Origin of the sequence: Curtobacterium sp. MCBA15_005 (assembly GCF_001864855.1) — a bacterium.
GTDB lineage: Bacteria > Actinomycetota > Actinomycetes > Actinomycetales > Microbacteriaceae > Curtobacterium > Curtobacterium flaccumfaciens.
Genome location: NZ_MJGL01000002.1, coordinates 1 through 57671, shown reverse-complemented (window position 1 = coordinate 57671; position 57671 = coordinate 1). Strand labels below are relative to the sequence as shown.

Genomic DNA, 57671 nt, shown 5'->3' with positions numbered 1-57671 from the left:
TCGACCGTGCCCGTCGGCACCGCCGCACGCCTGGCCGCCGAGGTCAGCGAAGCCGTCCCCGGTGCCACCCTCGTCTGGAACCCCGAGTTCCTGCGTGAGGGCTTCGCCGTGCAGGACACCATCGCGCCGGACCGCTTCGTCTACGGCGTGCCCGACGGCGAGGCCGGCGAACAGGCCGTCGCCGCCCTCGACGAGGTCTACGCCGAGGCGCTGTCCACCGGCACGCCCCGACTCGTCGTCAACCTGCCCACCGCCGAGCTCGTGAAGATCAGCGCCAACGCGTTCCTCGCCACGAAGATCTCGTTCATCAACTCGATGGCCGAGATCGCCGAGGTCGCCGGTGCCGACGTCACGGCGCTCGCCGACGCGATCGGCCACGACGCCCGCATCGGCCGGAAGTTCCTGAACGCCGGCCTCGGCTTCGGTGGCGGCTGCCTGCCGAAGGACATCCGTGCGTTCCAGGCGCGGGCGAACGAGCTGGGCGTCGGGGAGTCCCTGGCGTTCCTGGCCGACGTCGACGCCACGAACCTGCGCCGTCGCGCCCACGTCGTGGAGCTGGCCCAGGAGCTGCTCGGCGGGGTCGTCAGCGGCAAGCGCGTCGCGGTGCTCGGCCTGGCCTTCAAGCCGAACTCCGACGACGTCCGCGACTCGCCGGCCCTCGACATCGCGGCCCGCCTGCACGAACTCGGCGCCGTCGTCTCGGCGTACGACCCCGAGGCCGTCGTCACCGCGCGCCGCGTGCGCCCCGAGCTCGACTACGTCGAGAGCGCGGCCGAGGCACTGGGGGGAGCGGAGCTGGTGCTCGTGCTCACCGAGTGGACCGAGTTCCGCGAGCTCGACGCGACCGCCGCCGCCGCGCTCGTGGCGTCACCCGTCGTCATCGACGGCCGCAACTGCCTCGATCGCGACGCCTGGACCGCGGCGGGCTTCACGTACCGCGGCATGGGGCGCTGAGCATCATCCCGGGGGGCGGCAGCACGGGCATCGCGGACACAGACACGGGGACGACCGTGCCGCCACGTGCTGTCGCGCACGCGGCCGGGCCACGGACGCGGGAGCGTCACCGTCGTCGGTTCGGCGCGTTCCACGAGGGGCGGCACCCGTCGCGTTCCTCGATCCTGGCCAACGCTGCGCTGCTGCTCGTCGCCGCGGTCCTGGTCGGCGTCGTGGCCTACCGCACGCGGCTCGAGGTGACCAACATCGACGGCATCTCGTACATGTCGATCGCCGAGCAGTACGCCGGCGGGCACTGGGCCGAGGCGGTCAACGGCTACTGGTCCCCGATGGTCTCCTGGCTGATGGCGCCGTTCATGGTGATGGGGTTCGGACCGAGCACGGCGTTCGCGATCGTGAACCTGGCGGCGAGCACCGCCGTGATGGGCGTCGGCGCGTGGCTGCTGCTGCGGACGACCGGCAACGGCTGGACCGCCGCGTGGTCGATCGTGGCGACCGCCCCGCTGATGCTGGCGAACGTCGCCCTGCAGACGCCGGACACCCTCGTGCTGCTGTGGGGCCTGCTCTTCGTGTGGTCGTTGCTCGCGGCGGACCGCGCCTGGCACGGCTCGGTCCGGCGCATCGTCGTGGCCGCGGCGGTCGTCGGACTGGTGTGCGCCATCGGGTACTGCACGAAGGCGTTCCTGGTCCCCGTGTTCCTCGTGGTGGTGCCGTCGTGGGCGCTCGTCCGGTGGTTCCAGGACCGGCGGGACGCACGAGAACCGCGGTCGCTGCTGCTGCCGGTGGTCGCGCTCCTGACGGCGGTGCTGTTCTCCGCGCCCTGGGTGGGGGCGCTGTCGGCCAAGTTCGGTGGCATCGAGCTCGGATCGTCACTGACGGTCAACGTCTCGAAGAAGTTCTCCGACTCGTCCGGCAAGGACTACCAGGAGGTCCGGATCCCCGCGCCGCCGAACGGGCTGGCGGTGTCGCCGAACGAGGACCGCACCCCGTCGCTGTACGAGGCCGGCGTGTACACCGCCGAGCGCGAGCTGCCGGTCCGGCTGCCTGCCGGCACACCGGTCGCGGCCGAGCCCGACGAGAGCAGCACGACGACGCTCGTCGGCAAGGTCCGGTACTACGTCGAGCAGCGCCTCGAAGCGCTGCCCTTCTACTTCACCCGCATCGGCTCGTTCGCGCCCTTCGCCCTGGCCATCGGGGTGGTGTTCGTCGGTGCGGCCGTCGCCGGGGTGGTGCACTACCGGCGGTTCGTCTTCACGAGCATCGTCGGGCTGTTCTCCGGCGTGTACCTGCTCGGGTACGCGGGCATCGCGACGGTGGAGTCGTTGGGTGGCAACGCGCGGTACTACCTGCCGCTCTTCACGGGTTCGGTGCTCGTCGCCGGAGCCCTGCTGCCCACCTTCTGGCGTACGGTGCGGCGCGGTCGACGCATCCGCAAGGTCGTCGCCGTCCTCGGCTGTGTGCTGGTCGTGGTCGCTTCGTACAGTCAGAACGTGAACGGTGTCCGCGCCCCGTTCTCGACGTACGAGGTCCGCCCGTCGGGCATCCCGGCCGGACAGGTCCTCGGTGAGGTCATCCACCCCGACGAGCCGCTGGTCGACGCGCTCCTGGCGTCCGACGTCATCCCCGCCGGCAGCAGGATCCTCGGCACGAACACCCGCAACACGGTGCTCGTGGCGTTCCGGCTCGGTGCCCAGATGTACGGCGAGGACGGGCAGGCGTACGACTACCAGGACCCGGCCTTCGTCGGCCTGCTCCGCGAAGCGGACGTGCAGTACTTCCTGAACTACACGAACCCGCGCGACCCGCAGGTCCGCGACTACTCCGCCATCGGACCGGTGGTCGGCACGTTCCCGGTCTACCAGGTCTGCTCGGACGCCAAGGGCGCCCCGCAGCAGTCCTGCTCGGTGGACGTCATCCAGGTCGCCGAGCGCTGACCGATACGGGCCACGGCCGCCACACCCCGCCCACGCCGACCGTGATCCCGGCAGCGACGAGGACGGCGACCAGGAGCACCACGGCGAACGGCACCGGACCGGTGGCCCCGTACCGCGCGACGCTCGTCGCCGACAGGGGGCCGTCGGCGGCGTTCCAGAACCAGGCGCTGACGACGGAGAGCCCCCAGAGCCCCACCGCCGGCAGCGCGACGGCGAGCGACCGGGTCAGCACGATCCGGCCGGCGCCCGGCCCCGTGAGCCGCCGCCACGCGAGGGCGCTGAGCGCGACGAGGCACACGAGTGCGGGGAACAGGTAGCGGCCCTGGGTGCCGGCCACCTCGGTCGTGTCCAGGTACGCCCGGGCGCTGCTCGCGGTCTGCAGGAGCAGCAGGAGTCCGGGGAACACCGCGAGGCACACCGCCGGCACCAGGGTGGGTCCGCGCCGGAACGCCCAGCCGACGAGCACGACGAGCGCGACGGCGGTCAGGACGGCGGTCAGGGTGTCACCGATGCTCACCTGCGCCCGCTGCCCGGGGGACCCCCAGAACGTCCGCGCGAGCGTTCCCCAGCTGACGTCGAGGAAGTGCCCGGGTGACGGGTGCTCACCCGCCGGGAACGGACGGTCCGGCCGGATCGCGGCGTAGCCGTCGGGTTGCAGGGTGTGGAACACGAGGAGGTTGCGCACCCACCACCACGAACCGATCGCCCCCGCCACGACGAGTGCGGCGGCCGTCCGGAGGGATCGTGCACCACCGGTCAGCGTGCCTGCTCCGGCGACGAGCACCACGAGCGCCACGAAGGGGATCGCCGGCAGCCCCGTGCCCTTCGTCGCGACGAGGAGTCCGAGCGCCACGGCGAGGGCGAGCAGGGTCCGGCGGCGGAGGTCGCCCGTCAGCAGCCGGGTCGCGAGCCACACCACCGTGCCTCCGAGCAGGAGCACCGGGGCGTCGTTCGTCACCGACGCGCCGACGGACGCCAGCTGCGGCACGGCGAACAGGGCGAGGGCGCCGAACAGTGCCGCGCGCGGCGAGCGCGTCAGGCGGCGGACCGCTGCCCACGTCAGCAGCGCGAGTGGGGTCACGAGCGCGGCGTCGACGAGCCGGAGGGCGACGAGCGCGTGGTCCCAGCGCAGCGAGCCGTGGTGCAGGACCCGGAGCACGGCGGCGTCCGCCAGGTACGCCGTCGGGGGGTGCTGGGTCATCTGGTTCACCGTCCCGGAGTCCCCGGGGTGTTCCTGCAGCAGCGCGCTGACGGTCGACCAGGACGACGCATCCCCGGAGGCCTGCTCCTGCTGCGCGGCCCCGACGGCGTTCGACACGTGCAGGGTGCCCGGGTCGGGCCACCCGGAGCCGGTCGCGACGTGCAGGGCGGCGTCGAAGTGGGCCGGCTCGTCCGGTGCCTGGAACGCCGGGACGACGAGCGCCCAGAGGACGAGCCAGAGGCCGAACGCGGCGGTCAGCACCGCGGTCCGCAGGGCCTCCGCCCGGGTGACGAGGGGGTGCGGTGCGTGCTGCATCGCTCCGAGACTACTGGCCGGACGCCTCCGACCGGGTCGTCGCGGCGACGGTCGCGTCCTCGACGGTGTCGGCTCCGGCGCGCTCGTCCGGTCCGGTCCGTCCGACGCGTTCCGGGTGGTAGACCCACACCTTGTAGAGCCAGAAGCGGAACACGGTGCCGAGCAGCAGCCCGATGACGTTGCCGGAGACGTTGTCGGCCAGCGCCGACGTGAAGCCGAGGACGTAGTGGGAGACGGCGAGGCAGCCGAGCGAGATGACCATGCCGCCGAGGGACACGACGACGAACTCGACCCCCTCGCGGGTGGCCACCGCCCGTCGCTGCTCGCGGAACGTCCAGTACCGGTTGCCCATCCAGTTGACGAAGATGGCGACCGTCGTGGAGACCACCTTCGCCCAGAACGGTCCCGAGTGCACGTCCTCCGGGTTCAGCAGGGTCGACCGCAGCACGTTGAACACCGTGGTGTCCACGACGAAGCCGACGGCACCGACGACGCCGAAGCGTGCCAGCTGGGCGATGAGGCGCCGCACGAGCCCTCCAGGATCCGTAGAGTTGTGACCGGTCGTGCAGAGCGCGACCCGAACAGCGATTGTAGACAACGCGTTCACACCATGCGGTGGGAACGCCGGAAGGATCACACAGCATGGCGTTGCGCGTCGGGGTCATCGGTGGGGGACAGCTGGCACGGATGATGGTGCCGGCCGCGGTCGAACTGGGGATCGACATCCGGGTGCTCGCCGAGGGGCCAGGCATGTCCGCAGGCATCGCCGCCACCGCCGAGGGCGACTACCACGACGCCGCCACGGTGCTCGAGTTCGCCCGGCAGGTCGACGTCGTGACCTTCGACCACGAGCACGTGCCGCAGGACGTCCTGCGCAGCCTGGTCGACGCGGGCGTGGCGGTCCACCCCGGTCCGGACGCGCTGGCCGTCGCCCAGGACAAGATCACCATGCGCCGCCGGCTGAGCGAACTCGGCTTGCCGGTGCCCGACTGGGCCGCCGTGCACGGTCCCGACGAACTCCGTGCCTTCCTCGCCGAGCACGGTGGCCGAGCCGTCGTCAAGACGCCGCGGGGCGGCTACGACGGCAAGGGCGTCCGGGTGGTCTCGGACGCTTCCGACGTCGACGACTGGTTCATCGCCGTGGCCGAGGCCGGCGGCGACCAGGCCCTCCTGGTCGAGGAGCTCGTCCCCTTCACCCGCGAGCTCGCGCAGTCCGTGGCACGCCGACCCTCCGGGCAGGTCGTCGCCTGGCCGCTCGTCGAGACCGTGCAGCGCGACGGGGTCTGCGCCGAGGTCATCGCACCCGCTCCGGACAGCGCCGGCCGGATCGCCGACCTGACCGAGTCGATCGCCGTCCGCATCGCCGAAGAACTCGGGGTGACCGGCGTGCTGGCCGTCGAGCTGTTCCAGACCGACGACGAACGCATCCTGATCAACGAACTCGCGATGCGTCCGCACAACACCGGGCACTGGACCATCGACGGTGCCACCACGAGCCAGTTCGAGCAGCACCTGCGAGCGGTCCTCGACCTGCCGCTCGGAGCCACCGGCTCGTTCGCCCCGGCGTCCGTCATGGTGAACGTGCTCGGTGGACCCGCGGACGGCGACCTCGCCACCCGGTACCCCGCAGCGCTCGAGGCCTTCCCCGAGGCGAAGTACCACTTCTACGGCAAGGCGCCCCGGCCCGGCCGGAAGATCGGGCACGTCACGGTGCTCGGTGACGACGTCGACGACGTCGTGTACCGCGCCCGCGCGGCCGCAGCGCACTTCGACGACTGAGGTCGCGTCACCGACGTGACCGGATGACGTCACTGGAAACCCGTGGCGACGCCGCCACGGGCCTCCCGTAGTGTCCCGGGTGCGGGACGCACTTGTCGGCCGCTCTGCGGACACCCCCTCGGGTGGCACCCGGTCGGGAGGCTGGCGGGGGTCGGGACCGCGTGTTCCCCTGGAACGGTCCGTGCCCACCGTCCAAGGAGTCCCCATGCGCCGCCGTCCGCGCCGTGCCGCCGTCTGCGGCGCCGCCGTCGCCCTCGTCGCAGCCGTCGCCGGCCTGCTGCCGACCGCGTCCGCGTCCGCAGCGACCTCGGCCTCGACCATCCGCTCGGCCACGTCCGCGTCGCTCTACGGCGCCGGGCCGTACCGGTCGCCGACGAGCGAGGCCGCGAAGGCGCAGGCCGCCCTCGCCGCCACCGACCCGGCCGGAGCCGCTGCGGCGGGGACCATCGCCGGCCACCCCGTCGCCACCTGGCTCGGCGACTGGAGCCAGGGGACGCAGCTGACCAAGACGATCAGCACCGCCCTCACGGGGGCCGAGCAGTCCGGTACCACCCCCGTGTTCGTGCTCTACGCGATCCCGGACCGCGACTGCGGCGGGTACTCCGCCGGGGGCTTCGACGAGCGGTCCTACGACGCCTGGGTCGACCAGGTCACCGCGGCTCTCGCCGGGCACCGTGCAGCCGTCATCGTCGAACCGGACTCGCTCGCGATGCTCAGCAACGCCAAGTGCAGCACCGCGCTCGACGAGCAGCGCTACCGCATCCTGTCCCGCACCGTCGCCGGGCTGACCGCCGCCGGGGTCCCCGCCTACCTGGACGCCGGCAACTCGAACTGGGTGCAGCCGGCGCTGATGGCGTCGCGGCTGAACAGTGCGGGCGTGCAGCAGGCCCGCGGGTTCTTCACGAACGTCGCGAACTACTACCCGACCGCGCAGGAGCAGGCGTACGCGCAGAAGGTGTCCGCCGCGACCGGGGGCTCGCACTACGTGATCGACACCTCGCGCAACGGGCAGGGCTGGCGCGGCACCTGGTGCAACGGGCCGGGTGCCGGTCTGGGCACCTCGCCCCGGGTGGTGTCCGACGGCACGGCGCTCGACGCCCTGCTGTGGGTGAAGACCCCCGGCGCGAGCGACGGCACCTGCAACGGTGCCCCGGCTGCAGGCAAGTGGTTCTCTTCCTACGCGCAGGCGCTGGTCGCGAACGCCCGGCTCGGGGTGCCCACCGCGGACCTGGCACCGCGCGGTGCGCTCGAGGCCGTCGTCGGTGCCGGCGGCGGAGTCCGCGTGCGCGGCTGGGCCTTCGACGAGGACGACCCGACGCAGCCGGTCCGGGTCCGGGCGACGGTGGACGGTGTCGCCGCCGGCGTGCTGAGCGCGGACCGCACCCGCCCGGACGTCGACGCGGCGTACGGCGTCGGGGAGCCCCACGGGTTCGACACCGCGGTGCCGGCCGCCGAGGGCCTCCGCCGGGTCTGCGTCACCGCGGTGAACATCGGCGCGGGGTCCGACTCCGAGCTCGGGTGCGTGCAGGTGCGTGCCCTCCGGCACGACCCGTACGTCGGCCTCGATTCGGTGACCGTCGCGGTCGGTGGCGTCGCCGTGACGGGCTGGGCGTTCGACGGGGACGCTCCGGACACGGCCAGCACGGTCGCGTTCACAGTCGACGGACGGGTCGTCGCGTCCCGGTCCGCCGGTCGGGCCCGGGCCGACGTCGACCGGACCTGGGGCGCCGGTCCCGCGCACGGGTTCGCCGAGATCGTGGCCTCGGGGGCGGGGAAGCACACCGTGTGCGCGATCGCCCGGAACATCGACGGCGGCGCGGACCGGACGGCGAGCCCGTGCCGGAGCGTCACGGTGCCCGTCGCGGCCCCGGTCGGTCGGAGCGAATCAGCGTCGTCGGGATCGGCTGGCCGCGTCAGCGTCCGGGGGTGGGCGTTCGACCGGGACGCCGTGCAGCGTCCGGTCACGGTCCGGGTGAGCGTCGGCGGCCGGGTCGTCGGCAGTCTCGTCGCCGACCGGCAGCGCAGCGACGTCGACCGTGTCCACGGCGGCGGCGAGCACCACGGGTTCACCGGGTCGGTGCCGGTCGCGTCCGGGAAGCGATCGGTGTGCCTCACCGCGGTCGGGATCGGGAAGGGCGGCGACACGTCGCTGGGCTGCGCGACGGTGCAGGTGCGCTGACCGCGACCGCGACCGCGACCGCGACCGCGAGGGCGAGCGGAGCGGTCGCCTGGGCGGGTGCGGCTGCGACCGTCCGGCGGGTGCGGGAGAATGGCGCCATGCCGCGTGATCTCGTCCGCCGGGCCGTCCGTCGGCTCCGCCGCGCCGTCGTCGGTGCGCCGCGTCCAGACGCCGAGCACGAGCGTCAGCCCGAGCAGCAGCAGGCGACGGCCACTCCGGCCGTGCCGCTGCCGGTCCTCGGGTACGTCGTCGCGGGCGCGGGCGGTGCACACCCCGCGTCCGCCCACGTCCGCGTCGTGCGCCGGGTGGAGCACCTGTCGGACGCCGGTGCCGCCGAGGTCCGACAGGTCGATCCCGTGGCCTTCGTCGCTGGCGCCGACACCACCGCGTACACCGCGGTCCTCGTGCAGCGCGACGTCCTGCCGCGCACCGTCGTGCAGCCCTTCCTCGAGACCGCGGCGCGGCGGGGGATCCGGGTGGTGGCCGAGGTCGACGACGACTTCTTCACGGTGTCCGGCCGTGCACGACTGGCCCGTGCCGAGTACGACCCGGACCGCCTGGCCTCCATCGACGCCCTGGTGCGCGGCGCCGACACCGTGATCGTGAGCACGCCGGAGCTCGCCGAGGTGGTGCGTCCGGTCGCCCGGCACGTCGTGGTCGTGCCGAACGCCCTCGACCCGGGGTTGTGGACCTCCGGCGCGACCGAGGACGACGACGAGCGGCCGGCCGGCGAGCACCGCGTGCTGTACATGGGAACGCTCACCCACGCCGCCGACCTCGAACTGCTCCGGGACGTCTTCGCCGACCTGACCACCGCCGACGGCACCCCGATCCGGCTCGAGGTCATCGGCGTCACCGAGGACGGCGACGCCGACTGGTTCCGCCGGATCGAGGTGCCCGACGGGCACTACCCGGCGTTCTCCCGCTGGCTCGTCGCCCACCGTGCGCGCTGGCGTGCGGGGGTCGCGCCGCTCCGGGACGAGGAGTTCAACCGCGCGAAGAGCGACCTGAAGTTCCTGGAATACACGGCACTCGGGCTGCCGGCCGTGGTCTCCGACCGGCCGTCGTACGCCGTGGCCGAGCGGTACGGAGCGGTCGGGGTCCCCGACGACGTCGACGCCTGGCGGGCAGCCGTCCGCGCCGCGGTCGAGCGTGGGGCGCCTGACGAACGGGCCGAGCGGTGGGTCCGCGACGAGCGGACGATCGGCCGTGACGGTGACACCTGGCGGCGGGTGCTGCTCGGCTAGGCTCGGCGTGTGACCGACTCCGCAGCCCCAGCACAGCCGCTCGTCTCGATCATCATGGGGTCGGACTCCGACTGGCCGACCATGCGGGCCGCGGCCGACATCCTCGCCGAGCTCGGCATCCCGTTCGAGGCGGACGTGGTGTCCGCGCACCGCACGCCCGACAAGATGACCCGCTTCGCCAGGGGTGCCGCCCAGCGGGGCATCCGGGTCGTGATCGCCGGTGCCGGTGGGGCTGCCCACCTGCCCGGCATGGTGGCCTCGATGACGACGCTGCCCGTGATCGGCGTGCCCGTCCAGCTGGCACGGCTCGACGGACTCGACTCGCTCCTGTCGATCGTCCAGATGCCGGCCGGCATCCCGGTCGCGACGATGGCGATCAACGGCGCGGCGAACGCCGGACTGCTCGCCGCGCGGATCATCGGGTCCTCCGAGCCCGGTGTCGCGGCGCGGCTCACGGAGTACGCCGAAGGACTCGAGCGCCTGGTCGAGGAGAAGGCCGCGCGCCTCCGCGACTCACTCTGACGTCCGCTGCGCTCCCCGTACCGATCGGCACCCCTCGTACTGGGGACGCCCTGGCGAAGTCAACCCCCCGCGCAGGATGGACAACGCAACTACCGTGGACCCCGGACGGCCGAGGGCCGGCCGTCCGGCACCCACGGGAACGGGTGCGAATCGTCATGTCAGGGAGTGACAGCTCATGCAGAATCGCGCGATCACGAGAGCCGCACTCTCCGTCGTGCTCCTGGGAGTCGTGCTGGTCGCCGGGCCGTTCGGTCAGGTGAGCGCCGCCTCAGCAGCGAACACATCCGCGCCGGTCGGGAACATCGGCAAGTTCAAGCAGACGTTCCGCGAGGACTTCCGGACGACCGCGGCGGCCAAGGGGAAGTTCGCCGCGTCCTACGCGAAGTCGTGGCAGCCCTACCCCGACGGGACGGGCGGGATGTACTACTCGGGGACGCAGATCAGTGCGATCAACGGGAACATGGACGTCCGTCTCGACGGCAAGCGCGGGTCAGCCGGCACGTTCGGCTCGCCCACGGGCGCGTGGGGACACAAGGGCGGGAAGTTCACGGTGCGCGCCATGGCCGCCGGCGGCAACGGGAACGGTGCCGCCTTCATGCTGTGGCCGACGTCGGACAAGTGGTCGGACGGGGAGATCGACTACCCGGAGGCCAACTTCGAGTCCGCTCCGATGCTGCACCACCACTCGATGACGCCCGGACGTGAAGCGACGGCGACCAGCCTGAGCACCGGGACGACGTGGCGCTCGTGGCACACCTACTCGATCGAGTGGATCCCCGGGAAGTCCGTGTCGTACTCGCTCGACGGGAAGGTCATCAAGACGGTCACCAGGGACGTCCCGACCACCGCGCATCGCTACATGTTCCAGGTGGGCAACTGGGGCGGGGTCGGCCACCTGTACATCGACTGGGTCACGACCTACTCGTACACGGGTTGACCGCCGGACGGGCAGCTGCACGCCGTCAGAGGTCGGCGTGCAGCTGCCAGGTCTCGGCGGCGGAATCGCTCCAGTCGTACATGCGTGCACGATCGGGGCCGGCGACAGCCAGCTGCCCGGCGAGCAGGGGGTCGTTGACCACCTGGTAGACGGCCTGCGCGAGCCGCTCCGGGTAGGACTCCTTCGGACCGATGGCGACGGTGACACCGGCGTCGGAGGCGACCTCGGACACGGCGGGGTCGTCCGAGTGCACGACCGGGGTGCCGAAGCTCATCGCCTCGATGACGGGCAGCCCGAACCCCTCGGCCAGGCTCGGGAACACGAACACGGTGGCCCGGTCGTAGACCACGGCGAGGTCGGCGTCGTCGATCCGCCCAAGCACCTTCACCCGGTCACGCGAGAGACCGGCTCGTTCCGCCGTGCCGTACACGTCGACGTCGCCCCAACCGTCCGGGCCGGAGATGACGAGCGGGATGTCCGTCGGCGCGTCGGGGTGCGCCATCGCCTCGATCAGGGATCCCAGCGCCTTCCGTGGCTCGAGCGTGCCGACGGCCAGCACGTACCGCTCCGGCAGCCCGAGCCGCTCGGCGCGGAGATCGGCGTCGACGGGCAGCCGGAGCCGCCCGCTCGGCGCTCCGCCGATGACCCGGAGCCGGTCGTCGAACCGGTGGATCTCGTTGAGCGCACTCGCCACCGCGTGGGTCGGCACCACCACGGCGTCGGCGTGCTTCCACGCACGCTTGACCATCGCCTTGTGGAAGTGGACGCCGCGCGGCGTCAGGGTCTCGGGGTTGGTCCACGGGACCGTGTCGTGCACGGTGACGACGGTCTGCCGGCCCGGGTCCTGGAAACGGTCGTGCCGGACCAACGGGGCGAGCACGCTCGGGGCGTGCACCATGCCCTTCGCCAGGCTGCCGACGATCCCGCCCTGCCAGGCGAGGGAGAGCTCGCGGCGCGGGAGCGGCAGCCGGTCGAGGTCGGCGAGCCCGGGCAGCAGGGTCCGGATGTGGGTGAGTTCGTCGCGGCCCACCGCCGAGACGACGCCGGACACCTCGCAGCCGGCGGGGGCGTGCTCGATGAGGTGGCGGGTGAGCTCTTCGGCGTACCGACCGATGCCTCCGGGGACCGGGGCGACGACCTGGTCCACGATGACGTGGAGCGTTGTCATGTGGTGCGCCTCCTCGTGGTGCTGCCGTGCGCGCGGCGCGGCCGAACGCCGACCCTATCAGTCGGCACGGGGCACTCCCGGAGCGCCACCGCCCAGCGCGGCGGCGGCCGTCTTCCGGCGGTGGCGCGCCGCGAGCAGTGCGCCGACCCCGGCCAGCACGACGTCCCCGATGGTCATGAAGACCCGGCTGATGACGGCGAGGGCGAGCGGCGCCGATCCACCGGCCACGCTGCCGAGGAGCAGGACCAGGATGCCCTCGCGCGGCCCGATCCCCGCCGGGGCGATGACGACCACGAACCCCACGAGCCAGGCGACGGCGTACGCGCCGACGGCCACCGGGAAGAGCGTGGGCGAGTCGGCTCCGAAGACCCGCAGCACGAGGGTCGCCTGGACTCCGTACGCCAGCCACATGACGAGCGACCAGACGAGCGACATGACGGTGCCCGTCCACGTGAGGGTGGTGTCCTGGGCGGGGCGACGCAGGATCCGGAACGCGACGGCGATGAGGCGGCCGAGCACCGGCGGGGTCAGGCAGACGAGCCCCACCACAATCAGCGGGATGAGCCACCAGAACGTCGCGAACCCGGTGGAGGAGGCCAGCAGGACCGCGACGATCCCGACGACGGCCGCGGTGACCATGCTCACGAGCATCGACGCCAGTGCCGCGACGGCGCTGCCGGTGCGCTGCAGGCCGTGTGCGCGCCCGAGTTCGGCCTGGGCGGCGATGGACCAGACGCCGCCGGGGATGTACTTGCCGAGCTGCCCGACGAAGAAGATCGAGGACGCCGCGGCGAGGCGCACCCGGAACCCGCTCGCCGACATCATGGCCCGCCAGGAGAGCATGTTCGTCACGAGGGCGACGATCGTCGCGGCGACGCCGAGGACGATCGTGCCGGCGTCGAGCCGCACGAAGTCGCGACTGATGGCGTCCCACTGCCGCGCGATGCTCCAGACCAGGAACGCGAGGGCCACGACGGCCGCCACCCACTTGACGACGGTGAGCACACGGGCCCGCCGTCCGGTCGTGGGGACGGCGCCGATCGCGGCGTCGGCGGAGGTGTCGAGCGGGTCCGAGGACCCCGCGGCCGACCCCGTAGGCTGTTGTGCGTCCATCGACCGACAACTCTAAGGGAGCGCGCTGGATGCGACCCGATCCGGAACTCCGCCCGACCCTGCTCGTCGCTGCGTCGACCTTCCCCGCCGAGGCCGGCGACGGCACGCCCGGCTTCGTGCTCGACCTCGCGACGGCACTGTCGGACGAGTACCGCGTGGTGGTGGTCGCCCCGATGACGAAGGGTGCCCGCTCGCACCAGCGGATCGGGGACGTCGAGGTCCGTCGGTTCGGTTACTTCCCGTCGCGCTGGCGTGACCTGGCGGACGGCGCGATCGTCGACAACCTGCGGGCGAAGAAGTCCCGTTGGCTGCAGGTCCCGTTCTTCTTCGTGTCCATGGCCGCCGCGCTGGGCCGAGAGCGCCGCCGCTCGCAGCCCGACGTCGCGCTGCTGCACTGGATCATCCCGCAGGGAGCCGTCGGCCGCGTCGTGCTCGGCGACCTGCCCCGCGTCGTGACCACGCTGGGCGGCGACCTGTACGCGCTGCGCCACCCGGTCCTCCAGGCCGTCAAGCGGTCCGTCATCCGCAGCGCCGCATCGGTGACCTGCATGAGCACCGACATGGCGCGCGAACTCCGGAAGCTCGGCGCCCGTGACGACCAGGTGCACGTCGTCCCGATGGGTGTCGACCTCGACCCGATCACGCGCGCCGTCGAGCGCGAGACCCGGGTGCCCGGCCGGGTGCTCTTCGTCGGCCGTCTGGTCGAGAAGAAGGGCGCGACCGTCCTCCTCGACGCCCTCGACCGCATGGCCGAGCAGCCCACCGAGGTGGCCGTGGTCGGGGACGGTCCGCTGCGGGCCCAGCTGCAGGCCCGTGCCGGTTCGGCCGTGACGTTCCTCGGCGCGCAGGGGAAGGAAGCGCTCGCGTCCGAGTACGCGAAGGCGGCGATCGCGCTCTACCCGTCGGTGCCGGCCGCCAACGGCGACCGCGACGGCCTGCCGGTGGCGCTCCTCGAAGCCATGTCGGCCGGCTGCGCCATCGTCGCCTCGGCGGTCCCCGGCATCGTCGACGTCGTCGAAGACGGCGTGAACGGACTGCTCGTCGAACCCGGCGACGCCCGCGCGCTCGCGGCGGCGATCGACCGCCTGCTCGCCGATCCCGCGCTGGCCGAGCGGCTCGGCCGCGCTGCGGCCGACACCGCCGCGGCACACACCGTCGGCGCCGTCGGCGACCGGTACCGCACCCTGCTCACCGCCGCACGCGCCCGGTAGCCGGGAGCGTCCCCTCGACGAGGTGACGCGACCACAGGGCGGCCTGGAGGCGCGTGGCGGCGCCGTCACGCGCCTCCAGGCCCGCAGAGTCGCTGCGTCCCGGTCCCGCGACCTGACGCCCGTCAGGCTGCGCGGCGGTCGTCGTCCGGGAGCCGTGCGTCGTCGGCGCGGGCGGGCGGGCCGCCGACGCGTCCGCGTCGCGCGGTGATCGTCCGAGCGACCCGTTTGGCCAGCCGGTGCGCCGGCAGCTCGACGAGCCGGGCGAAGAGCCCGGCGACCACGACGGCGACCGGGATCGCCACGAGCATCGTGAGCCACGGCACCGAGGTGGGCAGCAGGTAGGCGACCGACACCGTGATCGGCTCGTGCACCAGGTACAGGCTGAAGGAGAGCCGTCCGAGCGCTCGGGGGACCGGTCCGAGCATCACGCGTTCCGCCGGCAGCCACTTCCCGCACAGCAGGACGATGAGCCCGGCCGAGGCGACGACCACCATCGGGACGTGGATGCCGACCAGGGAGCGGGGGAGCCACCACTCGAACGTGATGCCGAGCACCGCCAGTCCGGCGAGGACCCAGCCCGGGCCACGCCGGATCTCGGGGATCCGCTCCCACCCAGCGGCCAGGGCGGACCCGAGCAGGAACATCGGCAGGTACATCAGCCAGTCCTCGCGGTACTGCCGGCCGAGTGCCGAGAGCAGGAGCGCGGCGATCGCGGTGAGCCACCACACCCGGTGCGTGGCCTTCGCGATGAGCACGAAGAGCGGCAGCAGGAGGGAGAACGCGACCTCCCACGTCAACGACCACAGCGGGCTGTTGAGTCGGGTCGGCGCGACCAGGGTGAGGTCGCCCAGCAGGCCGCCGGCGGTGAGCGGTTCGACGTGCCGGAGCAGCCAGCCCGAGGCCCCGGCTTCGGGGGTCCGAGGGACGAGCAGGAACAGGGCCAGCGCCAGGCCGACCGAGGCGATCACGGGGATGTAGAGCCGGAGCAGGCGGCTCGGGTAGTAGGCGATCCAGTCCTGTGCGCGGCGGAGTGCGGGGAGCGTCAGCACGAAACCACTCAGGACGAAGAAGACGAAGACCGCTTCGCCGCCGGCCCAGAACACGTGCAGGGGCGTGTCGACGAGCCAGGCGCGGTTCGCCGGGATCGGCTGGCCGTTGTTGCCGTCGGAGAGCGTCGGCACCACGAGGAGTCCGTGGTGGATCAGGACGACGGCGGCGGCGACGCCACGGAGTCCGTCCAACGACCCGATGCGGCCCGCGGGGCGATCACGCATGCGGCGATCCTACTGCTCGGCGGGTTCGGCCCCGATGGGTGCGCGACGGGCGCGGATGGCTTCGACGGTCGTCGCGACCCCCTGGGGGAACGGGACGAAGGTGCGGTCGCCGACCTGCGGCAGCACCTCGGACCGCATGCGGAGGTCGAGTCCCTGGAACGTGGCCGAGGGGTCGGCGCCCTCGCGGATGTCCAGGCGGCTGCCGATCGCCTGCTCGACCGCGTCGATGACGTCGGCGATCGTCGCCGGCTGACCGGAGGCCAGGATCTTCGTGACCGCGGCCGCAGGGGGACCCTGCTCGACGAGGTCGATGGTCCGGAGCACCATGTCGACGGCGTCGTCGATGTACAGGTAGTCGCGGGTGGTCGACATCGGCACGTAGATCGACGACGGCCGGCCTTCGAGGTGGGCGAGGGTGAGCTGCGAGACGAGCCCCTGCGGCTTGCCGAGGTTCGCGCCCGGGCCGTAGAGGTTCGAGATCCGCCCCACCACCAGGCGCGTGCCGGTCTCGGCGGCCCACGTCCGGAACTGGGCCTCGGCGGCGAGCTTCGCGTGGCCGTAGGGAGCCAGCGGGAGCGGTTCGGTGCCCTCGTCGAAGGGCGGCTCGACGCTGCCGGCGTAGACCGCTCCGGCCGACGACGCGAAGAAGAGCGTGCCGTCTCCGGACGGGTCGTCCCGGGTCGCGTCGAGGACCCGGGCGATCAGGCGCTGCTCCTCGTCGAAGACGTCGGCTCCGGTGGCGACGACCCCCGTGCCCGCGCACCACAGCACACGCCAGCGGCCGGGCTGCGACCGCACCGAGCGGAAGGCGTCGACGAGTGCCTCGACGGCGGCGTCCTGGTCGTCCCACGGCACGCGGGCGGCGGTGGTCGCTGCGCCCGAACCGACGAGTGACCGGTGCACGGCACCGCCGAGGAACCCGCCGGCGCCGACCACCAGGGTGGACGGCTGGGTCATGCGCGGAAGATCCCGGCCTCGGTCGCCGCGTGCAACGCCTCGCGCCAGTCGCGCATCGGGGCGAGGCCCGCGCGCGACCAGGCGTCGTGGCCGAGCACGCTGTACGCCGGGCGGGGTGCCGGACGGACGAAGGCACCGCTGTCGGTCGGCAGGACGCGCTCCGGGTCGAGACCGTTCTCGGAGAAGATCGCCCGGGTGAAGTCGTACCACGAGCCCTGACCGCTGTTCGTGCCGTGGTAGATGCCGGCGGGGGCGTCGGCGTCGAGGAGTTCGACGATGCGTGCGGCCAGGTCTCCGGTCCAGGTGGGCTGCCCGACCTGGTCGGTGACCACGCTCACGGTGTCGTGGGACGACGCGAGCCGGAGCATGGTCGCGGCGAAGTTGGGTCCGTGTGCGCCGTAGATCCACGCCGTCCGGACGACGTACGAGGAGTCCGGCGCGATCGCGCGGACGCGGGCTTCGCCGACGGCCTTGGACCGGCCGTAGGCGTTCAGGGGGTCCGTGGGGGCGTCCTCGGCGTAGGGAGCGGTGCCGTTGCCGTCGAAGACGTAGTCCGTCGAGATGGTCACGAGCTTGGCCCCGTGCCGCACCGCGGCCTCGGCGAGCAACGCCGGCCCGTCCGCGTTCACCGCGGTCGCGGTGTCCTCGTGGGTCTCCGCGTCGTCCACCTTCGTGTAGGCGGCCGAGTTGATCACGACGTCGTGCCCGGCGACCGCGGCGTCGACGGCCTCGGGGTCGGTGATGTCCAGCTCGGCACGGGAACGGGCGGTGACGTCGCGGCCGGCCAGGGCGTGCTGCAGGTCGTGGCCGAGCATGCCGGCGGCGCCGGTGATGAGGTACCGGGTCATGGTGTCGCTTCCGTGTCGGGGGTGGCGGTCGAGCAGGGGGCCGGCCCAGGAGCACGCCGGTGTGCTCCTGGGCCGCGGCGGCTCAGGAGAGGGCGGCGCGTTCCTTGAGCGGCTCCCACCAGCTGCGGTTGTCGCGGTACCACTGCACGACGTCGGCGAGGCCCTGCTCGAACGGCACCTGCGGCTCGTAGCCGAGCTCGCTGCTGATCTTCGAGATGTCGACCGAGTAGCGCAGGTCGTGGCCGAGGCGGTCGGCGACGCGGTCGACGTACGACCAGTCCTTGCCGGTCGCGTCCAGGAGCAGCTGCGTCAGCTCCTTGTTGGTCAGCTCGGTGCCGCCGCCGATGTTGTAGATCTCGCCGGCGCGACCACGGGTCAGGACCATCGCGATGCCGCGGGTGTGGTCGTCGACGTGCAGCCAGTCACGGATGTTGTTGCCCTCGCCGTAGAGCGGGACGTGCAGGTCGTCGATGAGGTTCGTGACGAAGAGCGGGATGACCTTCTCGGGGAAGTGGTAGGGCCCGTAGTTGTTCGAGCAGCGGGTGATCGAGAGGTTCAGGCCGTGCGTGCGGTGGTAGCTGCGGGCGAGCAGGTCGCTGCCGGCCTTCGACGCCGAGTACGGCGAGTTCGGCTCGAGCGGGCGCTCCTCGTCCCACGACCCCTCGCTGATGGAGCCGTAGACCTCGTCCGTGGACACGTGGACGAAGCGCTCGGTGCCGTGACGGAGCGCCGCGTCGAGCAGGCGCTGGGTGCCGACGACGTTCGTCTCGACGAAGATGCCGGAGTCGCGGACCGACCGGTCGACGTGGGACTCGGCGGCGAAGTGCACGATCGCGTCGATGCCGGGGATCACCTCGTCGAGCTTCGCGGCGTCGCGGATGTCGCCCTGCACGAACGTGTACCGGGGGGAGTCAGAGACCGCGGCGAGGTTCTCGAGGTTGCCCGAGTAGGTCAGTGCGTCGTAGACGACGACCTCGGCGCCTTCGAGTCCGGGGTACGCGTCCTGCAGGGTGCGTCGGACGAAGTTCGAGCCGATGAAGCCGGCTCCGCCGGTGACGAGGATCTTCACGAGGTCTGGTTCCTTTTCGGAGTCGGTGTGGTTCTGGGATCGGTGTGCTCCGGTCGGCGGTGGCCGTCCGGTGGTGCGTCGGTCGTCGGCGTCCCGTTCAGGATCGCCGGCCGACCGTGGATCGGTTGACGATACCAGCCGGTCACAGCCCTGCCGCGTCGTCGCCACGCCTGCGGCGGCGCCGGACGAGCAGGGTGACGACGGTGCAGGCGAGGACGGTGAGGACGATGCTGCCGCCGGTCAGCAGGTACCCGGTCCGGGCGCCCGGCACCGCGTACCGCAGCTCCACCGTGTGCTCGCCGCCGGGGACCCACACGGCGGCGCCGGCGTCGTCGGCTGCGACGAGGTCGGTCGGTTCGCCGTCGACGGTCGCCGTCCAGCCGGCACGCTGGAGCGAGTCGGAGACGACCACCCAGCCGCTCCCGGTGGCGTCGACCTCGGCGACCGTGCTGTTCACGTCGCTGTCGCGCAGGGTGATCTCGGCGCTCGAGTCCGGGTCGGCCGTGTGCTCGGACGGCGCGCTCAGGACGACGGTCGAGTCCGGCAGCGACTGGTCGGCGAGTGCCCGGACGCGCGCCGGTCCGGTGCGTTCCACCACCTGGCCGGAGGCCCAGCGCACGCGGTCCAGGGCGTTGCCGCGCTCGTAGATCGTCGCGTCGCCGGTGTGCACCACGCGGACGCCGTCGCCGGAGACCGGACGGGTGATGCTCATCACGGCGTCGCCGGCGTCGTCGGTGCCGATCGGCACGAGCTTGTCCTGCCCGGTCACGGTGATCCGGACGTGCCACGAGGTCGACGTCGGGATGGTGGAGCCCTGGAGCGCCACGTTCCGCGGGCCGCCGAGGCCCGGCACGTGGGTCGACGTCGAGGTGATCGTCTTGCCGGAGTCGTCGGCGACGATCGCCACGTCGAGGGTCATGCCCCCGGGCGTCAGGGTCGGGGCCGGCGGACCGGTGAAGGTGATGCCGTTCACCGGGCCGGTGTTGCTGGCCGAGTCCACCGAGGGGTTGTCCGCGGTCAGGTCGGACCACTTCGTCTGCGCTGCACCCGGCTCGGCGGTGCCGGCGAGCGGCCCCGACGGGTCGGCGACGAGGTACTTCGTGCTGAGCCGGTCGAGGATCCCCGACCGGGCGAGCGACGGCATGAGGTTCGGTTCGAACGTCAGGTAGGTGGCCGTCGGGTACGTGTCCGGGTCGACCGCCCGCATGAGGTCCTTCCACTCGCCCGTCTGGAACGCGTGTCCGGTGGTCTCGCGGATCCGGTAGTAGGAGGACGACCCCGGGAGCATGGCGCTGCCGGTGGCGGCGTAGCGGTCCTGCGCGGAGACGTGTTCCTGCAGGTAGTCGATGGCGGGGGTGGTCGGGTAGAACGTCGACGTGGGCGCGATCGGCCACCAGGGCTTCGTGGCCGTCACCGCGGGGACGACGACGAGCGCGACGACCCCGATGGCGGCGACGGTCGCCAGCACCCGCGACCGGAACACCCAGACGAGCACGACGAGCACGACGGTGACCGCGCCGAGGATGCCGACCGCCAGGATCTCGAGCTTGGTGCGGTGCACGTACTCTTCCGCGATCGGCGGGATCGCGAGCAGGGTCTGCATCCCCACGCCGACGGCGGTGAACAGCACGACGGCGACGGCCGCGATCCGACCGGTGCGCCGGAGGGGTCCGGCGGCGCGGAAGCGTGCCAGCTCGTCGCGGAGGTTCTCCGGCTGCACGAGGCGGCCGAAGCCCACCCCGGCCATGGCCGCGGCGAGGAACATCACGACGACGCGAGCGCGACCGATCGGGTTCGTGTCGAAGACCGGCAGCTCGCGGACGGCGGACAGGACGGGGCCGCCGAGGTAGACGATGACCACCGCGAGCGCCAGCATCGAGGCGACGATCGCGACGACGCCGCGGGTGCGACGTCGGGCCAGGTCGTGCCGTGCGCGGACGGCCGGCGTGGCGTCGTCGGGCAGGGCCGCGGCGGTGTGCGTCGCCGGGCGGATGAGGACCGCCACGGCGACGAGCACCACGGCCGCGATCCCCAGGTAGGAGTACTCCTCCACCGGGTTGCGGATGCCCCAGGCGGGGCCGGTGCTCTGTACGAACGAGATGTCGGGCACCCACGCGCTGACGAGCGGCGGGGTGCCGAGACCGTTCGGGCCGCTCTGCCCACGGCCGCTGAAGTCGACCAGGCTCGTGGCGTTGATGGCGAAGGGGACGAGCTGCCACGCGGACAGCAGCAGGCCGAACAGGATGCCGCCCACCGCGATCGCCCCGCTCACGACCACGGGGACCCACCGTCGGTGCGCGACGATCGTGCGGACGAGGAAGTACAGCCCACCGATGAAGAGGGCGTAACCGACGATGGCCGGGAACCCGCCGAGCAGCATCGACGCGAGCGGCACGCCCACGGCGATGACGTCACGCGCGCGGAGCTCCACCGCGGCGCGGTCGATCGCCCAGAAGAGCAGGGGGATGCAGGCCGCGACCCGGGTCTGCGGCCAGTTCGACCACGCGACCATGAAGCCGGACGACGAGTAGACGAGGGCGGCGATCGCCCAGCCAGCGCGGGGGACACCCCAGCGGCGCAGCAGCAGGGACATGCCGACCGTGACGACGACGATCTCGAGGAGCTTCACCCAGCCCGGCGCGGCCGCCAGGGGGAGGATCCACCAGGGCAGCGCGAGCGGGGACCACGCGCCCGAGTCGGGCACGCCGCCGAGTTCCGCGCCGCCGGCGACGTAGGGGTTCCACGCGCCGAAGACGCCCTCGTGGGCGAGGCTGGTCAGGAGCGAGGTCTGCGGCGCGACGGTGTCGATCGTGTCGCTGTTCAGGATGTTGGTCGACGTCGTCGTCGACTGGAACAGCGAACCCCACGGGGTGTACCGACCGAGCAGGCCGGTGTTCAGGAAGGTGCCGTGTCCGATCAGTGCCGGTCCGATGGTCAAGACGACGAACGCTGCGAGCGCAGCCCAGGCCGCGATCTCCACCCAGCTGCCGGGTCGACGGACCCAGAGCGCGAAGCGTGTCCGCCGGTCGAGCACGGACGCTCCGCGCTCAGTCCCCATACCGCTGCAGCTTCTGCAGGTCGAGCTGTTCCTCGGCCAGGGTCCGGTTCAGGCGGGTCAGGTCCGCCACCACGCCGATCACGATGCTCAGCACCGCCGTGATCAACAGGACGACGCCGAGGATGATCGACTGCAGGTGGTTGCCGCCGGTGTGCATCGCCAGCAGCACCAGGTACCGGACGAGCGGCCAGGCCCCGAGCGCCCCGAGGATCGCCGCCACCCAGAGGAACAGCGCCATCGGCCGGTACATCAGGTAGACGCGGGCGATCGCCGAACCCGACTGGAACATGTGCTGCCAGATGTTCTTGAACAGCCGCGACTCGCGGGTCTTCGGGTTCGTGGTGATCGGCACCGAGGCGATGGCCAGGCGCTTGTAGCCGGCCTGCACGATGGTCTCCATGCAGTAGCTGAAGCGCGTGACGATGTTCAGGCGGATGAGCGAGTACTTCGAGTACGCGCGGAACCCGCTCGCGGCGTCGGGCAGGTCGAGCCCGGCGGCGCGGCTGGCGACCCACGAGCCGAAGCGCTGCATGAGCTTCTTGAAGCCGGAGAAGTGCTCGATGGTCCGCGTCTGCCGGTCGCCGATGACGATCTCGGCCTCTTTCCGGAGGATCGGCTGCACCAGTTCGGCGATCTGCGACTGCGGGTACTGGTTGTCACCGTCGGTGTTGACGACGATGTCCGCGCCGTGGAGCAGCGCGTAGTCGACGCCGTCCCGGAAGGAGCGGGCGAGCCCCATGTTCGTGGTGTGGTGCACGAAGTGCTTGACACCGTGCTCCTTGGCGACCTCGACGGTGCGGTCGGTGCTGCCGTCGTTGATCACCAGGATCTCGATCTCATCGATGCCGTCGATCTCCCGCGGGATGGAGTCGATGACGCTGGCGAGGGTGTTCTCCTCGTTGAGGCAGGGGATCTGGATGAAGAGCTTCACGGGTTCGCAGTGTCTCGTTTCATGGGGTCCGGCAGGTGCGCGAGGCCATGACAGCCTATGCGAACCCACGGACCGGCGCAGGTACGGCCTGCCGACGCGTCCCGGGGCGGGCGGCTTGGTAGGGTGCAGCCGTGCAGATCCGCGAACTGAAGATCCCCGGCGCGTGGGAGTTCACGCCCGTCCAGCATGGCGACGCACGAGGAGCATTCCTCGAGGCGTACCGCGCCGACGTCCTCGAAGAGACGGTCGGTCACCCGCTGGACCTCCGACAGGTGAACATGTCGATCTCCTCGGCCGGTGTGGCCAGGGGCATCCACTACGCCCTCGTCGCGCCGAGCCAGGCCAAGTACGTGACCGCGGTGCGCGGCGCCTTCATCGACTACATCGTCGACATCCGGGTCGGCTCGCCGACGTTCGGCCAGTGGGACTCCGTGCGCATCGACGACGTCGACCGTCGGGCCGTCTACCTGTCGGAGGGCCTCGGGCACGCCATCGTCGCGCTCGAGGACCAGTCCACGGTGAACTACCTCGTCAGCGCCCACTACGACCCGGAGCGCGAGAAGGGGATCACCATCCTCGACCCGACGGTCGGCCTCGAGCTGCCCGACGGACTCGGCGAGCCGGTCCTGTCCGAGAAGGACACCAGCGCGCCGACGCTCGAGGAAGCCGCCGCCGCGGGTCTGCTGCCCACCTACGAGGAGTGCGTGGCGTACACCGAGTCGCTCCGCACGACCAAGTAACGAACGAAGGAATCACAGCGCGATGAAGGGCATCATCCTGGCCGGGGGTTCCGGCACCCGTCTCTGGCCGATCACCAAGGGCATCAGCAAGCAGCTCATGCCGATCTACGACAAGCCGATGGTCTACTACCCGCTGTCGACCCTCATGATGGCCGGCATCCGCGAGGTCCTCGTCATCACGACGCCGGAGTACAACGACCAGTTCCGTGCCCTGCTCGGCGACGGTTCGTCCCTCGGCATGGACATCCAGTACGCGGTCCAGCCGAGCCCGGACGGCCTCGCGCAGGCCTTCGTCATCGGCGAGGACTTCATCGGCGACGACAGCGTCGCGCTCGTCCTCGGCGACAACATCTTCCACGGCACGGGCCTCGGCACGAACCTGCGGAAGAACACCGAGGTCGACGGCGCCACCATCTTCGCGTACCACGTGGCCGACCCGAAGGCGTACGGCGTCGTGGAGTTCGACGACGACTTCACCGCGGTCTCCATCGAGGAGAAGCCGACGGAGCCGAAGTCGAACTACGCCGTCCCCGGCCTGTACTTCTACGACAACAAGGTCATCGAGATCGCGAAGACGATCGAGCCGAGCGCCCGCGGGGAGCTCGAGATCTCGACCGTCAACGAGCGCTACCTCGAGGCGGGCGAGCTCGGCGTCCAGGTCCTCGACCGCGGGACGGCCTGGCTCGACACCGGCACGTTCGAGTCGATGATGCAGGCGTCCGAGTACGTCAAGGTCATCGAGGACCGTCAGGGCTTCAAGATCGGCTGCATCGAGGAGATCGCCTGGCGCAACGGCTGGATCGACGACGCGCAGCTCGCCGACCTGGCAGCACCGCTCGTCAAGGGCGGCTACGGCGTCTACCTGCAGCGACTGCTCGCCGTCTGACGTCGGCGCGGCCGGTCCTCGCATGGCACTCTTCCGTCGCCGCCGGCCGGATGCGGCGGTCTCCGGCCCGGAGGCCCGTCCCGCGTCGGTGACGCCGGCCCACCCCGAGCGGGTGGTCGGCTGGGACTGTGCCCTGCCGGCACTCGAGGTGTCGGTGACGGTGCTGCTGGTGAGCCGGTCCGACCGGTACGACGCGCTGCCGTCGATGGTCACCGCGGCTCGTCTGGCGTTCGGCCCCTCGGCGGACGTCCGCGCGGTCGGCTACGTCGCCGATGCGTCGCCGGTCGGCGAGCAGGCGCGGGGGATCCCCTGGGTCCGCTCGGCGCCGGTCGACGGCATCGGTTCGGCGATCAACGCCGGGGTCGCCGCCGGGGTCGGGCGTGTGCTCCTGGCGCTCGACTCGACGGTCCGGGTGACCGACCAGGACCTGCGGGTCCTCGCACAGGCCGGCGGCGACGGCGTGGCCCAGGCCCGCATCCGGATGCCCGACGGTTCGCAGCGGGACGGCGTGCGGCTGCTGCGCCCGGGAGCACTTCCCTGGTCCGACGACGGGTCGACGAGTCCGGCCCGCAGCCAGGCGGACGACCGCCAGGACTCCCCGCTCGCCGCGGTGCCGGTCTTCGCAGCGGACCAGCCGGCCGTCTCGGTGCCGGGCGCTTCCCTGGTGCCGGCACCGTGCCTCCCGGACGAGCGGATGACCCTGACCAGCTGGACCCGCGCGGTCGCCGACCGCGACGGCCGACCCGTGCGTGCGGTGTGGTCGCTGACCCGCTCGGCTGATTCCGGACGGACGGTCGACTCGGCGACGGTGGATGCGTTCTCGGTCTGGCGCGACCGGGCGCCGGACGGCGACGGAGCGGTCGCAGCCGGACCCCCGCTGCCCCCGTGGGGTGCGCGACCCGTCACCCCGGCGCCCCGATCGCGCTCCGACGACGACCGGTTGTCCTGGTCCGTCAAGATCGCCGCCCCGGCCGGGCCCGAGGGCGACGGGTGGGGCGACGTGCACTTCGCCACCGAGCTCGCGGGCGCGCTCGAGGGCCTCGGCCAGCGGGTCCGCGTCGACCGGCGTGACGCGCACGTTCGGGACGACGACGCCGCGGACGACGTCACGCTCGTCATCCGCGGGCTGGACCGTGTGCCGCCGAACCCGGCGTCGGTGAACCTGCTCTGGGTGATCAGCCACCCCGACGACGTCTCGGACACCGAGCTCCGGTCGTTCGACGCGGTGTTCGCAGCGGGGCCGGTGTGGGCTGCGGAAGCCGCCGCACGTGCCGGCGTGCCGGTCGGGGCACTGCTGCAGGCGACCGACCCGGCGGTGTTCCACCCGGCCGCCCGGTCGGACGCAGGCCAGGACGCGGGGCACGTGGTGTTCGTCGGGTCGACCCGTGGCGCGGCCCGGCCGGTGGTCGCCGACGCGGTCGCACTCGCCACCGACCTGCGTGTGCACGGCCCGGGGTGGGACGGCGTCGTGCCCTCCGCGATGCTCGGGGCCGTCGCGCTGTCACGGACCGAGGTCGCGACGGCGTACGCGTCCGCCCGCGTGGTCCTCAACGACCACTGGCCGGACATGGCGGCGGGCGGTTTCGTGTCGAACCGGGTCTTCGACGTGCTGGCGTCCGGTGGGGTCGTCGTCACGGACGAGGTCGCCGGCCTCGGGGACGTGCTCGACGTCCCGACGCTCGCCGTCGCCCGTTCGCGGGACGACGTGGCCGCACTGCTCGACCCGACGCATGCGTGGCCGGCGGCTGCCGAACGTGCTGCGGTCGCCGATCGGATCGCGGCGGAGCACTCCTTCGACGCCCGGGCCGCGGTGCTGCTCGCCGCCGCTCGCGCCGCACGCAGGCGTCTGCGCCCCGGCCCCTGACGCGCGCCGCCGGCTCGCGCTACTTGCGCGTGACCCAGCGGGCTCGGAGCGACAGACCGGCGTGCAGCACCACACGGAGGGGCAACAGCCACCACGCCCGGTACTTCCGCGACAGGAACCGGTACGCGCTGCGGTGGTGCTCGATCTCCATCCGGCGACGGTTCGACGACGTCGAGTGCGCCCCGGTGTGGGTGACCACGGCGGTCGGCACGTACACGTTCGTGCGACCGGAGCGACCCACGCGCTGGCCCAGGTCGACGTCCTCGAAGTACATGAAGTACGACTCGTCGAACCCGTCGAGCTGCCGGAACAGGTCGGTGCGGATGAGGAAGCACGCGCCGGACAACCAGCCGGCCTCACGCTCGACGACCTGCGTCGTGGACCAGTACCGCTGGCTCCAGGGGTTGGCCGGCCAGAACCGCGAGAACGCCGCGTGGCCGAGTCCGGTCCGGAGCGACGGCAGCTGGCGCGCGGACGGGTACGTCTCGCCCTGCTCGTCCAGGATCCGCGGCCCGAACGACCCGCCCGTCGGCAGCCGGTCGGCGGCGCGCACGAGTTCGTCGATCGATCCCGGTGCGAGGACGACGTCGGGGTTCGTGACGAGCAGGAACTCGGGGCGGACGTCGGGCAGCACGTCGTCGAGGGCGCTCAGCGCGGCGTCGATGCCCCCGCCGTAGCCGCGGTTGCCCCCGGAGGAGACCACGACGGCACCGTAGGACTCGCCGATCGCCCGCAGTGCGTCGATGTCGGTCGAGCCGTTGTCCGCGATCACGACGGCGACCGGCTCGGACGACGCCGCTGCGACGCTCGCCAGGAACGGCCGGATGGTCTCACCGGTGTTGTAGGTGACCGTCAGCACCGCGACCCGGATCACCGTGCACCCCCGGCGACGACTGAGTACGCATCGACGTGCACGGCCGCGGTGGCCTGCCAGGTGAACACGTCGGCACGCGCCAGCGCGGCCGCCCGGTGCGACGCCACCAGTGCGGGATCGTCGAGCAGCGCGGCCATCGCCTCGGCCAGTGCGTCAGCGGACGGCTCGGTGTACACCGCTGCGTCGCCGCCGACCTCGGGCAGCGACAACCGCCGGGTGGTCAGGACGCAGGCGCCTGCGGCCATCGCCTCGACCACCGGCAGGCCGAAGCCCTCGCCGAGCGACGGGTAGACGACGAACTCCGCCCCACCGAGGTAGCCGGACAGGTCCTCGAGGGGCAGGTAGCCGGCCTCGATCACGTGGTCGTCGGGCTGCAGGGCGTCGAGTCGAGCGATCGCGGACTCGTCCCATCCGCGTGCCCCGGAGAGCACCAGCCACGGGGTGTCCGAACCGGCGGCCGCTCGCGACGCCCGCACGGTGGCGTAGGCGTCGAGCAGGGCCGTGATGTTCTTGCGGGGCTCGATCGTGCCGAGGAACGCGATCCAGGGTGCGCCCTCGGGCAGTGTCGCCGCGATCCGGGCGTCCTCGACCTCGGCGATTGACGGCTCGTGGAACACGGCACGGTCGACGCCGAGCGGTGCGACCCGGACGTCGGCACGGATCCCGCTGACGACCCGTGCGGCCTCGGTCGCGGTGGCCGCACTCGGCACGATGACGACCGGGCGGCTGCGCAGCGATCGACGGCTCCACCAGGTGAAGAACGTGCGCTTCAGGCGGGAGTGCCACTCGGGGTTCGAGAAGAACGTGGCGTCGTGCAGGGTGACGACGGAGCCGCCGCGCCAGCCGAACGGGAACGTGTAGTGCGGGGAGTGCAGCACCCGCGCGCCGATCCTGCGGCCGAGTGCCGGCAGGCCGGTCTGCTCCCACAGGAACCGCAGCGGGACGGAGTCGGTCCACGCCGGCGCGGTGTGCACGGTGGCGTCCGGAGCCACGGCGCGGAAGTGCTCGGCGTGCACGGGCCGGACGACCAGGTGGACGTCGAGCGCCGGGTCGGTCAGGTGTGACACGACGCCCTCGACGTACCGGCCCACACCGCCGAGTTCGCGCGGTACCGCGGTCCCGTCGACGAGGACGGTGAGCTGCGGCACGCGTGGGTCCTTCCGAACGGGGGCGCCACGGTCGGGTCCGTCGGCGGGGGAGTGACCAGGATAGCCCTCCGCGCTCATGCGCCCGGGTCCACGCTGCGACGAGGGACGGACGCGCGCCGCGACTCGCGGAGCCGCCGCGCGAGGTGCGACGGGAGTGCCCCGACGACGTCCGCGAACGCTGCCAGGACGAGCCGGGCCTCCCGACGGGTGGATGCGGAGCGCAACCCGCGCAGGCCGCGGAAGAGGGTCCGGGCGCTCGCGCGCAGGACGGTCGGCCACGGTGCGTGCCAGAGCGCGACGACCATCCGGTTCCGCGCGTTGCGGAAGAGGAACAGGTCGCTCTGCACGCCGGACGACGCCGAGTGGTCGTGTTCCACGACCGCGCCGGCGGCGTGCTCGACGCGCCACCCGCGTCGGCGGAGCCGCCAGGCGAGCTCGGTGTCCTCGTAGTACATGAACAGGGACTCGTCGAGCAGGCCGACGTCGTCCAGCGCGCTCCGCCGCAGGGCCGACGCGCCGCCGGAGAACCCGAAGACGTCGACGTCCGCGGCCCGGTCGACGGGCGCGAACCAGTCGCGGTCCATGCCGTTCCCGTCGCGGTCGACGCGCACGCCGGTCGAGTTGAGCCGCACCTCGCCGTCCGCCGACGGCGTCCAGGGACGGCCGTCGTGGTCGCGGAGGACGCGCGCGTCGGGGGTAGGTTCCGCACCGGCCGGGAGGCCCGTCCAGCGTCCGGCGAGCACGATGCGGCCCGTCACCGCCGCGACCTCCGGCCCCGCCTGCGCCAGGTGGTCGCGGAGCGCCGCGACGAAGCCGGGCGCGGGCACCGCGTCGTTGTTCAGGAGCACGACGACGTCGGCGTCGGTGTGCCGGATACCGGTGTTCGCGCCGGCTGCGAACCCGCCGTTGTCGTCCCGCGCGATCACGACGGCGTCCGGAAGATCGCGCCGGAGCACGGCGACGGAGTCGTCGGTCGATCCGTTGTCGACGACGATCACGTCGTCGGCGGCGCCCTCGGCGAGCACGGTGCGGACGGCCGCGGTGGTCAGGTCGGCGCGGTTCCAGTTGACGACGACGACCGCGGTGCTGGTCACGCCGTCGGGGATCGTCAGCCCAGCTCCTCGATGGAGGGCTTCGCGTAGACGCTGCCGACGGCGTCGCCGAACGACGGCACCTCGAACGAGTCGCACTCGGGCAGGTCGTGCAGGTGCCGACCAGCGGAGTCCATCATCGACACGTTGATGAAGTACTTGCCGGTGCCGAAGTTCGTGTCCGCGATCCGGAGGCGGAGCTTCTTGCGGCCGTGCAGCGGGTCGAGGTGGATGCCCATGATGCCGGTGGTGGTGCCGTACACCACCTGCCCGGCCGTGTTGTTGATCTGGACCGCGGCCTCCCAGTCCTCGACGCCGTCCAGGTGCTCGAACTCCATGTCGACCAGCAGGTCGTCGCCCGGCGTGACGCCGTCGCGCTGGCCCTTGCCGTCGGCGTGCACCGAGGCCCCGATGACGGTGCCGCGGCCGACCGCCACGTCGGCGCTGAGCTCACCGGCACGGCGCTCCTCGAGGACGTCGCGGAACAGGCTGACCGCACCGATCGGGTCCCCGTCGTGCAGGACCTTGCCCTTGTTCAGGAGCACGACCCGGTCGCACATCTCCTGCACCTGGCTGAGCGAGTGCGTGACGATGATGATCGTCTTGCCCTGCTCCTGGAACGAGCGGATGCGGTCGAGGCACTTGCGCTGGAACGCCTCGTCACCGACGGCCAGCACCTCGTCGACCAGCAGGACGTCGGGGTCGGTGTGCACGGCGACCGCGAAGGCGAGTCGCACGTACATGCCGGATGAGTAGAACTTCACCTGGGTGTCGATGAAGTCGCCGATGCCGGAGAACGCGAGGATGTCGTCGAAGCGCTCCTCGGTCTCCTTGCGCGTCAGGCCGAGCAGGCTCGCGTTGAGGAAGACGTTCTCGCGGCCGGACAGGTCCGGGTGGAACCCGGCGCCGAGCTCGAGCAGGGCCGCCAGGCGTCCGCGGCGCGCGACCGTGCCGGACGTCGGCTGGATGATCCCGCCGATGGCCTTCAGCAGGGTCGACTTGCCGGAACCGTTCTGCCCGATGAGCCCGACGGTGGTGCCGGCCTGGATCGAGACGGTGACGTCGTCGAGCGCCCAGAAGTCCTGCCGGTGCTTCCGTCCGGCACGGCCCAGGGTGACGATCCGCTCGCGGATGGTGTTGTCCTTGCGGACGACGAACCGCTTGCGGACGTGGTCGATGACGATGACGTCCGGGCGGTCGGTGTGGGCGCCGGAGGTCGCCGGGGCGACGGGGGTGCTGATGGCCATGGTCTAGAGCTCCTGCGCGAAGTTGCCCTGCAGCCGGGAGAACACCCGCTGCGCCCCGAGCAGGCAGAAGAGCCCGATCACGAGGGCGATGCCGAGGCGCATCATCAGGTGCGGCGGGTAGTCGACGGGGGTCGGGTGGATCCAGATCGCGTTCTGCAGACCCAGCACCGACAGGGTGAGCGGGTTGTTCGTGTAGACCGCCAGCAGCCACTGCACCTTCAGCTCGGCGACGACCATCGAGTACGAGTAGACGATCGGCGACGCCCAGAGCAGCACCATGAGGCCGACGTCGATCACGAACTGCACGTCGCGCAGGTACACGTTGAGCGCGGACAGTACGAGGCCGATGGCCGCGCCGTAGACCAGGATCACCAGGAGCGACGGGATGAGGTAGATCAACCCCTCGTGCCAGGGGAAGACCCCGAGCACGACGGTCGCGGCGATGAGGATCGCGAACTGGATCAGGAAGTTGACCAGGGCCGCGCCCACGCTGGCGAGGGGGAAGACCTCGCGCGGCACGTAGACCTTCTTGATCAGCCCGCTGTTGCCGACGATCGACCCGGTCGAGCCGGCGACGATCTCGCTGAAGAGCGTGTAGGCGGTCAGGCCCGTGAACACGTAGATCGCGAAGTTGTCGATCGCCCGTGACGAGCCGAGGATCTTGCCCATCACGAAGTAGTAGATCATCAGCTGGGTCAGCGGACGCACCAGCGTCCACACGAACCCGAGTGCCGAGTCCTTGTAGCGCGCCTTCAGGTCGCGGCGGATGAGCATCCCGAGCATCTCGCGCTGACGGAAGACGTCGCGCAGTTCTCTCCAGGTGCCCTTGAAGGCGCTCGTCGGAGCGCCGATCACGACGAGGGGCTCGTTCGCGAGCGCCGTCATGCGGGCTTGGTCGACCATACGTCTCTTCGTTCGTGGGGGCAGGACCGGAACAGCATACTCATTGCACCGCGGGGGAACGCCGCGCGCCCCGTGCGCGGAATCCCTGGCGACTCCGCCCCCGAGCGGGGGGCAAAGTGCGCGAGAACAACTCTCAACCTTCACTTTGGGGTTACCGTTGACGCAACCCGGACCCTTGTCAACAACCACAGGACGGCCCGAAAGCATGCAGCTTGCTCCACGGTCGATCGCTGCGCTCGCGGTGGTCGGTGCTCTCAGTCTCTTCGCGGCGGGGTGTTCCTCCGGCGACGACCCCCGACCCTCGCCCAGCGCGACGCGGACGGCCAGCGCGACCCCGACGACGTCGCCGAGTGTGACCCCCTCGACGCCCGAGTCGACCCAGCCGACCGCGGAGCCGTCCGACGACGACGTCCCGACGGCCTTCCCGGGCAGCGGCGAGACCCCGCAGCCCGACGTCGACCCCGGTGACTTCCCGGCGACGGCGGTCGTCACGTTCTCCGGCTGGGACGCCGGCAGCAAGACGCTCCAGGCGGGCGGTCTGGTGTCCGGCACCACCGACGCCTCGGGGACCTGCACCTTCCAGGCGAAGAAGGGCGGCGTCACCCGCAGCGCGACGAGCACGGCCCAGGCCAGCGCCTCGTCCGTGAACTGCGCGCAGGCGTCGTTCCCCGCGAGCCAGGTGTCGACCGGCACGTGGTCCATCACCCTGCAGTACTCGGTCGGGTCCAAGTCGACCACGTCCGAGCCGATGACGGCGGAGGTGCCGTGATGCGTTCCATCCTCGACCGTGGCGGTCACCGTCGACCCCTGCGCGCGGTGCTCGGCATGACCGCCGCCCTGGCGATCGCGGTGAGCGGCCTGACCATCGGCACGATCGTGTCCGAGCAGACGACGACCGAACCGGCCTCGGCCGCGGTCCCCGCGAACTTCGACCCCGGCAACATCATCAGCGACGCCAACTTCTACGACGGCGACGCGATGAGCGGATCGGCCGTCCAGTCGTTCCTCAACAGCGTCGCACCGAACTGCAAGCGCGCCTCGGGCGGCCCGGCCTGCCTGAAGGACTTCACGCAGAACATGAGCGCCATCGGGGTCGTCCCGAACCGGTGCTCGGCGATCCCCGGCGGCAACAAGTCCGCAGCCACGGTCATCGCCCAGGTGGGTGCCGCGTGCGGGATCAGCCAGAAGGTGCTGCTGGTCCTGCTGCAGAAGGAGCAGGGCATCGTCGCGACGAACTCGCCGACGAGCTACATGTACCTGCACGCCACCGGCTTCGCCTGCCCGGACACCGCCCCGTGCGACCCGGCGTACTACGGCTTCGGCCAGCAGGTCTACGCCGCGGCACTGCAGTTCAAGCGCTACCAGGCGTCGCCGACGTCGTGGGCGTACCAGGCGGGTCGCAACAACTCGATCCTCTACAACCCGAACGCGGCGTGCGGGCGCAAGACGGTCTACATCAAGAACCAGGCGACCGCGGGCCTGTACATCTACACCCCGTACACGCCGAACACGGCGGCGATGTCGAACCTCTACGGCACCGGTGACTCCTGCTCGGCCTACGGCAACCGCAACTTCTGGCGGATGTACACCGACTGGTTCGGATCGCCCACGGGCGGGTCCTCGCCGATCGGGCACGTCGACTCGCAGTCCGGCAACGTGGGCGGCACCATCGCCGTGCGCGGCTGGACGGCCGACCCGGACACCACCGCCTCGATCAAGGCGCAGTTCTACGTCGACGGCGTCGGCAAGGCGTCGGTGATGGCCGACGCGAACCGCACCGACCTGGCCTCGCGCCTCGGCTCGGGCAACACCGCACACGGCTTCCAGACGACGCTCACGGGCATCACGCCGGGCAAGCACACCGTCTGCGTCTTCGGCATCAACGTCGGCGCGGGCGCGAACACGCTGCTCAACTGCGGTGACGTCACCGTGCCGGCAGCGGCCCCGGTGGGCAGCCTCGAGACCGTCACCGGCGGCACCGGCACGATCGCGGTGAGCGGGTGGGCGCTCGACCGGGACTCGTCCGCCGCGACCGCCTACAAGGTGCAGGTCGACGGTGTCGGCGCGATCTCGGCGACCGCCGACGTCCAGCGGACCGACATCGCCGCGAAGTACCCGGGTGCCAGCAGCACCGTCGGTTTCTCCAGGACGATCCAGAACGTCGCGGCGGGATCGCGGACGGTGTCGCTCTGGACCCAGGACAAGCCGGGCGCGACCTGGGTGCGCGTGGCGCAGAAGGCCGTCACCGTCACGGCGTCGACGGGGACCTCCGGCGCCGTGAAGGGCTCGTTCGAGTCGGCCACCGGCGGCATCGGTTCGGTCGCGCTGAAGGGCTGGGCGATCGACCCGGACACGTACGCGTCGGTGCGGTACAAGATCCACGTCGACGGTGCCGGAGCGGCGGCCGGCAGCGCGAGCGCTGCCCGCAGCGACGTCGCGAAGTCCTACCCGAAGTGGGGATCGTCGCACGGCCTGGCGACCACGCTCACCGGCCTCACCCCCGGCAAGCACACGGTCACCCTCTGGTGGCAGGACCTGCCGAGCGGCACCTACGTCAGCGCCGGGACGAAGACCGTCACGGTCGCGGCCCCGCCGTCGACCGGCACCACGGGCAAGACCGGCGCCGTCACCGGCTCGTTCGAGCAGGCCACCGCCGGTCCGAACACCGTGGCCCTGAAGGGCTGGGCGATCGACCCGGACCGCTACGACCCGGTCAAGTACAAGATCCACCTCGACGGCGTCGGTGCCACCGCGGGCAGCGCGAACGCGGTCCGTGCGGACATCGCCGCCGCCAAGCCCGGGTGGGGTGACGACCTCGGGCTCGCGGTCACCCTCACCGGCGTCAAGGCGGGCACCCACACGGTGACGGTCTGGTACCAGGACCTGCCCGGCGGGAACTACGTCAGCTTCGGCACGAAGTCCGTGACCGTGCAGGACGCCGTCCCCGCACCCACCGGCAAGACCGGAGCCGTGTACGGCGCCTACGACGCCGCGACGGGCGGCCGGGGGACCGTCGCCGTCAAGGGCTGGGCGATCGACCCGGACACGTTCGCCCCGGTGAGGTACAAGATCCACCTCGACGGTGTCGGCGCGGCCTCCGGCACGGCGAACGCGGTCCGGACCGACGTGGAGCGGGCACACCCGGGATGGGGTTCCGACGTCGGTCTGGCGACGACGCTCAGCGGCGTCAAGCCGGGCAAGCACACCGTGCGCATCTGGTACCAGGAGCTGCCGGGCGGGGCCTACAAGGACTTCGGCACCAAGACGGTGACGGTCTCGTAGCGGGTCCGGGACGACGGAACGGAAGGCTCCCCACCGGGCACGGCCGGTCCGCCGCTGGCGCGTCGGCCCTGAACCGGCCGGCGTGGGCCCAGCTGCCAGCCGGCACCGCGCCTCCCGTTCCGTCGTCGTCCAGCCCGGGGCGCACGCAGCCGCGGCAGCGGTGTCAGCCGCGGCGCCGGTGTCAGCCGCGGCGCCGGAGGGCTCGCGCCACGCCGCCGAGCCGGTCGAGGGCACGGAACTCGGCGGAGTGGGTGAGGGCGTCGTACCGGGTCGCGATCGCGTCACGCTCGGCCTCGGCGTGCCGCCGCGCGGCCTCGGCGTCCTGTCGGGCCCGGTCCAGGACCGCGACCGCCTCCTCGGACACGATGAGCCGGCGGTTGATGTCGTCGACCCCGGCACGGTGCACGTCGCGCTCCTGCTCGGTCGCGCGCAGGACCTCGCGCTGCAGCGCCGCCCACCGCAGCAGCGGGTGCCGCGCGCCCGAGCGGGTCGCTGCCCGCTCCAGCGCCGCGTCGAGCGACGGGGCGACCTGTTCGGCTCGTCGGGCGTACGAGTGGCGTTCCACGACCACGTTCCGGAGCCGTTCGGCGCGTTCGTCGCGCTCGTCGGCAGGCATCGCGATCGCGCGCTCGAGCGAGGCGGCATCGGTGAAGACCGGGACGTCGGTCAGGCCGAGCTCGTCGAGACCGAGCGCGCAGTTCGTCACCGGCAGCGCGCCGCACGCGAGCGACTCGTACAGCCGTGAGTTGAGGGTGCCGAACTCGGCGGCCGGCGCGATGACGTCGTCGACGACGAACGCGGCGGCCCGGTAGACCTCGGGCAGGGCGAAGTACGACACCGCCGGCCGGAGCTCCACGCCCGGGGCGGCATCGACGTGCTCCACGTTGGCGGCGAACCAGACGACGGGCTCGGCCGGCGCCACCTGCTGCAGCACGTCCTGCACGCCGCGCCTGGCACCCCAGAAGTTGACGGTGGTGACCGTGCGTCCGGTCCGCGGGCCGGGCGTCCCGTCCACGTCGGGCCGGAACAGGTCGAGGTCGACGCCGATCGGGACCACCTCGACGGGGACGTCGACCACCTCGGACAGGGCGTCGCGGGCGATCGAGGACGACGCCCACACGGCGTCGAACTCGGCGAGGGAGGGCGACGATGCCCACTGTGCCGTCCAGTTGCGCACCCACGCCACCGTGGCGGTCCGGGACGGCACGAGTCCGGGGACGAACGACTCGATCATGCTGACGAGCACGGTGGTGTCGTCGGGGACGTCCTCGGTCCAGCGGCGGATCGGCCACAGGTCCACGCCCCAGCCGTGCGCACGCAGCGCCCGGGCGAGCCCGAGCGCGACGAACAGGTCGCCCTTGCCCTCGGTGGTGTCGTCCGTCGACACCGCGAAGCGGATCGTCCCCCTGCTGCCCGTCGCGTGGTCGCCACGAGCGATCGCGTCGTACTCGGCGGCGAGCGGGGACGGGGCGGGGGCCGTGGGGATCGAGTGGTGCGTCACGGTGCCCATTGTGCCCGACCCGGGCACGACCTCCGCCGAGCGCCGTGCTGCGCCTTGTAGGGTGTTGTCGGCCGTCGGGCATCCTCGACGGCCGGATCACCGACCCGTGCCGCGCCCGCGGCTGCAGCTGGAGGAACTCGCCGTGACAGAGCGCAAGCCAGGAGTCGTGTCCGTCGTTCTCGTGAACTACAAGGGCACGGACGACACACTGACGAGCATCGCCGAGCTCCGCAAGCAGGACTGGCCGCAGGACCGGCTCGAGGTCATCGTCGTGGACAACGGCTCCGGCCCCGAGCACGTCGGACGGCTCAAGGCCTCCGACCTCGACTTCACGTTCGTCGACTCCGGTGCCAACCTCGGGTTCACGGGCGGCTGCAACCTCGGCGTCGAGCACTCCTCCGGCGAGATCGTGGCGTTCCTGAACAACGACGCCCGTCCGGACACCGGCTGGGTGCGCGAGGCGATGGCGACCTTCGCCGCCGGCGCGGACATCGGTGCCGTGGCGTCGAAGGTCCTCGACTGGGAAGGCGTCAACGTCGACTTCACCGAGGCCGCGATGACCTGGTACGGCATGGGCTACAAGCCCTTCGCCGGGTCGCCGGACACCGGCCGCTGGGAATCCGAGACGGACGTGCTGTTCGGTACGGGTGCGGCGATGTTCATCCGTGCGGAGCTGTTCGAGCAGCTCGGCGGGTTCGACGACCGCTACTTCATGTTCTACGAGGACGTCGACCTGGGATGGCGCCTCAACCTGCTCGGGTGGCGCTTCCGCTACCAGCCGAAGTCGGTCGCGTTCCACAAGCACCACGCGTCGATGAACAAGTTCGGCGACTTCCGCGAGACGTACCTGCTCGAGCGGAACGCGCTCTTCACCCTGTACAAGAACCTCGGTGACGAGCAGCTCGCGGCGGCACTGCCGGGATCGCTTGCGCTGGCCGTGCGCCGGGCCGTCGGCCGCGGTGAACTCGACTCCACCGAGCTCGACCTCCGCAACCCGGGCGACGACAGCGTCCCGACCATCCCGGTGCCGAAGACGAGCATGGCGGGCATCTACGGCGTCGACCAGTTCGTCGAGCAGCTGCCCTCGATGACCGAGTCGCGCCGCGCGATCCAGGCGAGCCGTGTCCGCAGTGACCGCGAGCTCCTGCGCCTGTTCGGCAACCGTGACGAGCCCGCGTACCCGATCGAGAACTACCTGGCCGGCTACGACAAGATCGTGCACTCGCTCGGCGTGCTCGAGGTCGGGACCCGTCGTCGCGTCCTCATCATCACCGGCGACTCGATCGGCGAGAAGATGGCCGGCCCGGCGATCCGCGCCACCCAGATGGCGAAGCAGCTCGCGAACGAGCACGACGTGCGTGTGATCAGCCTCACGCGCTCGTCGCAGATCGACCCGACGTACGACGTCGTCACCGTGCCGCACCGTCACCCGCGGCAGATGGTCGAGCACGAGGCGTGGGCGGACGTCATCATCGTCCAGGGCCACGCGCTCCGGCTGTTCCCGGTGCTCGAGTCCACGCGCAAGATCCTCGTCGTCGACGTCTACGACCCGTTGCACCTCGAGCAGCTCGAGCAGGGCCGCAGCGACGACGTCGACCAGTGGAACCGTCAGATCCTCGACGCCTCGGACACGCTGAACCACCAGCTCGAGCTCGGCGACTACTTCATCTGCGCCTCGGAACGGCAGCGGATGTTCTGGCTCGGCCAGCTCGCCGGGTCCGGGCGGGTGAACGCGCGGACGTACTCCCGCGATCCCGACCTGCGCTCGCTCATCGGCGTCGTGCCGTTCGGCCTCTCCTCGACGCCGCCCGTGCACGACCAGCAGCGGGTCAAGGGCGTGGTGCCGGGCATCGGCAAGACCGACAAGCTCGTCGTGTGGGGTGGCGGGATCTACGACTGGTTCGACCCGATCACGCTCGTGCGCTCGATCGGCCGGCTCGCCGAGCGGAAGCCGAACGTCAAGCTGTTCTTCATGGGCGTGCAGCACCCGAACCCGGACGTCCCCGAGATGGACATCGTCGCCAAGGTGCGTGCCGAGGCCGACGCCCTCGGACTCACGGGCACGAACGTCTTCTTCAACGACGCCTGGATCCCGTACGAGGAGCGCGGTGCGTACCTGCTCGAGGCCGACGCCGGTGTCTCGACGCACTACGAGCACCTCGAGACGACGTTCTCGTTCCGCACCCGGATCCTCGACTACCTGTGGGCCCGTCTGCCGATCGTGACGACCGCCGGTGACTCCTTCGGTGACCTGGTCGCTGCCGAGAAGCTCGGGATCGCCGTGCACGAGCAGGACATCGACGGCCTCGCCGACGCACTGGAGACCGCGCTCTTCGACAAGAAGGCCCGCGCCGAGTTCATCGGCAACGTCGACCGCATCCGCGAGCAGTTCACGTGGGAGAACGTCCTCGCGCCGCTCGTCGAGTTCTGCCGGAACCCCGTCCGCGCGGCTGACAAGTCGGTGCGCGACACCGTCTCGGCCGTCGAACCGCACCAGATGCGCGTGCGCGTGCCCGAGCGCAAGCCGCTGTCGGGCGTCCGCTACGACGTCGGCCGTGCTGTGCACTACTTCCGCACCGAGGGTCCGCGCAGCGTCGCGGGCAAGATCAAGCGGCGCCTGACGAACCGGTGACGCCGGCACCGGCCTCGGCCCTCGTCGTCGTCCCGACGTACGACGAGGCCGAGAACGTCCGTGCGGTCACGGCCGCCGTGCTCCGGGCGGTGCCGACGGCGCACGTCCTGGTAGTCGACGACGGCAGCCCCGACGGCACGGCCGGGGTGGTCCGCGACATCGCGTCGACGGACCCGCGGGTGCACCTGGTCGAGCGTAGCGGCAAGCTCGGCCTGGGCACCGCCTACGTCGCCGGGTTCCGGTGGGGACTCGAGCGCGAGTACCCGCTGCTCGTCGAGATGGACGCCGACGGCTCGCACCCCGCCGACCGGCTGCCGGCGTTGCTCGACGCCGTCCGCGACGACGAGTCGGTCGCCCTCGCGATCGGGTCACGCTGGGTCCCGGGCGGGTCGGTGGTGGACTGGCCGCTGTCGCGGCAGGCGCTGAGCCGGAGCGCGAACACCTACGCCCGGATCCTGCTCGGCGTCGCCGTGCGGGACGTCACGGCGGGCTTCCGCGCCTACCGGGCCGAGTCGCTCGCGCGCATCGACCTCGACACGGTGGACTCGAAGGGGTACTGCTTCCAGATCGACATGACCCTGCGGGTCGACGACCTGGGCGGACGGATCGTCGAGGTGCCGATCCGGTTCCGCGATCGTGTGCACGGGGTCTCGAAGATGAGCCGTTCGGTCGTCGTCGAGGCCATGGTCCGCGTCACCCGGTGGGGACTCCAGCGCCGCTTCCGGCGCCGGCCGCGCGCCTGACGGTACGGCTGATCCGCCCGCCCCGCGACGGCGGTGTCCCGGCACGTCGCCGGGCAGGAGGCGCGGTGCGGGCGGGCACCGCGCCTCCGGTCCGGCGCTCGTCGCGGCTCAGACGCAGGTGACGTCGCGGTCCTGGTCGTCGACCACGTACTGCACCATCCGGACCTGGCTGCCGGCGGTCAGCCCGGCACCGGAGCACGCCTTCTGCGCGGCCGCCACCCCGTCCTCGCCGACGGCGAGCCAGCTCGGCAGTCCGCGCAGGGGCGACGACGTCGGCACGGTGCCGACGATCTGCGAGAACTGGTACCCGGTGGAGTAGATGCCGACGGTGGACACCCCGGCGGCCCGCAGGGCGGCGACCATGCCCTCGATGTCCGCGCGGTTCTGCGTCTGGTGGTCCTTCGCATCGGCGGCCGTCAGCCAGGACAGCCCCGTCTCGACGTCGATCCACCAGCGGTGGGAGGACGGGTTGGGGACCCCACGGGTGTGGGTGTCCTCGTACGCTCGGGTGTAGCCGTACATGAAGGAACACGCCTGGTCGTAGCCGCCGGTGCAGGTGCCGTACGGGTTCGTGACCGTCGTGCCACCCGGGTCGCGGTTCGTCCGCGGCCAGACCGACGCGGCCTTTCCGGGGTTCGCGGCGAGCACGTAGAGCTGTGTCGCCGGCTGCGACGTCCCGCCCGTGGACCCGGCTGCCCACGTGAGCTGCGGGGCGAGCGAGGGGTTGTCCTGGTTCGGCAGCGAACCGTTCACACCGACGATCCCGAACGCCTGGCCGACGGGGTAGTCCGACGGCGAACCGCCCTGCGGCCACGAGACGTCGGCGCCGAAGCCGGTCCCGCTCGAGCCGTCCAGGAAGTACCCGGCGACGTCGAGGTGGAGCTGCGCCGAGCCGCGCGAGACCTTGGCCTGCACCCGGCGGTCGACGCTCGACCCGGTGACCTTGGCCATCACGAGGTTCGCGACGGGCCGCCCGGCGTCGAACAGCTGCGTCGCCACCTGGGGGTCCTGTCCGGCCGGCGTGAGGCGCAGGTACCCGGCCGTCGTGGGCTTCGTGACCTCGGCGTTGGCGACGACGGCGGTCGCGGTGCCCGGGACCCCGGCCACGCCGGAGAGCCGGACGGTGCCCGCGGTCGTCGACACGGCTCCGGCGAAGGCGCGCGTGGTGTCGATCGGCACGAACACCGAACCGGTCGACGCGTTCGAGTAGTACCCGGCGACGTCCATGAAGACGGTCCCCGATCCCTTCGAGAGCTTCACCTGCGCCGCACCGCCGACGAGCTTCACGATGGCGAGGTTCGACAGCGACTGCCCGGCCGAGTACAGCTGCGTGACGACCTGCGGGTCCTGCCCGGCGGGCGTCACCCGGACGTAGCCCGCCGTCGTCGGCCCACTGACCTCGACGTTGACGGCGACGGCCGTGGCGTCGGCGGGGATCCCGCCGCGGCCGGCGAGCGGCACGGGGACGGGGTTGGTGCCGACCGGGCCGCTGAACACGCGGGCGGCGTCCAGCGGGGTGTACGTCGCTCCGGCGCCGTCGGCGTAGTAGCCGGCGACGTCGAAGTACCCGCTCGCGGTGCCCGCTGAGAGCTTCGCCTGGATCGACCCGTTCACCAGGCGGACGGTCACGAGGTTCGCGATCGTCTGGCCGGCCGCGAAGTCCTGGGTGGCCACGGTGGCGTCCTTGCCTGCCGGCGTCACCCGCACGTAGCCGGCGGCCGTCGGCTTCGCGACCTCGACGTTGACGACGACGGCGGTCGCGTTCGTCGGCACCCCGGCCGAACCGGCGATCTTCACGGCCTTCGGCGTCGTGCCGAGCGCGCCCGACCACACGCGCGTCGTGTCGATCGGCGTGTAGCGACCGGTCGCCGGAGCTGCGGCGTCGGCCGCGGTCGCGGGTGCGACGACGGCGACGCCGGTGGCGACGAGCGCGGTGGTCAGGACGAGAGCGAGGCGGCGGTGCAGGCGCATGTGGTGCTTCCTTGACGACGAGGACCGTCCCCCTGACGGTCCCGGGCAGTCTAGGGGCACCCGGTGACGGGAGCGCGTTCGACGGCGCGGTGGTGTGTCCGTCGGCACACGGCTCGGCGATCAGGTGCGTGGCAGGTGCCGACGCCACGACCGACGTCGTGCCGCGATGACGAGGACGGCCACGAAGACCATCAGGCCCGCGCCGTGCAGCAGGTAGCTCTCCGCCGTGCTGGTGACCGCGAGGAGCACCAGGACGGCGGCCGGCCACACGTAGGCGACGCCGGGGAACGTCGTCGCCGTCACCCACGCGCGTGCGAACGCGAGCACGGCCGTCAGCCCGAGGATGATCGTGCCGGCGAGACCGATCTGCAGCCACGCGTCGATGAACGCGTTCAGCCCGGAGGTGAACCGGTGCCCGGCGGGGTCGATGAAGGTGACGTACGGGACGACTGCCTCCCGGGGCCAGGTCCCCACCCAGCCCCAGCCCTGGATCGGGTACTGGCCGATGAACACGCGGATCTGCGACCACAGGTCGAGCCGTGTCGCGGTACCGCCCGCTGCGCCGATCTCGGCGAGGACCCGGTGCCGGGCGAGCACGGCGACGGCGACCATGAGCAGCACCGTCCCGCCCAGGACCCCGTTGACCACGGGACGTGTCGTCGGGCGGGCGTGCCGCAGCGACCACAGTGCGAGGGCGGTGACCGCGAGGGCGATCATCGCCAGACCGGTGATGGGGGACTGCACCAGCATCAGCGCGATCACGGCGAGGGCGACGGACCCGATCGCCCGCCAGGTGGTCACCGAGCGGGTGAGGAACTCGACGACGAAGGTGACGAGGGCCATCGCCGCGATGAACCCCATGAAGTTGCGGGTGCCGCCGATGCCCTGGATCGGGCCGCCGTAGGCGATGGTGCCCTGGATCCCGAACGCGGGGATCGGCAGGTCGAGGACGAGCCCGGACAGGACCTCGAGGCCGAGCGCGGCGACGAGCAGGATGCGGAAGGCGTCGCCGGACGCCCGGATGAGCTGCACCAGGTCGCGGCCGAGCGCCAGGTACAGGCCGAGGCCGATGAAGCAGACGGTGCTGACGAGCCCCCGCAGGGCGACCCACGAGTACTCGCTCCAGAGCACGCTCAGGGCGCAGTAGCCGACGAGGGCCAGGAGCGACAGCGGGAGGACCCCGTGCCACTCGATCCGGTAGCGCTGGCCGAGCAGGCTGAGCCCGGCGAGGACGACGAGGGCGACGAGCACGGCCCAGACCCCGGCACGGCCGACGAGCGCCTCGACCGTCGGCTGGCCGAAGGCGAACAGGACGATGACCGTCGCGAGCGCTTGGCTGAACCGTCCACCGGCGGAGAACCCGACCCACGCGGAGAGGTAGCGGCGCGCGAGCACACGCTTCGTCAACCGTCCGTCCGTCACCCGACCATCTTGGCGCACGCACCTCGGAGCCGGGCATCGCGGAGCGTCGATATCGCTGATCCGTGATGAACCGGCTAGCGTCGTCCGACGATGCAGCGCCCCGCGAGCACGATCCCCCGCCCGTTCCACGCCCTCGGCGCGGTCGGCGCCGCACTCGTGGTCGGCGTGGTCGTGGCCGCGCTCACGTGGTGGCGCCTCGGTCCGGCGACCCGGGGGACCGTGTGGGCGGAGGACGGCGGTGTGTTCCTCCGGGAACGCCTCGCCCTCGGCCCGGTCGACTCCCTCCTGCACCCGTACGCCGGGTACCTGCACCTCGTGCCGCGGGTGCTCGTCGACGTCGCCTGGTCGGTGCCCGTCGAGGAGTACGCCCGGGCGCTGTCGGTCGGCGCCTGCCTGGTCGTCGGGGCGGTGGCGGCGACCGTGTTCGTGCTGTCCCGCGAGGTCGTGCCGCAGTGGCCGCTCCGTGCGCTGCTCGCCGCGGTGCCCGCCCTGCTGCCCCTCGCCCCGTTCGAGATCGCCGGGAACGCCGCGAACCTCCACTGGTTCCTGCTGTTCGCGGTGCCGTGGCTGCTCGCGTACCGGGCACGGACCTGGTGGGGCTCCGCCGTCGTCGCCGTCCTGACCGGCCTCGTCGTCCTCTCCGAGCTGCAGGCGGTGCTGTTCCTCCCGCTCCTCGGGCTCGCGTGGTGGCCGCCACGGGATCCGTCCGGAGCCCGGGCGTGGCCCCGCGCCGTCCCGGTCACGGTGGTCGCCCTGACCGGAGGCGTCGCACAGATCGTGACGGCGGCCACCGACCACCGTTCGCGCACCGCGGGCTCGCCGACGATCGCCGACGTGATCGCCGGCTGGGTGCTGCAGCCGGTCGCCGGGATCTGGAACCCCGACGTCGGAGCCGCCGTCCGCTCCGTGGTGACGCACGGCTGGGGCGTCGTGGTCGTCCCCGTCGTGCTCCTGACCGCCGTGCTCGTCGCCGCCGTCGTGGTCGCGCAGTGGCGAGCCCGGTGGGTGATCGTGGCGCTCGCCGTGGCGTCCGGCGGCCTGTGGTGGGCGGCGCTGTACGCCAACGGCGGCGAGGCGCAGCCCTGGGCGGCGCCGACCGCGGCCCTCGCGGCCGTCCCGCCGCTGCGCTACGCCGCTGCGTCCGGCCTGCTGCTGCTCGCCGGCGCAGTCGTCGCGGCGAGCGTCCTGCTGGGGGAGCAGCCGAGGCGGAAGGCCTCGGGCTCGGCGCCGACCCGGTTCGTCCGTCTCCTGACCGGCTGGTGCGTCGTCGCGGTGGTGGTCGTCGCCACGCTGGGCAACGTCGGGCCGGGCCCGACCCGCCGGAGCGATGGTCCGGTCTGGGCGACACAGATCCCGGCGGCGGTCGCGGCGTGCGACGGGGACCCGACGGGTGCGGTCGCCGTCCGGAAAGCACCGTGGCTTTCACGGGTGCCGTGCGCGCGACTGCTCGAGCGCTGACGGCCCCGGTGTGCTCGATCCGTGTCCGGGGAGGCGGTCAGCGCCCGGTCGGCAGCCGGAACTCGCGTCGTGCGGCCGGTGTGCGTGGGCCGTCGCCCGTGGAGTGGGGTTCCTCGCCGACCAGGACGATGCGCGTCTTGATCGCGATGAGGGCGAACAGCACCCAGTTGCCCTGGTAGAGCAACCGGGACTCGGCGACGGACTGCACGAGCAGTGCGACGACGACGAGCAGCGGCAGCAGGGACACCGGGTCGAACGGCCGTGGGACCTGCGTCGCCCCGTACCCGATGCGGGTCGCCGACGACCACGAGCGGTTCAGGGTGGTCAGGACGTACACGGCGAACAGCACCAGCCCGATCAACCCCGTCTGCATCCACACGTCCAGGTACGCGTCGTGGGCCTGCAGGTAGGTCACACCCTTCCGGTGCGCCAGGTCGGCCAGCGTCGGGATGCTCGGCCACCAGTAGCCGATCCAGCCCCACCCGAGCACCGGGTGCTGATCGACCAGGCCGAGGACGCGGTCCCAGATCTGCCCGCGGCCCGTCGCGTCGGCACCCTTGCCGAGCAGCTCCGAGACGGCTCCGCTCGCCGCTGACGAGACCACGGCGACCACCGCGGCGCCGAGCAGGACGACCAGGTACCTGGGGGTCCGCCGCTCGGTCGGGACGCTCCGGATCCACAGCGCGACGACGAGGACGACCACGACGACGAGCGCCGCGACGAGCACGGTGGACGACCGCGTGAGGGCGAGCACCAGGGCGGCCAGGACCAGCCAGCCGACGGCACGGTTCCGCCGGATGCGCCCCTCGGCGAACTGCACGGCGACGGCGATGGCGACGAGCAGGGCCACCATGGCGAGCAGGTTCGCGTTGCCGGGCAGACCCTGGATGCGTCCGCCGGTCAGGAGCTCGGCCCGCGAGAAGTAGAACGCGTCCGGGATGTCCCGGTCGCCGTAGTCGGTCCAGACCGGCACGATCGGATGGCGCACGACCACGGCCACGAACGCCTCGAACAGCAGCGAGACCAGCAGCACCCAGCGCATGGCGAGGCTCAGCGCGTCCAGGATCCGGCGCCAGGTGAGGGTGGACGCGACGGCGAAGGCCACCGCGACGCAGATCACCTGCGCGGTGATGCTGGCGAGCGTCGCGAGACGCCAGTGCGACCACGCCACCGACACCAGGCACCAGCCCAGGAAGAACCAGAGCGCCCAGGGCGTCCGGACGATCGGCGGACGCGCCCGGACCAGGATCGAGACACCCCACGCGGCGACGAGCGCCCAGAGGACCGCCCCGCCCACCCACGTGAGCGTGTTGGGGACGGCGTCCCCGGCGAAGAGCACGAACAGCAGGGTTGCCCCGAAGGAGAACGCCTCTCGCTCGGGGACGGTCCCGCGGGACAGCGGCCAGGTGTTCGTCACGACGTCAGGGTACGTGCTCATCGACGACCGTCGCCGCCGAACGTGTCGAGTGCGCCGGCGATCTCGTCGCCGAGGTACGGGGCCAGGGTCACCGCGAAGGTGTTCGTCAGGTGGGTCCGGTCACGGTGCACGAGCACGCCGCCGATGACCGCCGGGCAGATCGTGTCGGTGCAGTAGTAGCGCGACAGGTCGATCAGGCGCGCCTTGTCCGGCATCCGGGCGACCGCCTGCTCGGAGCCGTCGAACAGGGTGAACCCGACCGAACGGCTGGAGTCGCACTCGTCGGTGGTCGGTCCGGACATCTGCCCCACGCAGGCCACGATGTCCGGTCGCGCGCCCGGGTTGTCGCGCAGCGCCACGATCGGGATCCCGACGTCGGCCGCGGCCTGCCACGCCTGCACCAGGCCGCCGACGACGGCGTCCTCCTCGGACTCGCCGGCCGCCGGCTCGACCGGCCCGTTGCCGGTCGAGTGCGTCACGATCACACCGTCGAGGTCCCGGTGGGAGCGGAGGTACGCCATCGCGTTCTGCTTCCAGGCGTTGCAGTCGTCGACCTGCTTCTGCGAGCCAGCGCTCTGCACCGCCGTGGTGAGGTAGCAGCTCTGGTGCCCGGCGACGTCGATGCGCCAGTTGCGTGCCTCGGCGATCTTCTCGTACGTGTCCACGAAGACGTTGTTGTGCGAGTCGCCGATCGCGATGAGGTGCTTCGTGTAGCCGGACTTCGGGCCGAGCGCGCAGACGTTGAACGCGCTCGAGTCGTTCGACCAGCACGCGGGCCGGTTCGAGTCGTCCTCCAGGGCGTTCGCGGGAGCGGGGACGCGGACCGCCGCGAGCGCCGGGTTGACGCAGGGATCGGACGACGAGATCAGTGCCGCCGCTCCGAAGCACCGGACGTCACCGGTGCTCAGGCGCTCCTGGAACTCGGCCGCCTGGACCTGCTGCACGTGCAGGGCGGTGAGCGACGCGGCACCGAGCGCCACGACGAGGGCGGTGCTGACGACGCCGTACAGCGCGACCCGCCGCGGGCGGAGCGACCGTACCCGCGCGGAGAACCGCAGGGGTTCCTCGATGCCGAGCGTCGTCACGGCGGCGACCACGACCGAGCCGACCAGGATCGCGAGCCGGTCCTTCGTCGTGAGGTCGTGGCGGAGCACGATCGGCAGCAGGACGACCGCGGGCCAGTGCCAGAGGTAGACCGCGTACGAGATCCGGCCGAGGAACGCGACCGGGGTGGACCGGCCGACGCGCTGCAGGCCGGAGTGCCCACCGAACAGCACGACGAGCGTGGCCGACACGACGGGCAGGGCCGCGGCGATGCCCGGGAACGGCGTCGACGCGGTGATGGCGAACAACGACACCACCAGCCCCGCTGCGCCGAGCCACGCGCCGACGATGCGCACCGACCGCGCCGGCGTCGTCCGCGGTGCCGTCAGGGGGAGGGTCGCGGCGAGGCCGCCGAGCGCGAACTCCCACGCCCTGGTCGCCGTCGAGAAGTACGCGACACCCGGGGCCGTCTGCGTCTGGATGATGCTCCACGCGAGCGACAGCACGACCACGGCCCCCAGGAGCACCCGGGTGACGGTGACCGGGTCGGCACCCGATCGGCGCATGCGGCGAGCAGCCCACAGTGCGGCGAGCAGGAGGAGCGGGAGCGCGATGTAGAACTGCTCCTCGACCGACAGCGACCAGAAGTGCTGGAACGGCGACGGCCGGTTGCCCTGCGCCAGGTAGTCGACCGAGTCGGCTGCCAGCTGCCAGTTCTGCACGTACACCGTCGACGCGATGAGCTCGCGTCCGTACTGCCCCCAGAGCGCGCTCGGCACCCACAGCAGGACGGCGGAACCGGTCGCGACGATGGTGATGAACGCCCCGGGCAGCAGCCGTTTCGCCCGGCGCGCCCAGAACCCGGCGAGCCCGATCCGGCCGGTGGCGGTGAGCTCGCGGAGCAGGTGTCCGGTGATGAGGAAACCCGAGATGACGAAGAACACGTCGACGCCGACGAACCCGCCGGGCAGACGTGCCGGCCAGAGGTGGTAGAGCACGACCGCCAGGACCGCGAACGCGCGGAGCCCCTGGATGTCCCACCGGGTCGGGTCGGTCGACCGGGGCGAAGAGGTGCGGAGGGATCCTCGGGTCGGCGGTTCCACCGTGCTTGCAGACATCGCGGAGATTCTAGTGTCGCGCGCCGCGCCGGTAGGCTCTGGCCCATGTTCCTCGGCATCACGAACACCCCCCGCGACTACGCCTGGGGCTCGGTCACCGCGATCCCGGAGCTCCTCGGCCGTACCGTCACGGGCGCCCCGCAGGCGGAGCTCTGGCTCGGCGCCCACGCCGGCAGCCCGAGTGTCGTCGTCAACCCGGCCATGGTCGGCGGGGCCGACACGCTCCGTGACTGGATCGCCGACGAGCCGGAGACCGCACTGGGTCCGGACCGCACCGACCTGCCGTTCCTCCTCAAGGTGCTCGCGGCGGCGGCACCGCTCTCGCTGCAGGCGCACCCGACCCCGGAGCAGGCGGAGGAAGGGTTCGCCCGCGAGGAGCGCGAGGGGATCCCGCTCGACGACCCGGCACGCAACTACAAGGACCCGTTCCCGAAGCCCGAGCTCGTCGTCGCGCTGAGCGAGCGGTTCGAGGCGCTGAGCGGCTTCCGCCCCGTCGAGGAGACCCTGGCCGAGGTGCGCGTGCTCGACGCCGGCACCGGACGGCTCGGTCCGCTCGAGGTGCACCTGCTGCACGGGCTCGAGGACACCGTCCGCTGGCTCGAGACCGCCGACGAGTCCGCGCTCGCCGTGGTGCAGGCCGCGAGCGACCTGGCCGTCTCGCTCGACGACGACCTGCTCACCCCGAACACCGCGACCGTCCGCGACCTGGCGACCAGCTGGCCCGGTGACCCCGGCATCGTCGTCTCCCTGCTCATGCACCGGGTGACGCTCGCCGCTGGGCAGGCCATGTACCTGCCCGCCGGCAACATCCACGCCTACCTCGACGGACTCGGCATCGAGCTGATGGCGCCGTCGGACAACGTGCTGCGCGGCGGGCTCACGCCGAAGCACGTCGACGTACCGGAGCTCCTGCGGGTGCTCGACTTCACGGCGTACCCGGCCCCGGTCCTCGAGCCGGAGCGCATCGCCCCGGGCGTCGACCGGTTCGCGCCGGACGGCGTCGGGTTCGCGCTGCTGCGGGTGGACGGCGACGGTCGCCCCGCGGGACTGAGCACCGGCGGCGTCGCCCCGCTGGTCGGCCCGTCGATCGCCGTCTGCACCGAGGGCGTCGTCACGCTCGTCGGCGCGAAGTCCGCCACCCTGCTCCGCAAGGGCGAGTCGTGCTTCGTCACGCCGGACGAGGGCGACGTGACGGTCGAGGCGGACTCGTCGGACGGCATCACGTCCACCGTGTTCATCGCCACCGGCGCCTAGGGCGCGACGCCGGCGCCGCGACCGGGGCGTCGCCGACGTCCGCTAGCGTGGCGAGCATGAGTTGGCTGGTCACCGGCGGTGCCGGGTACATCGGGTCCCACGTCGTCCGAGCACTGCGCTCGGCCGGCATCGACACGGTCGCGTTCGACGACCTCTCGAGCGGCTTCCGCGCGTTCGTCCCGGACGACGTGCCGTTCGTCGAGGGCACGATCCTCGACGGCGAGCTCGTCGCACGCACCCTGCGCGAGCACGAGGTCACCGGCGTGGTCCACGTCGCGGGGTTCAAGTACGCCGGCGTCTCGGTCGAGCGTCCGCTGCACACCTACGAGCAGAACGTCACCGGCATGGCCACCCTGCTGCGTGCGATGGCCGAGACCGGCGTCAGCAAGGCGGTGTTCTCGTCGAGCGCGGCCGTCTACGGCACCCCGGACGTCGAGACCGTGGTCGAGTCCACCCCGAAGAACCCGGAGTCGCCCTACGGCGAGTCGAAGCTCATCGGCGAGTGGCTGCTGCGCGACATGGAGGTCGCCGCGGGTTTCACCACCACGTCGCTGCGGTACTTCAACGTCGTCGGTTCGGGGGAGCCCGACCTGTACGACGCCAGCCCGCACAACCTGTTCCCGCTGGTCTTCGACGCGCTGCTCGCCGGCCGGACCCCGCGGATCAACGGCGACGACTACGCCACCCCGGACGGCACCTGCGTGCGTGACTACGTGCACGTGGCCGACCTGGCGCACTCGCACGCGGTGGCCGCGCAGAAGCTGGAGGCGGGGGAGCCGCTCGAGCGTGCCTACAACCTCGGCAGCGGCGACGGCGTCAGCGTCCGGCAGATCATGGACGCCATGGCGGCGGGCACCGGGATCGCCTTCGACCCCGAGATCGCACCGCGGCGCCCCGGCGACCCGGCCCGCATCGTCGCGACCGGCGAGGCCGCCGCCCGTGACCTCGAGTGGGCGATGCGGCACTCCCTGGACGAGATGGTGTCGAGCGCATGGGAGGCCCGTCGCAGCGCCTCCTGAGCGCCTGAGGACGCGTCAGTTGTCCCCCGGAAGGCCCACCTGTGCGGTGCGACACGCCCAAACGGGGGACATGACACGCTGGAGCGGTCAGTGCCTTCTATGATCCGCGACTTGACTCAGGCGAATGACACCGCTGTAATTACAGGCAACGGCCGCAAGAGTTGGGGTTCGTTGTCGAGGCGGCAGGGGTGATCAGGGTGAACGGTTCCGAGTTCCACGCCGGAGTTCCGGAGGACTGGCACGTCGATCCCGTGGCGCTCGGCGTCCCGGGTGTCCGACGTCCGGAGACCGACGACGAGGAGAACCCGCTCGCCTGGCAGGTCGACTCGCTCTGCGCGCAGACCGACCCCGAGGCGTTCTTCCCCGAGAAGGGCGGCTCCACGCGCGAGGCGAAGAAGATCTGCACCTCGTGCGAGGTCCGGGCGCAGTGCCTCGAGTACGCGCTCGAGAACGACGAACGCTTCGGCATCTGGGGCGGCCTCTCCGAGCGCGAACGCCGCAAGCTGCGGAAGCGGGCGTAGGAGCGTTCACGGCGCGCCAGCGCCGTGCGACTGCGCCCCTGAGGAGCCTGCAACGAAGGCGCCGGAAGGCGACCACCTCCGCCCGTCCCGCACCGTGCAGTGAGCGCGCCCACAGGTTCACGGCGCGCCGCCGTGCGCAGCCGACACCGCGCCTCCAGACCGTAGAGTGACGCCCGTCATGCAGCCCAGAGTCACCGCGATCCTCGTCGCCGCCAACGGGGCGGCCCACCTCGACCGGACCCTGGACGCGCTCGCCGCCCAGACCCGCCACCCCGAGAACCTGGTGGTCGTCGACGTCGGCACGACCGACGGATCGACCGCCGAACTGTCCTTCGGTGGGTCCGCGCAGCTCGTCCGTCTCCCCGCGGGCAGGGCGTTCGGCGACGCCGTCCGACAGGGCGAGCGCAGCGCGCCGCCCGCAGCGACCGACGAGCCGGTCGACGAGTGGCTGTGGATCCTCGGCCACGACAACGCGCCGGCACCGACCGCGCTCGCCGAGCTGCTGTCCGCCGTCGAGATCGCACCGTCCGTCGTCGTCGCCGGTCCGAAGCTCGTCGCCGACGACGACCCCTCGCTCATCCGTGCCTTCGGCGAGAGCATGACCCGTTTCGGCCGGTCGATCGTGCTGGTGCAGGACGAGCTCGACCAGGGCCAGCACGACCGCAACACCGACGTGCTCGCCGTCGCCGCTGGCGGCATGCTGGTGCGCCGCTCGGTCTGGAACGAACTCGGCGGCTTCGACCCGGCGCTGCCGGACGTCGACGCGGCCCTCGACTTCTCGGTGCGGGTCCGTCTCGCCGGACACCGCGTCGCCCTCGTGCCGGAGGCCAAGGTCACCAGCGCCGGACCGATCGAGGAGTTCGGTCGCAAGCGTGTGTCCGAGGCGCGGCGCGTCCGGATGCACCGGCAGGCGCAGCTGCACCGCCGGATGACCTACGCGCCGGCCGCGCTGGTCTGGCTGCACTGGCTCACGCTCGTGCCGTTCGCGATCGGCCGCGCGCTCGGACACCTCGTCGCGAAGCACCCCGCCGCCGTGGTCCCCGAGCTCTCCGCCGCGTTCGCCGTCGCGTTCGGCGGTGGCACCGGGCGCGCGCGCAAGAACCTGGCCCGCACCAAGAAGCTCGGCTGGGCGGCCGTCGAGCCGCTCCGCGTGAGCTGGCGGCGGGTGCACGAACACCGCACCACCTCGCGCGACGTCGAACTCGCCCGGGTCGAGGACGCCCCGATCGCGCGGGCGTCGTTCCTGAGCGACGGCGGCATCTGGGTGGTCCTGGCCGCCGCGGTGCTCAGCGTCGTGACGCTCTACCCGCTGCTCGGGTCGCCGGCCCTGACCGGCGGGGGACTCCTGCCGCTCTCCGCGACCCCGGGGCAGCTCTGGCAGAACGTCGGGTACGGCTTCCACTCGCTCGGCACGGGCTTCACCGGCCCGTCCGACCCCTTCGCCGCGGTGCTCGCCGTGCTCGGCTCGATCGTCTTCTGGTCGCCGTCGACCGCGGTCGTGCTCGTCATGCTCGTCGCGTTCCCGCTGTCCGCCCTGGGCGCCTGGTTCGCAGTGCGCAAGGTCACGACCCGCACGTGGGTCCCGGTCATCGGTGCGTCGCTCTACGCGATCGCCCCGTCGCTCGTCGGCGCGGTGACCACCGGGCACCTCGGCGCCGTGATCGCGCACCTGGTCCTGCCGTGGCTGTTCGTCGCCGTGCTCGAGGCGCACCGCTCGTGGGCGTGGGCCTCCGGCGCGTCGCTCCTGTTCGCCGTCGTCGCCGCCTCGGCGCCGTCGCTGTTGCCGGTCCTGCTGATCGGCTGGCTCGTGGCGCTCCTGGTCGGCTGGCGCCGGGCACACCGTCGTGTGTTCATCCCGGTGCCGACCGCGGTGCTGTTCCTGCCGCTGATCCTGGCGCAGGCGGCACGGGGCAACCTGCTCGCCGTGTTCGCCGACCCCGGTGTGCCGTCCGCGACCCGGGCGCCGTCCGCGCTCCAGCTGGCCATCGGGCAGCCCCTGCCGGACTGGAGCGGCTGGCTCCCGGCCACCTCCGGGCTCGGACTGGTCGCCGCGGCCCTGCCGATCGTGATGGCCGTCCTCGCGCTCCCCGTGGCCGTCGCCGCGATCGGGGCGATGCTCGGACACCGCTGGGCGGTCGCTGGCTCGGCGCTCGTCATCGCGCTCCTCGGCTTCGCGACGGCCTTCGCCGCCACCCACGTCACCGTCACCGGTGTCGGCTCGACCACCACCATCGTCTGGCCCGGCAGCGGTCTGTCCGTGTACTGGCTCGCCCTCGTGGTCGCGGCCTGCATCGGCATCGACGTGCTGCCCAGGGCCGCCCCGGTCACCGGGCTCGTCGCGACCGTGCTCGCCGGGGTCGCCGTGGCGCCGGCCTTCGCAGCGTTCTACCTCGGCACGGCCACGATCGAGCCGACCACGGGCCGGGTGCTCAGCGCCTACGTGAACGCCGAGGCCCAGGCGAACCCGGACGTCGGCACACTCGTGGTCGTCCCGCAGGACGACGGATCGCTCGCGGTCACGCTCGAGCGCGGGCAGGGTTCCACCCTCGACGACCAGTCGACGCTCGACGCCACCGCACTCCGGCTGAGCGAGTCCGGCGCACGGCTCACCACGCTCGCCGGCAACCTGGCGAGCCGCAGCGGGTACGACCCGCGGCCGGCGCTCCGTGAGCTCGGCGTGAGCTTCGTGCTCATCGACGACGCCGACGACGACCCCGAGGCGCAGACGGTGCACGACCGGGCCGCGGGCGCCATCGGGCAGAACGCGCTCTTCACGAGCATCGGCGAGACCACCAACGGGCAGCTGTTCCACTACGACGGCGAGGTCGACCGCACCCGCTCCGGCTCCGCCGCGACCCAGGCCACCCACGTGCTGTACCTCGTCGTGCTCGGCGTGGTCTTCGGCGCCGCAGCCCTGCTCGCGGTCCCGACGGCACCGCGCCGCCGCCGTGCCACCTCGAACGTCATCGAGGCCGAGGAACCCGCCACCACCTTCGACGAGGAGCGAGACGAATGAGCCGCACCCCCGCCTCCGTCCGCCGGTGGGTCGTCCGCGGCACCGCCACGGCGGTCGCCGTCGTCGTCGCCGCCGGCGCCGTCACCGCGGCGCACGCCTACGGCACCGACTCCGAGCCCGGTCGTCCGGCCGGGCGCACGGTCACACCGATCCCGGCCGCTGCCGAGCGCGTCTGCGCCGGCAGCGCCCTGCGCCTGTCCGACGACGCCGGCAACGACGCGACCCAGGCGAGCACGGTCGGCACCGCCACCGTCGCCACCGCGACCACGGGCTCGACGGTCGACCGGTCCGAGCTCGACGCCTCGACCACCGGCGGCAGCGACCCCAGGCTGCTGACGGCCCCGGCGGGGGAGACCACGCCGCAGGTCGCGGGCAGCAGCTTCCAGAGCGTCTCGAACGGCGACCTCGTCGGCGCCGGTGCCGCCTCGTGCGACGACCCGAGCCAGTCCACCTGGCTCGTCGGCGGTTCGACGGAGACCGGGCGCACCAGCCTCGTCACGCTGTCGAACCCGACCGACGTGAACGCCACCGTCGACCTGGCGATCTTCGACAGCAACGGCACCGTCAGCGCGCCGGGCACCACCGGGATCGTCGTGGCGCCGAACACGCAGAAGGTCGTCCCGCTCTCGGGCTTCGTCTCCGACGCGGCCTCGACCGTCGTGCACGTCACCTCATCCGGCGGCCAGATCGTGGCACACATGCAGGAGACCGTCGTCCGGACGCTCACGCCGGGCGGCTACGACATCGTCTCCGGCGGCGCCGCGCCCACGCGCTCGCAGGTGATCCCCGCGGTCGCCCTCGCGAACGCCAAGGCGGCCCAGCGCGGCAGCGACACCGCGGACGCCGCACCGGTCGTCCGGCTGTTCGTGCCCGGCGAGCGGTCCGCACGCGTCACCCTCGGCATCACGACGGCGGACGGTGGCGGCACGACCGTCAACGCGACCGCCGAACCCGGCGTCGTCACCGACGTCCCGCTCGACGACTTTCCGGACGGCCGGTACTCGTTCACCATCACCTCGACCGTCCCGATCGTCGCCGGGGCCCGCACGACGACCCCGACCGACGGCGACGGCACCGACCTCGGCTGGTTCGCGTCGGCGGAGCCGCTCGGCGAGCGGGCGATCACCTCGATCGCCCCGGGCGACGGCGCACGGCTGAACCTCGTCAACCCGACCCGATCGGACCGCACCGTGACGATCCGCTCGGGCGACGAGCAGCGTCGGGTCGAGGTGCCGTCGGGAGCGACCGAGACCCTGTCGGTCCAGACCGCGAAGCAGCTCACGATCACCGGTGCCGACGGCGTCGTCGCCGGCGTCAGCTACCTCGGGGACGACGGGATCGCGGGGTTCCCGATCCGTTCGGCCACCGCGGTGTCGACCCCGGTCCGCGTCTACCCCTGACGCCCGGCGGACGCGCGTCGACGGACGTCGTCGGCGGCCCGCCGTGGCTCACCAATGGCGGTAGCGGTCCGGTGCCAGGTCCCAGGGGTCCTTGCCGATCAGCTCGCCGACGGCGCGGAACACCGCGGTCTCGATGATGATGCGGCGGTCCGAGTCGTCCTTCTCGGGGCTCCGGTTCACCCGTTCGACGGGGATCCGGAAGACGGTCACGCGGCGGGCGTCGCGGTCGATGCGCCAGCGCGGCATCTCGTCCGGCAGCGTCGAGTCGCTCGGCATGTCCGCCACCTGGAACACCACGCCGGAGAGCTCCTCGGGCCAGAGACCGAGCAGGTAGTGCGCGCTGTCACCGACGATCCGGTCGAACGCCTCGGCGCGGGTGATGATCGGGGCGAGTTCCGGTCCGGTGACGCTCGAACGCCCGCCACGGCCGTGCCGGGAGCGCCCCCGACCGCGGTCGACCGGGGTGACGAGGCGAGGCTTCCGACGCATCCCCACATCGTACGCGGGGACCGGTGCGCGCCGGACGCTCCGCTAGGCTCCCTGACGAGATGGACGTGCGGATCTGCAGCAAGGTGGCGTGTGCCAACAGCGCTTCGTCGACCCTGACGTACGACTACGGCGACTCCATGGTGGTCGTCGGCCCGCTGTCGACCCGGGTCGAACCGCACGGCTACGACCTCTGCGCCCGCCACGCGGCCACCCTGCGCGTCCCGCGGGGCTGGCAGGTGGTGCGGCGCGAGCCGCTGCCGCGCGACGCCGACTGACGGCTCGCGTCCGCGACGTGCCGCGGTGGTCGGACGGGAGGCCCGTGGGACGTGACCGGGATCGGCTGGTGATCCGCGCCTCCCGGCATGGAAGACTGTGGGCATGCCCACCGAAACCCGCACCGCTGCTGCGTTCCGCGTCGCCGACCTGTCCCTCGCCGAGGCGGGCCGGCACCAGATCCGCCTCGCCGAGAACGAGATGCCGGGCCTGATGTCCCTGCGTGACGAGTTCGCGGCGTCGCAGCCGCTCGCCGGCGCGCGCATCGCGGGGTCCCTGCACATGACGGTGCAGACCGCGGTGCTCATCGAGACGCTCGTCGCCCTCGGCGCGCAGGTGCGCTGGGCCAGCTGCAACATCTTCTCCACCCAGGACGAGGCCGCCGCCGCCGTCGCCGTCGGACCCACCGGCACCCCGGACGCCCCCGCCGGTGTCCCGGTGTTCGCGTGGAAGGGCGAGACGCTCGAGGAGTACTGGTGGTGCACCAGCCGCATCTTCGACTGGAGCGACGAGGCCACCGCGGCCGGCGCCGACTGGACCGGACCGAACCTGATCCTGGACGACGGCGGCGACGCCACGATGCTCGTGCACACCGGTGCCGACGCCGAGGCGGCCGGTGCCGCTCCGGTCGCCGAACCGGACGCGAGCACCGAGAGGAAGATCGTGCTCGACACCGTCGCGCGGTCACTCGAGACGTCGTCGGACCGCTGGACCCGCATCGCGGCCGACATCCAGGGCGTCACCGAGGAGACCACCACGGGCGTGCACCGTCTGTACGAGCTGTTCCGGAACGGCGAGCTGAAGTTCCCGGCGATCAACGTCAACGACTCCGTCACGAAGTCGAAGTTCGACAACAAGTACGGCATCCGGCACTCGCTGCCCGACGGCCTGAACCGCGCCACCGACGTGCTCATCGGCGGCAAGGTCGCCTTCGTCGTCGGCTACGGCGACGTCGGCAAGGGTGCGGCCGAGGCACTCCGCGGGCAGGGTGCCCGTGTCATCGTCAGCGAGGTCGACCCGATCTGCGCGCTGCAGGCGGCGATGGACGGCTACCAGGTCGCGCGCCTGGCGGACGTCGTCGACACCGTCGACATGGTCATCACGTGCACCGGCAACCTGGGCGTCGTCGGGGTCGACGAGATGCTCGGGCTGAAGCACCTGGCGATCGTGGCGAACGTGGGGCACTTCGACAACGAGATCGACATGGCCGGGCTCGAGGCGCTGCCCGGCGCCTCGAAGGTCGAGATCAAGCCGCAGGTGCACGAGTGGCGGCTGCCGACCGGGCGGTCGATCCTGGTGCTGTCCGAGGGCCGGCTCATGAACCTCGGCAACGCGACCGGGCACCCGTCGTTCGTGATGAGCAACTCGTTCACGAACCAGGTGCTCGCGCAGATCGAGCTGCACACCCGGCGCGAGGAGTACCCGACCGGCGTGTACGTACTGCCGAAGCACCTGGACGAGAAGGTCGCGCGGCTGCACCTCGACGCCCTCGGGGTGCAGCTGACGTCGCTGCGTCCGGAGCAGGCGGCGTACATCGGTGTCCCCGTCGAGGGTCCCTTCAAGCCGGACCACTACCGCTACTGAGCGCCGCGGGGCGGCCCGCACAACCAAAGTCACCCGGAACCACACAATCGCGCGGTTCCGGGTGACTTTGGTTGTGC

General features: G+C 72.1%; 44 protein-coding genes (1 of these 44 running past the window's edge). 23 read left to right on the top strand and 21 right to left on the bottom strand.

Annotated elements, in window-relative coordinates; genetic code table 11:
• On the top strand, positions 1-954 hold the 3' portion of the coding sequence (locus BIU89_RS00815) for a UDP-glucose dehydrogenase family protein (protein WP_071244242.1). Its footprint begins 354 nt before the window's first position; only the last 954 of its 1308 coding nucleotides appear in the window; its start codon lies beyond the left edge, outside the window; its stop codon occupies positions 952-954.
• A gap of 56 nt (positions 955-1010) precedes the next feature.
• Positions 1011-2888: a hypothetical protein gene (locus tag BIU89_RS00810; protein WP_071244239.1), complete on the top strand. Its 1878-nt coding sequence runs from the start codon at positions 1011-1013 to the stop codon at positions 2886-2888.
• Here BIU89_RS00810 and BIU89_RS00805 read toward each other — a convergent pair.
• Both BIU89_RS00805 and BIU89_RS00800 read right to left on the bottom strand, forming a co-directional pair.
• Complete coding sequence (locus BIU89_RS00805; RefSeq protein WP_071244236.1) at positions 2866-4404, bottom strand: DUF2142 domain-containing protein; 1539 nt, start codon at positions 4402-4404, stop codon at positions 2866-2868. The two genes, BIU89_RS00810 and BIU89_RS00805, sit on opposite strands and share 23 nt — an antisense overlap.
• 10 nt (positions 4405-4414) lie before the next feature.
• Positions 4415-4933: a GtrA family protein gene (locus BIU89_RS00800; protein WP_071244232.1), complete on the bottom strand. Its 519-nt coding sequence runs from the start codon at positions 4931-4933 to the stop codon at positions 4415-4417.
• Between the two features lie 113 nt (positions 4934-5046).
• Here BIU89_RS00800 and BIU89_RS00795 point away from each other — a divergent pair, with 113 nt between their 5' ends.
• From BIU89_RS00795 to BIU89_RS00775, 5 genes are all read left to right on the top strand, one after another.
• A complete protein-coding gene (locus BIU89_RS00795; protein ID WP_071244230.1) occupies positions 5047-6183 on the top strand; it encodes a 5-(carboxyamino)imidazole ribonucleotide synthase in 1137 nt (378 codons plus the stop codon).
• Between the two features lie 205 nt (positions 6184-6388).
• Entirely contained in the window at positions 6389-8362 is a 1974-nt protein-coding gene (locus BIU89_RS18745; RefSeq protein WP_071244227.1) for a glycoside hydrolase family 6 protein, read from the top strand.
• Between the two features lie 98 nt (positions 8363-8460).
• Positions 8461-9609: a glycosyltransferase gene (locus tag BIU89_RS00785; protein ID WP_071244224.1), complete on the top strand. Its 1149-nt coding sequence runs from the start codon at positions 8461-8463 to the stop codon at positions 9607-9609.
• Positions 9610-9663: 54 nt separating this feature from the next.
• Positions 9664-10131, top strand: coding sequence for a 5-(carboxyamino)imidazole ribonucleotide mutase (purE, locus tag BIU89_RS00780; RefSeq protein WP_071244222.1), 468 nt, complete (start codon positions 9664-9666; stop codon positions 10129-10131).
• Between the two features lie 175 nt (positions 10132-10306).
• Positions 10307-11068 carry a glycoside hydrolase family 16 protein gene (locus BIU89_RS00775; protein WP_071244221.1) on the top strand — a complete coding sequence of 254 codons (762 nt, stop codon included), beginning with the start codon at positions 10307-10309 and terminating at the stop codon, positions 11066-11068.
• Between the two features lie 25 nt (positions 11069-11093).
• Here the strand turns inward: BIU89_RS00775 and BIU89_RS00770 are convergent, their stop codons facing one another.
• Together BIU89_RS00770 and BIU89_RS00765 are read right to left on the bottom strand one after the other, a co-directional pair.
• Positions 11094-12236 (bottom strand): glycosyltransferase family 4 protein, encoded by a 1143-nt coding sequence (locus BIU89_RS00770; protein WP_071244218.1) that lies wholly within the window; start codon positions 12234-12236, stop codon positions 11094-11096.
• Positions 12237-12293: 57 nt separating this feature from the next.
• Positions 12294-13349 carry a lysylphosphatidylglycerol synthase transmembrane domain-containing protein gene (locus BIU89_RS00765; protein WP_071244215.1) on the bottom strand — a complete coding sequence of 352 codons (1056 nt, stop codon included), beginning with the start codon at positions 13347-13349 and terminating at the stop codon, positions 12294-12296.
• A 29-nt stretch (positions 13350-13378) separates the two neighbouring features.
• Here BIU89_RS00765 and BIU89_RS00760 point away from each other — a divergent pair, with 29 nt between their 5' ends.
• The gene (locus tag BIU89_RS00760; RefSeq protein ID WP_071244212.1) at positions 13379-14560 is read left to right on the top strand and encodes a glycosyltransferase; all 1182 of its coding nucleotides are present in this window, start codon (positions 13379-13381) and stop codon (positions 14558-14560) included.
• Between the two features lie 122 nt (positions 14561-14682).
• Here BIU89_RS00760 and BIU89_RS00755 read toward each other — a convergent pair whose 3' ends face one another.
• The 6 genes from BIU89_RS00755 to BIU89_RS00730 form a co-directional block, all read right to left on the bottom strand.
• Positions 14683-15834, bottom strand: coding sequence for an acyltransferase family protein (locus BIU89_RS00755; RefSeq protein WP_071244209.1), 1152 nt, complete (start codon positions 15832-15834; stop codon positions 14683-14685).
• A 9-nt stretch (positions 15835-15843) separates the two neighbouring features.
• On the bottom strand, positions 15844-16791 hold the full coding sequence (locus BIU89_RS00750) for an NAD-dependent epimerase/dehydratase family protein (RefSeq protein ID WP_071244207.1): 948 nt from the start codon (positions 16789-16791) through the stop codon (positions 15844-15846).
• The gene (rfbD, locus tag BIU89_RS00745; protein WP_071244204.1) at positions 16788-17639 is read right to left on the bottom strand and encodes a dTDP-4-dehydrorhamnose reductase; all 852 of its coding nucleotides are present in this window, start codon (positions 17637-17639) and stop codon (positions 16788-16790) included. Before rfbD ends, BIU89_RS00750 begins: the two co-directional genes overlap by 4 nt.
• 82 nt (positions 17640-17721) lie before the next feature.
• Complete coding sequence (gene rfbB / locus BIU89_RS00740; RefSeq protein ID WP_071244202.1) at positions 17722-18708, bottom strand: dTDP-glucose 4,6-dehydratase; 987 nt, start codon at positions 18706-18708, stop codon at positions 17722-17724.
• Between the two features lie 142 nt (positions 18709-18850).
• Positions 18851-21766 carry a hypothetical protein gene (locus BIU89_RS00735; protein WP_071244199.1) on the bottom strand — a complete coding sequence of 972 codons (2916 nt, stop codon included), beginning with the start codon at positions 21764-21766 and terminating at the stop codon, positions 18851-18853.
• The gene (locus tag BIU89_RS00730; protein ID WP_027466481.1) at positions 21756-22697 is read right to left on the bottom strand and encodes a glycosyltransferase family 2 protein; all 942 of its coding nucleotides are present in this window, start codon (positions 22695-22697) and stop codon (positions 21756-21758) included. The genes BIU89_RS00735 and BIU89_RS00730 overlap by 11 nt, the downstream gene beginning before the upstream one ends.
• Before the next feature lie 131 nt (positions 22698-22828).
• On the opposite strand from BIU89_RS00730, the gene BIU89_RS00725 reads away from it, so the two are divergent.
• The 3 genes from BIU89_RS00725 to BIU89_RS00715 are packed head-to-tail and all read left to right on the top strand — an operon-like array spanning position 22829 to position 26187.
• The gene (locus BIU89_RS00725) at positions 22829-23437 is read left to right on the top strand and encodes a dTDP-4-dehydrorhamnose 3,5-epimerase family protein (RefSeq protein WP_027466482.1); all 609 of its coding nucleotides are present in this window, start codon (positions 22829-22831) and stop codon (positions 23435-23437) included.
• 22 nt (positions 23438-23459) lie between these two features.
• Positions 23460-24323, top strand: a complete 864-nt coding sequence (rfbA, locus tag BIU89_RS00720) for a glucose-1-phosphate thymidylyltransferase RfbA (protein ID WP_027466483.1) — start codon at positions 23460-23462, stop codon at positions 24321-24323.
• A gap of 22 nt (positions 24324-24345) precedes the next feature.
• Positions 24346-26187: a glycosyltransferase family protein gene (locus BIU89_RS00715; RefSeq protein WP_071244198.1), complete on the top strand. Its 1842-nt coding sequence runs from the start codon at positions 24346-24348 to the stop codon at positions 26185-26187.
• Between the two features lie 19 nt (positions 26188-26206).
• Here the strand turns inward: BIU89_RS00715 and BIU89_RS00710 are convergent, their stop codons facing one another.
• The 5 genes from BIU89_RS00710 to BIU89_RS00690 form a co-directional block, all read right to left on the bottom strand.
• Positions 26207-27061 (bottom strand): glycosyltransferase family 2 protein, encoded by an 855-nt coding sequence (locus BIU89_RS00710; protein ID WP_027466485.1) that lies wholly within the window; start codon positions 27059-27061, stop codon positions 26207-26209.
• Positions 27058-28209, bottom strand: a complete 1152-nt coding sequence (locus tag BIU89_RS00705) for a glycosyltransferase family 4 protein (protein ID WP_071244195.1) — start codon at positions 28207-28209, stop codon at positions 27058-27060. The genes BIU89_RS00710 and BIU89_RS00705 overlap by 4 nt, the downstream gene beginning before the upstream one ends.
• 74 nt (positions 28210-28283) lie before the next feature.
• Entirely contained in the window at positions 28284-29303 is a 1020-nt protein-coding gene (locus tag BIU89_RS00700; protein WP_071244192.1) for a glycosyltransferase, read from the bottom strand.
• Positions 29304-29317: 14 nt separating this feature from the next.
• Positions 29318-30547: an ABC transporter ATP-binding protein gene (locus BIU89_RS00695; RefSeq protein ID WP_027466488.1), complete on the bottom strand. Its 1230-nt coding sequence runs from the start codon at positions 30545-30547 to the stop codon at positions 29318-29320.
• A 3-nt stretch (positions 30548-30550) separates the two neighbouring features.
• The gene (locus tag BIU89_RS00690) at positions 30551-31450 is read right to left on the bottom strand and encodes an ABC transporter permease (protein ID WP_027466489.1); all 900 of its coding nucleotides are present in this window, start codon (positions 31448-31450) and stop codon (positions 30551-30553) included.
• Positions 31451-31802: 352 nt separating this feature from the next.
• Between BIU89_RS00690 and BIU89_RS00685 the strand changes: the two genes are divergently transcribed.
• Positions 31803-32219, top strand: coding sequence for a hypothetical protein (locus tag BIU89_RS00685; RefSeq protein ID WP_071244191.1), 417 nt, complete (start codon positions 31803-31805; stop codon positions 32217-32219).
• Positions 32219-34732 carry a hypothetical protein gene (locus BIU89_RS00680; protein ID WP_071244188.1) on the top strand — a complete coding sequence of 838 codons (2514 nt, stop codon included), beginning with the start codon at positions 32219-32221 and terminating at the stop codon, positions 34730-34732. Before BIU89_RS00685 ends, BIU89_RS00680 begins: the two co-directional genes overlap by 1 nt.
• Positions 34733-34913: 181 nt before the next feature.
• Here BIU89_RS00680 and BIU89_RS00675 read toward each other — a convergent pair whose 3' ends face one another.
• Positions 34914-36233: a glycosyltransferase family protein gene (locus BIU89_RS00675; protein WP_175474949.1), complete on the bottom strand. Its 1320-nt coding sequence runs from the start codon at positions 36231-36233 to the stop codon at positions 34914-34916.
• Between BIU89_RS00675 and BIU89_RS00670 the strand changes: the two genes are divergently transcribed.
• Together BIU89_RS00670 and BIU89_RS00665 are read left to right on the top strand one after the other, a co-directional pair.
• Positions 36211-38865: a glycosyltransferase gene (locus tag BIU89_RS00670; protein WP_372499879.1), complete on the top strand. Its 2655-nt coding sequence runs from the start codon at positions 36211-36213 to the stop codon at positions 38863-38865. The two genes, BIU89_RS00675 and BIU89_RS00670, sit on opposite strands and share 23 nt — an antisense overlap.
• A complete protein-coding gene (locus BIU89_RS00665) occupies positions 38862-39608 on the top strand; it encodes a polyprenol monophosphomannose synthase (RefSeq protein ID WP_071244185.1) in 747 nt (248 codons plus the stop codon). Before BIU89_RS00670 ends, BIU89_RS00665 begins: the two co-directional genes overlap by 4 nt.
• A 108-nt stretch (positions 39609-39716) precedes the next feature.
• On the opposite strand, the gene BIU89_RS00660 is transcribed toward BIU89_RS00665, so the two are convergent.
• On the bottom strand, positions 39717-41579 hold the full coding sequence (locus BIU89_RS00660) for a hypothetical protein (RefSeq protein WP_071244182.1): 1863 nt from the start codon (positions 41577-41579) through the stop codon (positions 39717-39719).
• A gap of 120 nt (positions 41580-41699) precedes the next feature.
• Positions 41700-43001, bottom strand: a complete 1302-nt coding sequence (locus tag BIU89_RS00655; RefSeq protein WP_081827387.1) for an O-antigen ligase family protein — start codon at positions 42999-43001, stop codon at positions 41700-41702.
• A 90-nt stretch (positions 43002-43091) separates the two neighbouring features.
• On the opposite strand from BIU89_RS00655, the gene BIU89_RS00650 reads away from it, so the two are divergent.
• On the top strand, positions 43092-44459 hold the full coding sequence (locus BIU89_RS00650; RefSeq protein WP_071244179.1) for a hypothetical protein: 1368 nt from the start codon (positions 43092-43094) through the stop codon (positions 44457-44459).
• Between the two features lie 37 nt (positions 44460-44496).
• Here the strand turns inward: BIU89_RS00650 and BIU89_RS00645 are convergent, their stop codons facing one another.
• A complete protein-coding gene (locus BIU89_RS00645; protein WP_051596920.1) occupies positions 44497-45897 on the bottom strand; it encodes an O-antigen ligase family protein in 1401 nt (466 codons plus the stop codon).
• The gene (locus BIU89_RS00640) at positions 45894-48038 is read right to left on the bottom strand and encodes an acyltransferase family protein (protein ID WP_083404086.1); all 2145 of its coding nucleotides are present in this window, start codon (positions 48036-48038) and stop codon (positions 45894-45896) included. The genes BIU89_RS00645 and BIU89_RS00640 overlap by 4 nt, the downstream gene beginning before the upstream one ends.
• A 45-nt stretch (positions 48039-48083) precedes the next feature.
• Between BIU89_RS00640 and manA the strand changes: the two genes are divergently transcribed.
• The 5 genes from manA to BIU89_RS00615 all read left to right on the top strand — a co-directional run bounded on the left by manA (position 48084) and on the right by BIU89_RS00615 (position 55248).
• A complete protein-coding gene (gene manA, locus BIU89_RS00635; protein ID WP_035808868.1) occupies positions 48084-49292 on the top strand; it encodes a mannose-6-phosphate isomerase, class I in 1209 nt (402 codons plus the stop codon).
• A 56-nt stretch (positions 49293-49348) separates the two neighbouring features.
• Positions 49349-50311, top strand: a complete 963-nt coding sequence (galE, locus tag BIU89_RS00630; RefSeq protein ID WP_071244352.1) for a UDP-glucose 4-epimerase GalE — start codon at positions 49349-49351, stop codon at positions 50309-50311.
• Positions 50312-50499: 188 nt separating this feature from the next.
• Positions 50500-50832, top strand: a complete 333-nt coding sequence (locus tag BIU89_RS00625) for a WhiB family transcriptional regulator (RefSeq protein ID WP_081827389.1) — start codon at positions 50500-50502, stop codon at positions 50830-50832.
• A gap of 178 nt (positions 50833-51010) precedes the next feature.
• Positions 51011-53848, top strand: coding sequence for a glycosyltransferase (locus tag BIU89_RS00620; protein WP_071244349.1), 2838 nt, complete (start codon positions 51011-51013; stop codon positions 53846-53848).
• On the top strand, positions 53845-55248 hold the full coding sequence (locus tag BIU89_RS00615; protein ID WP_071244174.1) for a DUF5719 family protein: 1404 nt from the start codon (positions 53845-53847) through the stop codon (positions 55246-55248). The genes BIU89_RS00620 and BIU89_RS00615 overlap by 4 nt, the downstream gene beginning before the upstream one ends.
• 48 nt (positions 55249-55296) lie before the next feature.
• On the opposite strand, the gene BIU89_RS00610 is transcribed toward BIU89_RS00615, so the two are convergent.
• Entirely contained in the window at positions 55297-55737 is a 441-nt protein-coding gene (locus tag BIU89_RS00610) for a metallopeptidase family protein (protein WP_071244171.1), read from the bottom strand.
• A gap of 59 nt (positions 55738-55796) precedes the next feature.
• On the opposite strand from BIU89_RS00610, the gene BIU89_RS00605 reads away from it, so the two are divergent.
• The gene (locus tag BIU89_RS00605) at positions 55797-56012 is read left to right on the top strand and encodes a DUF3499 family protein (protein ID WP_027466499.1); all 216 of its coding nucleotides are present in this window, start codon (positions 55797-55799) and stop codon (positions 56010-56012) included.
• Positions 56013-56115: 103 nt separating this feature from the next.
• Positions 56116-57594, top strand: a complete 1479-nt coding sequence (gene ahcY / locus BIU89_RS00600; protein ID WP_071244168.1) for an adenosylhomocysteinase — start codon at positions 56116-56118, stop codon at positions 57592-57594.
• Positions 57595-57671: the final 77 nt, after the last annotated feature.

Coding starts and splice junctions, on each gene's coding strand:
- BIU89_RS00805 (WP_071244236.1), bottom strand. CDS start 4,404: ATGCAGCACGCACCGCACCCCCTCGTCACCCGGGCGGAGGCCCTGCGG.
- BIU89_RS00795 (WP_071244230.1), top strand. CDS start 5,047: ATGGCGTTGCGCGTCGGGGTCATCGGTGGGGGACAGCTGGCACGGATG.
- BIU89_RS18745 (WP_071244227.1), top strand. CDS start 6,389: ATGCGCCGCCGTCCGCGCCGTGCCGCCGTCTGCGGCGCCGCCGTCGCC.
- BIU89_RS00785 (WP_071244224.1), top strand. CDS start 8,461: ATGCCGCGTGATCTCGTCCGCCGGGCCGTCCGTCGGCTCCGCCGCGCC.
- purE (WP_071244222.1), top strand. CDS start 9,664: ATGGGGTCGGACTCCGACTGGCCGACCATGCGGGCCGCGGCCGACATC.
- BIU89_RS00775 (WP_071244221.1), top strand. CDS start 10,307: ATGCAGAATCGCGCGATCACGAGAGCCGCACTCTCCGTCGTGCTCCTG.
- BIU89_RS00770 (WP_071244218.1), bottom strand. CDS start 12,236: ATGACAACGCTCCACGTCATCGTGGACCAGGTCGTCGCCCCGGTCCCC.
- BIU89_RS00765 (WP_071244215.1), bottom strand. CDS start 13,349: ATGGACGCACAACAGCCTACGGGGTCGGCCGCGGGGTCCTCGGACCCG.
- BIU89_RS00760 (WP_071244212.1), top strand. CDS start 13,379: ATGCGACCCGATCCGGAACTCCGCCCGACCCTGCTCGTCGCTGCGTCG.
- BIU89_RS00755 (WP_071244209.1), bottom strand. CDS start 15,834: ATGCGTGATCGCCCCGCGGGCCGCATCGGGTCGTTGGACGGACTCCGT.
- BIU89_RS00750 (WP_071244207.1), bottom strand. CDS start 16,791: ATGACCCAGCCGTCCACCCTGGTGGTCGGCGCCGGCGGGTTCCTCGGC.
- rfbD (WP_071244204.1), bottom strand. CDS start 17,639: ATGACCCGGTACCTCATCACCGGCGCCGCCGGCATGCTCGGCCACGAC.
- BIU89_RS00735 (WP_071244199.1), bottom strand. CDS start 21,766: ATGGGGACTGAGCGCGGAGCGTCCGTGCTCGACCGGCGGACACGCTTC.
- rfbA (WP_027466483.1), top strand. CDS start 23,460: ATGAAGGGCATCATCCTGGCCGGGGGTTCCGGCACCCGTCTCTGGCCG.
- BIU89_RS00715 (WP_071244198.1), top strand. CDS start 24,346: ATGGCACTCTTCCGTCGCCGCCGGCCGGATGCGGCGGTCTCCGGCCCG.
- BIU89_RS00695 (WP_027466488.1), bottom strand. CDS start 30,547: ATGGCCATCAGCACCCCCGTCGCCCCGGCGACCTCCGGCGCCCACACC.
- BIU89_RS00690 (WP_027466489.1), bottom strand. CDS start 31,450: ATGGTCGACCAAGCCCGCATGACGGCGCTCGCGAACGAGCCCCTCGTC.
- BIU89_RS00680 (WP_071244188.1), top strand. CDS start 32,219: ATGCGTTCCATCCTCGACCGTGGCGGTCACCGTCGACCCCTGCGCGCG.
- BIU89_RS00660 (WP_071244182.1), bottom strand. CDS start 41,579: ATGCGCCTGCACCGCCGCCTCGCTCTCGTCCTGACCACCGCGCTCGTC.
- BIU89_RS00650 (WP_071244179.1), top strand. CDS start 43,092: ATGCAGCGCCCCGCGAGCACGATCCCCCGCCCGTTCCACGCCCTCGGC.
- BIU89_RS00645 (WP_051596920.1), bottom strand. CDS start 45,897: ATGAGCACGTACCCTGACGTCGTGACGAACACCTGGCCGCTGTCCCGC.
- BIU89_RS00640 (WP_083404086.1), bottom strand. CDS start 48,038: ATGTCTGCAAGCACGGTGGAACCGCCGACCCGAGGATCCCTCCGCACC.
- manA (WP_035808868.1), top strand. CDS start 48,084: ATGTTCCTCGGCATCACGAACACCCCCCGCGACTACGCCTGGGGCTCG.
- galE (WP_071244352.1), top strand. CDS start 49,349: ATGAGTTGGCTGGTCACCGGCGGTGCCGGGTACATCGGGTCCCACGTC.
- BIU89_RS00620 (WP_071244349.1), top strand. CDS start 51,011: ATGCAGCCCAGAGTCACCGCGATCCTCGTCGCCGCCAACGGGGCGGCC.
- BIU89_RS00615 (WP_071244174.1), top strand. CDS start 53,845: ATGAGCCGCACCCCCGCCTCCGTCCGCCGGTGGGTCGTCCGCGGCACC.
- BIU89_RS00610 (WP_071244171.1), bottom strand. CDS start 55,737: ATGCGTCGGAAGCCTCGCCTCGTCACCCCGGTCGACCGCGGTCGGGGG.
- BIU89_RS00605 (WP_027466499.1), top strand. CDS start 55,797: ATGGACGTGCGGATCTGCAGCAAGGTGGCGTGTGCCAACAGCGCTTCG.
- ahcY (WP_071244168.1), top strand. CDS start 56,116: ATGCCCACCGAAACCCGCACCGCTGCTGCGTTCCGCGTCGCCGACCTG.